The sequence below is a fragment of the bacterium genome, assembly GCA_035308905.1.
Classification (GTDB): Bacteria; Sysuimicrobiota; Sysuimicrobiia; order Sysuimicrobiales; family Segetimicrobiaceae; genus DASSJF01.
Genome location: DATGFS010000003.1, coordinates 1 through 57671 on the forward strand (window position 1 = coordinate 1; position 57671 = coordinate 57671).

The 57671-nt window shown below is 70.5% G+C and carries 48 protein-coding genes (1 of these 48 running past the window's edge); 19 read left to right on the forward strand and 29 right to left on the reverse strand.

Translation table 11 applies throughout. From position 1 onward, the window contains the following. Positions 1 to 496, reverse strand: a 496-nt coding sequence (locus VKT83_00310; protein ID HLY20889.1) for an aminotransferase class I/II-fold pyridoxal phosphate-dependent enzyme, incomplete at its 3' end; no start/stop codon positions are given. Between the two features lie 171 nt (positions 497 to 667). Between VKT83_00310 and VKT83_00315 the strand changes: the two genes are divergently transcribed. Continuing rightward, positions 668 to 1666: a C-terminal binding protein gene (locus VKT83_00315; protein ID HLY20890.1), complete on the forward strand. Its 999-nt coding sequence runs from the start codon at positions 668 to 670 to the stop codon at positions 1664 to 1666. 28 nt (positions 1667 to 1694) lie between these two features. Beyond that, positions 1695 to 2426, forward strand: a complete 732-nt coding sequence (locus tag VKT83_00320; protein HLY20891.1) for a PIG-L deacetylase family protein — start codon at positions 1695 to 1697, stop codon at positions 2424 to 2426. A gap of 63 nt (positions 2427 to 2489) precedes the next feature. Here the strand turns inward: VKT83_00320 and VKT83_00325 are convergent, their stop codons facing one another. The 6 genes from VKT83_00325 to VKT83_00350 form a co-directional block, all read right to left on the reverse strand. Further along, the gene (locus VKT83_00325) at positions 2490 to 3635 is read right to left on the reverse strand and encodes a DegT/DnrJ/EryC1/StrS family aminotransferase (protein ID HLY20892.1); all 1146 of its coding nucleotides are present in this window, start codon (positions 3633 to 3635) and stop codon (positions 2490 to 2492) included. After that, a complete protein-coding gene (locus VKT83_00330) occupies positions 3632 to 4789 on the reverse strand; it encodes a DegT/DnrJ/EryC1/StrS family aminotransferase (GenBank protein HLY20893.1) in 1158 nt (385 codons plus the stop codon). The genes VKT83_00325 and VKT83_00330 overlap by 4 nt, the downstream gene beginning before the upstream one ends. Before the next feature lie 12 nt (positions 4790 to 4801). Next, positions 4802 to 5038 (reverse strand): hypothetical protein, encoded by a 237-nt coding sequence (locus VKT83_00335; protein ID HLY20894.1) that lies wholly within the window; start codon positions 5036 to 5038, stop codon positions 4802 to 4804. After that, a complete protein-coding gene (locus tag VKT83_00340) occupies positions 5035 to 6432 on the reverse strand; it encodes an amidase (GenBank protein HLY20895.1) in 1398 nt (465 codons plus the stop codon). The genes VKT83_00335 and VKT83_00340 overlap by 4 nt, the downstream gene beginning before the upstream one ends. An 8-nt stretch (positions 6433 to 6440) precedes the next feature. Continuing rightward, entirely contained in the window at positions 6441 to 7583 is a 1143-nt protein-coding gene (locus VKT83_00345; GenBank protein HLY20896.1) for a DegT/DnrJ/EryC1/StrS family aminotransferase, read from the reverse strand. Positions 7584 to 7698: 115 nt separating this feature from the next. After that, positions 7699 to 8868: a DegT/DnrJ/EryC1/StrS family aminotransferase gene (locus VKT83_00350; protein HLY20897.1), complete on the reverse strand. Its 1170-nt coding sequence runs from the start codon at positions 8866 to 8868 to the stop codon at positions 7699 to 7701. 143 nt (positions 8869 to 9011) lie between these two features. Between VKT83_00350 and VKT83_00355 the strand changes: the two genes are divergently transcribed. From VKT83_00355 to VKT83_00375, 5 genes are all read left to right on the forward strand, one after another. Then, positions 9012 to 10658 (forward strand): ABC transporter substrate-binding protein, encoded by a 1647-nt coding sequence (locus VKT83_00355; GenBank protein HLY20898.1) that lies wholly within the window; start codon positions 9012 to 9014, stop codon positions 10656 to 10658. Between the two features lie 97 nt (positions 10659 to 10755). Further along, entirely contained in the window at positions 10756 to 11775 is a 1020-nt protein-coding gene (locus tag VKT83_00360; GenBank protein ID HLY20899.1) for an ABC transporter permease, read from the forward strand. 2 nt (positions 11776 to 11777) lie between these two features. Beyond that, positions 11778 to 12665 carry an ABC transporter permease gene (locus VKT83_00365; GenBank protein HLY20900.1) on the forward strand — a complete coding sequence of 296 codons (888 nt, stop codon included), beginning with the start codon at positions 11778 to 11780 and terminating at the stop codon, positions 12663 to 12665. Positions 12666 to 12683: 18 nt separating this feature from the next. Beyond that, positions 12684 to 14711: a hydantoinase/oxoprolinase family protein gene (locus tag VKT83_00370; GenBank protein ID HLY20901.1), complete on the forward strand. Its 2028-nt coding sequence runs from the start codon at positions 12684 to 12686 to the stop codon at positions 14709 to 14711. Continuing rightward, positions 14708 to 16363, forward strand: coding sequence for a hydantoinase B/oxoprolinase family protein (locus VKT83_00375; protein HLY20902.1), 1656 nt, complete (start codon positions 14708 to 14710; stop codon positions 16361 to 16363). Before VKT83_00370 ends, VKT83_00375 begins: the two co-directional genes overlap by 4 nt. On the opposite strand, the gene VKT83_00380 is transcribed toward VKT83_00375, so the two are convergent. From VKT83_00380 to VKT83_00420, 9 genes are all read right to left on the reverse strand, one after another. Next, positions 16360 to 17520 carry a DegT/DnrJ/EryC1/StrS family aminotransferase gene (locus VKT83_00380; GenBank protein ID HLY20903.1) on the reverse strand — a complete coding sequence of 387 codons (1161 nt, stop codon included), beginning with the start codon at positions 17518 to 17520 and terminating at the stop codon, positions 16360 to 16362. The genes VKT83_00375 and VKT83_00380 overlap by 4 nt on opposite strands. 63 nt (positions 17521 to 17583) lie before the next feature. Further along, the gene (hydA, locus tag VKT83_00385) at positions 17584 to 18966 is read right to left on the reverse strand and encodes a dihydropyrimidinase (protein ID HLY20904.1); all 1383 of its coding nucleotides are present in this window, start codon (positions 18964 to 18966) and stop codon (positions 17584 to 17586) included. A 16-nt stretch (positions 18967 to 18982) separates the two neighbouring features. Further along, positions 18983 to 19738, reverse strand: coding sequence for a M23 family metallopeptidase (locus VKT83_00390; protein ID HLY20905.1), 756 nt, complete (start codon positions 19736 to 19738; stop codon positions 18983 to 18985). A 247-nt stretch (positions 19739 to 19985) separates the two neighbouring features. Further along, on the reverse strand, positions 19986 to 20792 hold the full coding sequence (locus VKT83_00395; protein HLY20906.1) for a M23 family metallopeptidase: 807 nt from the start codon (positions 20790 to 20792) through the stop codon (positions 19986 to 19988). 200 nt (positions 20793 to 20992) lie between these two features. After that, positions 20993 to 22252, reverse strand: coding sequence for a transcription termination factor Rho (gene rho / locus VKT83_00400; GenBank protein HLY20907.1), 1260 nt, complete (start codon positions 22250 to 22252; stop codon positions 20993 to 20995). A gap of 89 nt (positions 22253 to 22341) precedes the next feature. After that, positions 22342 to 23592: an S-layer homology domain-containing protein gene (locus VKT83_00405; GenBank protein HLY20908.1), complete on the reverse strand. Its 1251-nt coding sequence runs from the start codon at positions 23590 to 23592 to the stop codon at positions 22342 to 22344. 380 nt (positions 23593 to 23972) lie between these two features. Then, positions 23973 to 25646, reverse strand: coding sequence for an arginine--tRNA ligase (argS, locus tag VKT83_00410; protein ID HLY20909.1), 1674 nt, complete (start codon positions 25644 to 25646; stop codon positions 23973 to 23975). A 1-nt stretch (position 25647) separates the two neighbouring features. Beyond that, positions 25648 to 26616, reverse strand: a complete 969-nt coding sequence (glpX, locus tag VKT83_00415; GenBank protein ID HLY20910.1) for a class II fructose-bisphosphatase — start codon at positions 26614 to 26616, stop codon at positions 25648 to 25650. 53 nt (positions 26617 to 26669) lie between these two features. Next, the gene (locus VKT83_00420) at positions 26670 to 27866 is read right to left on the reverse strand and encodes a trypsin-like peptidase domain-containing protein (protein HLY20911.1); all 1197 of its coding nucleotides are present in this window, start codon (positions 27864 to 27866) and stop codon (positions 26670 to 26672) included. Between the two features lie 150 nt (positions 27867 to 28016). Between VKT83_00420 and accD the strand changes: the two genes are divergently transcribed. The 6 genes from accD (at position 28017) to VKT83_00450 (ending at position 33651) form a co-directional block, all read left to right on the forward strand. Next, positions 28017 to 28937, forward strand: a complete 921-nt coding sequence (gene accD / locus VKT83_00425) for an acetyl-CoA carboxylase, carboxyltransferase subunit beta (GenBank protein ID HLY20912.1) — start codon at positions 28017 to 28019, stop codon at positions 28935 to 28937. Between the two features lie 43 nt (positions 28938 to 28980). Then, positions 28981 to 30018 carry an acetyl-CoA carboxylase carboxyltransferase subunit alpha gene (locus VKT83_00430; GenBank protein ID HLY20913.1) on the forward strand — a complete coding sequence of 346 codons (1038 nt, stop codon included), beginning with the start codon at positions 28981 to 28983 and terminating at the stop codon, positions 30016 to 30018. Continuing rightward, positions 30015 to 30509 (forward strand): acetyl-CoA carboxylase biotin carboxyl carrier protein, encoded by a 495-nt coding sequence (gene accB / locus VKT83_00435; GenBank protein ID HLY20914.1) that lies wholly within the window; start codon positions 30015 to 30017, stop codon positions 30507 to 30509. The genes VKT83_00430 and accB overlap by 4 nt, the downstream gene beginning before the upstream one ends. A gap of 9 nt (positions 30510 to 30518) precedes the next feature. Next, complete coding sequence (gene accC, locus VKT83_00440; GenBank protein ID HLY20915.1) at positions 30519 to 31874, forward strand: acetyl-CoA carboxylase biotin carboxylase subunit; 1356 nt, start codon at positions 30519 to 30521, stop codon at positions 31872 to 31874. A 113-nt stretch (positions 31875 to 31987) separates the two neighbouring features. Next, a complete protein-coding gene (locus VKT83_00445) occupies positions 31988 to 32848 on the forward strand; it encodes an SPFH domain-containing protein (GenBank protein HLY20916.1) in 861 nt (286 codons plus the stop codon). Between the two features lie 131 nt (positions 32849 to 32979). Then, entirely contained in the window at positions 32980 to 33651 is a 672-nt protein-coding gene (locus VKT83_00450) for an STAS domain-containing protein (GenBank protein HLY20917.1), read from the forward strand. A gap of 75 nt (positions 33652 to 33726) precedes the next feature. Here VKT83_00450 and ugpC read toward each other — a convergent pair whose 3' ends face one another. Both ugpC and VKT83_00460 read right to left on the reverse strand, forming a co-directional pair. Then, positions 33727 to 34821: a sn-glycerol-3-phosphate ABC transporter ATP-binding protein UgpC gene (ugpC, locus tag VKT83_00455; protein HLY20918.1), complete on the reverse strand. Its 1095-nt coding sequence runs from the start codon at positions 34819 to 34821 to the stop codon at positions 33727 to 33729. 113 nt (positions 34822 to 34934) lie between these two features. Further along, on the reverse strand, positions 34935 to 35999 hold the full coding sequence (locus VKT83_00460) for a bifunctional phosphoglucose/phosphomannose isomerase (protein ID HLY20919.1): 1065 nt from the start codon (positions 35997 to 35999) through the stop codon (positions 34935 to 34937). A gap of 78 nt (positions 36000 to 36077) precedes the next feature. Here VKT83_00460 and VKT83_00465 point away from each other — a divergent pair, with 78 nt between their 5' ends. The 6 genes from VKT83_00465 (at position 36078) to VKT83_00490 (ending at position 44749) form a co-directional block, all read left to right on the forward strand. After that, the gene (locus tag VKT83_00465; GenBank protein HLY20920.1) at positions 36078 to 37355 is read left to right on the forward strand and encodes a glycosyltransferase family 4 protein; all 1278 of its coding nucleotides are present in this window, start codon (positions 36078 to 36080) and stop codon (positions 37353 to 37355) included. Beyond that, positions 37352 to 38356: a glucosyl-3-phosphoglycerate synthase gene (locus VKT83_00470; protein HLY20921.1), complete on the forward strand. Its 1005-nt coding sequence runs from the start codon at positions 37352 to 37354 to the stop codon at positions 38354 to 38356. The genes VKT83_00465 and VKT83_00470 overlap by 4 nt, the downstream gene beginning before the upstream one ends. A gap of 8 nt (positions 38357 to 38364) precedes the next feature. After that, positions 38365 to 39186: a mechanosensitive ion channel domain-containing protein gene (locus tag VKT83_00475; protein ID HLY20922.1), complete on the forward strand. Its 822-nt coding sequence runs from the start codon at positions 38365 to 38367 to the stop codon at positions 39184 to 39186. Between the two features lie 116 nt (positions 39187 to 39302). Next, complete coding sequence (locus tag VKT83_00480) at positions 39303 to 41021, forward strand: 1,4-alpha-glucan branching protein domain-containing protein (protein ID HLY20923.1); 1719 nt, start codon at positions 39303 to 39305, stop codon at positions 41019 to 41021. 1 nt (position 41022) lies between these two features. Next, entirely contained in the window at positions 41023 to 42267 is a 1245-nt protein-coding gene (gene glgC / locus VKT83_00485) for a glucose-1-phosphate adenylyltransferase (GenBank protein HLY20924.1), read from the forward strand. Positions 42268 to 42283: 16 nt separating this feature from the next. Next, positions 42284 to 44749, forward strand: a complete 2466-nt coding sequence (locus tag VKT83_00490; GenBank protein ID HLY20925.1) for a DUF3536 domain-containing protein — start codon at positions 42284 to 42286, stop codon at positions 44747 to 44749. 11 nt (positions 44750 to 44760) lie between these two features. Here the strand turns inward: VKT83_00490 and VKT83_00495 are convergent, their stop codons facing one another. The 11 genes from VKT83_00495 to VKT83_00545 form a co-directional block, all read right to left on the reverse strand. Beyond that, entirely contained in the window at positions 44761 to 45651 is an 891-nt protein-coding gene (locus VKT83_00495) for an RNA polymerase sigma-70 factor (GenBank protein ID HLY20926.1), read from the reverse strand. A gap of 1 nt (position 45652) precedes the next feature. After that, entirely contained in the window at positions 45653 to 46909 is a 1257-nt protein-coding gene (locus VKT83_00500) for an FAD-dependent oxidoreductase (GenBank protein ID HLY20927.1), read from the reverse strand. A 68-nt stretch (positions 46910 to 46977) separates the two neighbouring features. Then, entirely contained in the window at positions 46978 to 47388 is a 411-nt protein-coding gene (locus VKT83_00505; GenBank protein ID HLY20928.1) for a hypothetical protein, read from the reverse strand. A 93-nt stretch (positions 47389 to 47481) separates the two neighbouring features. After that, the gene (locus tag VKT83_00510) at positions 47482 to 49788 is read right to left on the reverse strand and encodes a DEAD/DEAH box helicase (protein ID HLY20929.1); all 2307 of its coding nucleotides are present in this window, start codon (positions 49786 to 49788) and stop codon (positions 47482 to 47484) included. Positions 49789 to 49871: 83 nt separating this feature from the next. Continuing rightward, complete coding sequence (locus tag VKT83_00515) at positions 49872 to 50381, reverse strand: hypothetical protein (GenBank protein ID HLY20930.1); 510 nt, start codon at positions 50379 to 50381, stop codon at positions 49872 to 49874. 38 nt (positions 50382 to 50419) lie between these two features. Next, on the reverse strand, positions 50420 to 52378 hold the full coding sequence (locus VKT83_00520) for a type IV secretory system conjugative DNA transfer family protein (GenBank protein ID HLY20931.1): 1959 nt from the start codon (positions 52376 to 52378) through the stop codon (positions 50420 to 50422). After that, entirely contained in the window at positions 52378 to 52998 is a 621-nt protein-coding gene (locus VKT83_00525) for a hypothetical protein (GenBank protein ID HLY20932.1), read from the reverse strand. Before VKT83_00525 ends, VKT83_00520 begins: the two co-directional genes overlap by 1 nt. Beyond that, on the reverse strand, positions 52995 to 54038 hold the full coding sequence (locus VKT83_00530; protein HLY20933.1) for a hypothetical protein: 1044 nt from the start codon (positions 54036 to 54038) through the stop codon (positions 52995 to 52997). The genes VKT83_00525 and VKT83_00530 overlap by 4 nt, the downstream gene beginning before the upstream one ends. Positions 54039 to 54047: 9 nt before the next feature. Further along, positions 54048 to 55031: a hypothetical protein gene (locus VKT83_00535; protein ID HLY20934.1), complete on the reverse strand. Its 984-nt coding sequence runs from the start codon at positions 55029 to 55031 to the stop codon at positions 54048 to 54050. A gap of 47 nt (positions 55032 to 55078) precedes the next feature. Beyond that, complete coding sequence (locus VKT83_00540) at positions 55079 to 57556, reverse strand: TraC family protein (protein HLY20935.1); 2478 nt, start codon at positions 57554 to 57556, stop codon at positions 55079 to 55081. Between the two features lie 7 nt (positions 57557 to 57563). Beyond that, positions 57564 to 57671, reverse strand: partial view of a hypothetical protein gene (locus VKT83_00545; protein ID HLY20936.1) — the 3' portion only. Its footprint extends 216 nt past the window's final position; only the last 108 of its 324 coding nucleotides appear in the window; its start codon lies beyond the right edge, outside the window — the gene reads right to left on this strand; its stop codon occupies positions 57564 to 57566.

The window sequence follows — 57671 nt, forward strand, 5'->3', positions numbered from 1 at the left end:
ACGCGTCCTCGATCACCAACAGATCGTGCCGCCGCGCCAGATCGAGGATCGGATCGAGGTCGGCCGGATGACCCGCCGTGTGGACCGGCATGATCGCGCGGGTGCGCGGCGTGATCGCGGCGGCCGCCGACGCCGGGTCCATGTTGTACGTATCCGGATCGACGTCGACCGGGACCGGCTTCGCGCCGACGAGCGATACGCAGTGGGCCACGCTGACGAACGTGTTGGCCGGAATGATCACCTCGTCGCCCGGTCCGACGCCCTGCGCGAGCCACGCCAGGTGCATCGCCGCGGTCCCGTTGGCCACGTTCGCCACGTGGAGGCGGGGCTCGCCGGGCGCCGCGAGAAACGCGCCGAACTCTTCCTCGAGCGCCTTCCCTTCCGACGCCTCAAAGGGGGACGTGCGGATGTAATGCCCGGAATCCAGCACCCGGCACGCGGCGTCTTTCATTTCCTGGTCGACGACGGGCCGGAAGGCGACGGTGCGGGTGGCCATGCAAGCCTCCTGTGATCGCTCGTACGGTGATGTCAAGAGGGTTCAGGTGGTCTACACCGAAGTCCTGCGTACTTTGAAACGTCGTTCCGCGCATCGCCATTTCGGGCCTCGGTTTCACACACCAGTTCCACAAGCGGCTCACCGGCGGCGACTGTCAAGGAAGGTGTAACAGTGACCGGCACGTCCTGGTTCTGCATTCGCACGGAGTCGCGGCGTCTGCCGTCGTACGACATTCGCGTCGAGCGGAAGATCCTCGAAGCGAAGGGTGCCCGCGTCGAATCGATCGACATGGACGACCCGGAGGCGTTCGACCGGGCCGCGCCGCTCGTCGACGCGGTGCTCCACTCCCGCGGGGTCCTCGACGCGGCGCGCATCGACCGGCTCAGCCGCTGCCGGATCATCGCCCACTACGGCACCGGCGTCGACCGGGTCGACGTGGCCGCGGCCACCGCGCGCGGCATCTGGGTGACGAACGGACCGCGCTACGCCGTCGACGAAGTCTCGTCCCACGCGATCGCGCTGCTGCTGGCCGTCGCCCGGAAGATCGTCGCCGCCGACCGGGCCGTCCGCGCCGGCGCCTGGCACATCAAGCCGATCGTGCCGCTCCACCGCATCGCGGGGCGGACGCTCGGGCTGCTCGGCTTCGGCAATATCGCCCGGGCCACGGGCCGCAAAGGCCGGGCGCTCGGACTGGAGGTCATCGCGTACGATCCGTACCTCGACGCGTCCGTGTTCCGCGACGAAGGCGTCCGGGCCGTTGACCTGCGCGCCTGTCTCGCCGAAGCCGACATGCTCTCGATCCACCTGCCGCTCACGGAAGAGACGCGGGGCATCATCTCGCGGGAGGCGCTCGGCTTGATGAAACCCGGCGCCGTGCTGGTGAACACGTCGCGCGGCCCCGTCGTCGACGAGGCCGCCCTCGTCGAGGCGCTGCGGTCGGGCCGTCTGGCCGGCGCCGGTCTCGACGTGTTCGAGCAGGAGCCGCTGCGAACGGATCACCCGCTGCTCACGCTCCCCAACGTGACGGTGTCCGGGCACATCGGCTTCTATTCGGAGGAATCGATCCAGCAGGCGCAGAGCGACGCGGCCGAGCAGGTGGTCGAAGCGATGGAAGGCCGTCCGCCCGCGTTTCTCGTCAACCGCCAGGTGCTCGAGCGGCCGGCCCGCTGACCGCCGGGACCTCAGAGGAGGGAAGATCGTGGCCAAGGATCGCGTGTTGTGCATCAGCGCCCATGCCGCCGACTTCTGCGTGCGCGCGGGCGGAACGCTCGCCCGCTACGCCGCGTCCGGCTCCGACGTGCGGGTGGTCGTCGTCAGCCCGGGAGCGCGCGGCGAGTCGAACGAGTTCTGGAAGGCCCGTCAAGGCAAGACGACGGAAGACGAGGTCGCGGAGGTCCGCCGGGGGGAGGCGCGCGCGGCCGCGGAGATTCTCGGCGTCGAGCTCGTCTTCTACGACTACCGCGACCAGCCGCTCACGTTCGACTACGAGCGGCTGATGCGGCTCGTCCGGGAGATCCGGACATTCCGGCCGCGGGTCATCATCACGCACCCCGCGAAGGAGCCGTACAACCCGGACCACACCACGACGTATGAGGCGACGATGGAAGCCGCCTACTACACGAGTCTCGCCGGCGTGGAGCCGGACCTGCCGGTGCTGGCCCCGACGCAGATCTTCGCCTGCGAGCCGACGCAGCCGCTCACGGAAATGACCGGGTTCGTCCCCGATCACTTCATCGACATCACGGATGTGATGGACGCGAAGATGCGCGCCACCGCGGAATTCCGCGCGCAGCCGTACCACGTCGAGCGCTACCGCACCCGCTCGCAGCAGCGCGGCACGCAGGCCGCCTACGTGGCCGGCGATCCCGGCATCAAGTTCGCCGAGGCGTTCCAGCGGCTGACGCCGTGGCAGGGACGGCTGTTCCCGTAGCGGGCGCCTAGCGAGTCGATACGCGTCCGCGGCCGCGCGCCCGCGGCACGAGGCGCCGCCCCGTCAGGCGGCGCGGCCCTCCTTGAAGAACGCGATCACCGTGTCCGCCACGCGCGCCAGCATCTCGCCGGTCATGTGCGGGCCGACCGGCAGCGACATGTTCTCGCGGCACAGCCGTTCGGCGATCGGGAACTGCCCCTCGCGCGTGCCGTACCGCGCCTGCACCGGCTCGAGCAGGTGGAGCGGCCGCGGATAGTGCACGCCCACGCCGATCTCTCGTTCGCGCAGGAACTCCACCATCTCGTCGCGCTTCGGCGTCCAGATCGCGTAGTGCAGGTAGGACGGGTTGGCCCACGGCCTGGCCGGAGGCAGCCGGACCGGCAGCCCCGCGTCGCCGAACCGCTTCGTGTAGTACGCGGCCGCGTTCCGGCGGTGCTCCGTGAACGTCGGGAGCAGGCGCAGCTGCAACCGGCCCAGCGCCGCGGCCATCTCCGACAGGTGCATGTTGTAGCCGATCCAGCGCTGGTCGTACCAGGTCGCGTCCGTGCGCCGGATGAAGCTGACCTTCTCGTCCCGCAGCCGGCCCTGATCGCGCAGACTCGAGGCGCTCTCCGCGAGACGGCGGTCGTTGGTCACGACGGCGCCGCCGGTGCTGAACACCGTGATCATCTTGCCCGAGAAGCTGAAGAACCCCGCGTCGCCGAGCCCGCCCGCCGGGCGGCCCTTGTACTCGGCGCCGAGCGCGTGGGCGGCGTCCTCGAGCACGAACACCTCCCGCGCCCCGGCCGCGGCGACGATCGGATCCATGTCGCACGGGAACCCGTACATGTGCAGCGGCACGACGGCGCGGGTCTTCGCCGTGATCGCGGCGGCGGCCGCGTCCGGTGAGATGTTGCCAGTGTCCGCCTCGACCTCGACGAACACCGGCGTCGCCCCGAGCTTGACGACCGCGGCGAGGACGCCGATGTAGGCGTTCGCGGCCATGACCACCTCGTCACCCGGCCCGATGCTGCGCGCGTCGAGCGCGAGCATCGTGACCGACGTGCCGGAGTTGGCGGTGACGCCGTAGCGCATGCCGCACAGCCGCGCCAGCTCCACCTCGAAGCCCTCGGTCTCCGGCCCGCCGAACGTCGTTCCACTTTCGAGCACCTCGAGCGCTTTGCGCCGCATCTCGTCCGTGACGACCGGCGCGCGGTACGGAATCTTCATGCCCGTCCCTCCCCGCTCCGTCCTTTTTGACGGTGCCCGCGGTAGAACTCGGCGATGCCCGCGACGACGTACTCGATCTCCGCTTCTCCGACGGCGGGATGGCACGGCAGCGAGAGAATTTCCCGGCAGGCCGCCTCGGCCGCGGGGAATTGGCCCTCACGGTAGGGCAGGCGGCCGGTGAACGCTTCGTGCCGATGCACCGGCACCGGATAGTGCACGGACGTCGTCACCCCGCCGACCCGCAGGTGGTCCATCAGCGCGTCGCGGGCGTCGAGCCGGACGACGTAATGTAAGAAGGTGTGCCCGGCGTACGGCAGCTCGACCGGGAGCCCGAGCGGGACGCCGGCATCGTCCAGCCGCCGCGTGTAGTCGTCCGCGTTGCGCCGCCGCTGCGCGTTCCACGCCGGCAGCTGGTCCAGCTGACAGGACGCGACGGCGGCGACCATCTCGGTGAGGCGGAAATTGTACCCGAGCACGTGCGTCTCGTAGCCGTCCCGGCGGCCGTGGTAGCGGCGGTCCACCAGGTCCTGCGCCAGCCGCTCGTCGGCCGCCGTCGCGGCGCCGCCGACCCCGCACGCGGAGATCCCCTTGTTGCTGAACGCGAACACCCCGACGTCGCCGAGCGCGCCGGTGGGCCGGTCCTTATACCGGCCGCCGAGGGCGTGCGCGGCGTCCTCGAGGATCCGCACGCCGCGCGGCTCGGCGAGCCGCCGCAGCGGATCCATGTCGACCGCGTGTCCGTAGCTGTGCTGCACGGCGATGGCGCGCGTGCGGGGCGAGAGCGCCGCTTCCACCTGATCTACGGCGATATTGTAGGTGCGCGGGTCGATGTCGACGAGAACCGGTGTGGCGCCGAGCTGCAGCGCGGCTTCCGGCACGCCGGCGTAAATGTTGGCCGGCATGATAACCTCGTCGCCCATCCGCACCCCGCACGCGTGCAGCCCGAGGAGCAGGCACGCGCTGCCCGACGACGCCGCGACGGCCCGGCGGGCTCCGCTCAGCGCGGCCAGCTTGGTCTCGAGCGCCTCCGTGTACGGCCCGAAGTAGTGAATCCGGCGCCGCAGCACGTCCGCCACGACACGCTGCATCTCGTCCGTCACGGGATAGGGAAACTTGTAAGGGATCTCCATCTTCGCCCGAACCTCCGGGGTCATCGCGCGCCTCTCTCAGCGTCCGGCGTGTGGCGCCGCGTCGTCCGCCGGAACAGCGGGCGGCTCGGCCGGCGGCGCCGGCGGCAAAAACCCATGGCTTACCTCGGGGTCCTCGACGGCGCCGGCCGGCACCCGCGCCAGGGCGGCGCGGTTGGCGGCCACGATCGTCGTGATCATGGCGAGGTCGTCGTCGGTCACGGCGATGCCCTGCCGCGCCAGTTCCGCGCGGATCTGGTCCGCACCGCCGTTCATGACACCGCCTCCCCAACCGCCGGGCGACGGCCGTGCCACGGCGTCGAGCGCTCGTAGGCGTGCGCGATCCGGAACAGCGTCGTCTCGTCGAAATAGCGGCCCGCGAGCTGCATGCCGATCGGCAGCCCGGCCGCGGTGAAACCGCACGGCAGCGTGAGCGCCGGGTGCCCCGACAGGTTGAAATGGCGGGTGCCCCAGCTCGTGTCGGGCGGCTCCCCGGCCTTCTGCACCTCGACGGTAAACGCCGCATGCGGCAGCGTCGGCGTTACGATGGCGTCCACCCGCTCGAGCGCCCGCGCCGCCTGCCGGGTCCAGGCCACGCGAACGCGCGTCGCCGCCTCGTACTCCCCGCTCGTGTAGCAGGCGCCCGACGCGATGCGCCGCCGGGTGCGGTCGCCGTAGTCCGCGGCGCGCTCGCGCAGCTGTCGGGCGTGCAGGCCGTAGGCCTCGGCCATGATAAGGATGCCGCCCGGTCCGGCGATGTGGCCGACGAGCGGCAGGTCGACCGGCTCGAGCCGGGCGCCCTCCCCCTCGAGGTGCCGGAGCGCCGCGCGCGCGGCGGCGTCGACCTCCGGCTCGAGCCTCTCATAGAAGTGCTGCTTGGGGACGCCGAGCACCATCCCGCGCACCCCGGCGTCCAGTCCATCGGTGAAATCCGGGACGGGCGTTCGCGCGCTGGTGGGGTCCAGCGGATCGTGGCCCGCCATCGTGTTCAACAAGAGCGCGCAGTCGGCCACCGTGCGAGCCATCGGCCCGACGTGATCCATGCTCCAGCTCAGCGGAATGAGGCCGTACCGGCTCACGCGCCCGTAGGTGGGCTTGAGCCCGACGATGCCGCAGAAGCTCGCCGGCACCCGGATCGAGCCGCCCGTGTCCGAGCCGGTGGCCGCGGGCGCCATCCCCGCCGCGAGCGCGCTGGCGGACCCGGCGCTCGACCCGCCGGTGTAGCGGCTCAGGTCCCAGGGGTTCCGCGCGATCCCGAACAGGTCCATCGTGCCGCACGCGAACTCGGTGGTGTTCGTCTTGCCGAGCATGATCATGCCGGCCTCGGCGAGGCGCCGGACGTGGGTGGCGTCGCGATCGGGCACGTGCTCGATCAGACAGCGCGAGTGCGCGGTCGTGCGGACGCCCTTGGTCAGGCTGATGTCCTTGTGCGCGATCGGCAGGCCGTGCAGCCGCGTGCGGCGGCCGCCTCCGCCGGTGATCTCCTGCTCGGCCCGGCGGGCCGCGGCCAGCGCCGCCTCGCCGCAGACGGTGATGTAGCCGGCGAGACGGCCGTTGTACCGCTCGATCCGCTCGAGCGCCGCCCGCACGATCTCCACCGGGGAGACCTTGCGGGCGTCGAGCAGGCGCCCAAGCTCCGTGAGCGAGGTGTACGCGAGATCGACGGCCATGACGCCCGCTACCGTGCCGCGGCGGCCGGTTCGCCCGCCGCGTCCAGGCGCCCGCCGTAGAACTCTGCGACCTGGTCGAGGACGTAGTCGATCCCGTCGCCCATGTCGGGGTGAGACGGCAGGGTGACGATCTCCGTCACGATGCGGTCCGTGACGGGCCGCGGCCCCGGATCCTCGCCGGTGCGCGCGACGTACGCGGGCTCGCGGTATACCGGGTGCTTGTAGTGGATGCCGGCCCCGATGCCGCGTTCTGATAGAAAGGCGATGAGGCCGTCGCGGCGCGGCACGCGGATCACGTAATGCAGCCACGCGTGCGAGGCCCACGGCATCTCCACCGGGACGGCCGCGCCGAGCCCGCGCGCCGTGAGGCCCGCGGTGTACCGGCGCGCGTTCTCGCGGCGGACGGCGTTATACCGATCGAGCCGGGACAGCGACACGCGGCCGACCGCGGCGAGCGACTCGCTCAGGGTGTGATTGAATCCCACCAGGCTGAGCCGGCTGCGGTAGGCGTGCCCGCGCTCCCAGCCGTGCCGCCGCAGCAGCGACATCCGGTGGGCCCACTCCGGCTCGGACGTGAACGCCATGCCGCCCTGCCCCGCGACCGTCACGCCTTTTCGCGCGAAGCTGGTGAAGCTCGCGTCCCCGATCGAGCCGAGCGGCCGGCCCTTGTAGCGCCCGCCGAACGCGTGCGCCAGGTCTTCGATGACGAAGATGCCGCGCCGCCGCGCGAGCTCCATGAGCGGGTCCATGTCGACCGGATGCCCGTAGAGGTGGACGGCCACGATCGCCTTCGTGCGCGGGGACAGCACCGGCTCCACCGTGCGCGCGTCCATGTTGGCGGTCGCCTCGAGCACGTCGCAGTACACCGGCTTGGCGCCGGCGTGAATCGCGCACTCCGGCCCGGACAGGTAGCCGTTGGCGGCGCACACGACCTCGTCTCCGGGGCCGATGCCCATCGCCAGCATCGCCAGGTACAGGGCCGTGGTGCCCGACGAGACCCCCACGCCCCGCGCGACGCCGAGGTAGGCCGCGGCTTCACGCTCGAGCGCCTCGACCTCCGGGCCGTCGTAGTACACGGGACCCGGCGTGGGACGCAGCATCGCGTCCCGCATCTCGGCGTCGAACGGTGTCCACAGACAGCGGTACTTCACCGGCGTCGGCGCCCCGGCTTCTATGACATCGTTGCCGGCGTTAGTTTCATGGTTGCGCGCCGCGGAGTCGGCGCGCGGTCCGGCGTCAGCCGGTCCGCCGGCGTCCGGGTCCCCGTTATTCACTGTAGAACTGCCGGATGGCCTCCGCGACGTAGCCGATATCGTTGGCGTCGAGCGTCTGGTAGCAGGGCAACGTCAGGATCGTCTGCGCGAGCCGCTCCGTGACGGGGAACGTCCCCTCCGGCGCTCCGCAGTGCGGCTGGTAGGCGTGATCGAGATGAATCGGCGTTCCGTACTCCACCATGACGTGGATGCCGCGGGATTCGAGATGGGCGCGCAGCTCGTCGCGCCGGGGCGTCTGCGCCACGAACCGCATCATCGCATGCTCCGCGTAGGGCTTCGCGGCCGGGAGGGTCAGGTCGTGGCGGAACCGGCTCAGCAGCGTGCCGTAGAGCGCGGCGTTCTCGCGCCGGCGCGCGTTCCAGCCGTCGAGATACTTGAGCTGGATGCGGCCGATCGCCGAATGGAGCTCGTTCTGCCGGTAGTTGTAGCCGACCATCTCGATCTGCTGGGCGCGGTAGATATGGTAGGCCTTGTGGCCCTCGAACCACCGGCGGCCGCGGCCGTGGTTGCACAGCATCATCGCGGTCTCCCAGACGCGGGCGTCGGAGGTCACCATCATGCCGCCCTCGCCGCCGACCGAGATGCACTTGTTCTGCACGAACGAAAAACAGCCGGCGTTGCCGAACGTCCCGAGATACCGGCCCTTGTATTTCGCGCCGGCCGCGTGGCAGACGTCCTCCATCACTTTGAGGCCGTGCTTGCGCGCGATCGCCATCAGCGGGTCCATGTCGACCGGATGCCCGTTCATGTGCACGGGCATGATCGCCTTGGTCCGCGGCGTGATCGCGGCCTCGACCTGGGCGACGTTCATGTTGTAGGTGTCCGGCTCGACGTCGACGAGCACCGGCTTGGCGCCGCAGAGGATGATCACGTCGGCGACCGAGGAGAACGTGTTCGGGACCGTGATGACCTCGTCGCCGGGGCCGACGCCGATCGCCAGCAGCGCGATGTGCATCGCCGCGGTGCCGCTCGACACGTTGACGGCATGCGGCGCGCCGATATAGGCGCAGAACTCGTCTTCGAACCGCTTGCCCTCGGACTCTTCGAGCGGGAAGCTGCGAATATACTTGCCGCTTCGCAGCACACGGGTCGCCGCGTCGATCATCTCGTCGGTCATGACGGGTTTGTAGCGGATCTCTCGGACGGGTGCCTCGCGCGCCATGATCATCCCCTCTCGCGGAAACGAGCAAGGAGATCGTTCGAGAAAAAGAGAAACAACCCCTCTACTATCTCCGTATTCGTCCCGAAAAACGAAATAGCATTTTGATAATGCGGCGACTATCCGCTAAGGGGGACGGCACAACAATGGCACGTAGGCACGACAGGTCCGATCGGAAAGACGGTCTCTCGCGGCGCGATCTGCTGCGCCTGGCCGGCGCCGGCGCCGGGTTTTCGCTCCTCGGCATGCTGAAGGACGCCCGCCCCGCGCTGGGCGCCGCGTCGTCGTCGACGCTCACCATCGGCGGCGCCGGATTCGACATCAAGACGCTGGACCCGGGCCGGGAACTCGAAAACGGCGCCAACAACATCGATCACGCGACATACGACTCGCTCGTGACGTTCGAGGGCGAGGACCTCAGGACGCCGAAGCCGTCGCTCGCCACCGGCTGGACCGTCTCGCAGGACGGCAAGACATACACCTTCAAGCTGCGCCCGAACGTCAAGTTTGCAAGCGGCAACCCGCTGACGTCGGCGGACTTCAAGTGGTCGATCGACCGCGTGCGGTACCTGAAGGGCAACGCCGCGTTTCTGCTCGAGGGCCTGGATGAGGTGCAGACGCCGGACCCCCTCACGGTCGTCATCCGGATGACGGAGCCGCATCCCGCGATCCTGCCGATTCTGTCGAGCCCGGTCCTGAGCGCCGTCGACAGCAAGCTCGTCGCGGCAAACGGAGGCGACGCGAGCCCGGACGCCAGGACCAAGGACCAGGCGGAAGCCTATCTCAACGCCCACTCCGCCGGCACGGGCGCGTTCATGCTTCAGAGCTACACGCCGAAGCAGGAGATCGTCCTCGTCAAGAACCCCAATCACTGGCGCGGCGCGCCGAGGATCGACCGCGTTGTTCTGCGCAACGTCGCCGAGCCGTCGGCGCAGGAGCTGATGATCAAGAAGGGCGACCTCGACGTGGCGACCGGCATCGGCGCCGATCAGGTCCGCAGCCTGGCGGGCGTTCCCGGCGTGACCGTCAAAACGAGCCTGGCGTCGACGCTCGTGTACGTGATGATGAACCAGAACCCGCAGGTCGGCGGGCCGTTCGCCAACCCCAAGGTCGTGCAGGCGGTCCGGGCCGCGCTCGACTATCAGGGCATGCTGGCCCTCGCCGGAAAGGGAGCGCTTCGGCAGGCCGGCATCATCCCGAACAACTTCCCGGGCGCGCTGCCGGCCGCGGAGGCGGCGAGGACGGACCGCGAGCACGCCAAGCGCCTCCTGCGCGAGGCGAACCTCGGCGAGATCAGCGGGTCGCTCACGTTCGCGAGCGACCTCGTCTTCTACGGGATCCAGGCGAACCTGATCGCCCAGAAGGTGCAGGAAGATCTCGGGGCGGTCGGCATCAAGATCAACCTGAACGGCCTGCCGTACAGCGTCGCGATCCAGCAGTACCGCGACGGCAAGAACCAGCTCGGCATCTGGCAGTGGGCCGCCGACTACCCCGACGTGAGCGACTACCTGGTCTTCGTGCCCGGCCGCACGGTGGCGAAGCGCACCGGCTGGATGCCGGACGCCAGCGCGGAGGCCCAGCAGATCACGCAGCTCGCCAAGACGACGGAAACCGAGATCAACACGGCGAAGCGGGTGGCGCTGTACCAGCGGCTCAACCGGATGATCGCCTCGTACGGCCCGTGGGCGCCGCTGTTCCAGCCGGTCACGCCGTACGCGTTCCGGTCCAACGTGCGCGGCGTCACGTTCGCGAGCGCCTGGATGGTCGACTACTACACGGTGAGCAAGACGTAGCGAAAGGCGGCGCGGGCCGGACGGCGCCGGCGAAGGCGGCGCATCCCGCCGCCTAGTCCCGCGCCAGCGGGGCGAAGACGGCGCCGTCCGGCATTTTATGACGCTCTACCGATACATCGCCCGGCGGGTGCTGCTGCTGTTCCCGATGCTGGTCGGGATCACGCTGCTCAGTTTTCTCTTGTCGCACGCGGTGCCGGCCGACCCCGTGGCGGCCAACCTCGGCGATCAGGCCGCGGCCGACCCGACGATCGTCGCGGCGTTCCGGCACCACTGGGGCCTCGACCAGCCGCTGTACCGGCAGTACCTGATCTATCTCTGGAATCTCGTCCACGGGAACATGGGCATCTCCATTTCCACGCGCCAGCCGGTGCTGCTCGATCTGCGGCAGCATCTGCCGGCGACGATCGAAATCGCGGTCGCCGCGATGCTGTTGAGCCTCGTCACCGGCATCCCGCTCGGCATGCTGGCCGCGGTCAACCGCGAGCGGCCGATCGATCAGGCCGCCCGGGTCGCGTCGCTGGTCGGCGTCTCCACACCGGTCTTCTGGCTGGGGCTCGTCGCGATCGTCGTCTTCTACGCGCACCTCGGCTGGGCGCCCGCGCCGGGACGGCTCAGCCCCACGATCACCCCGCCGCCGTTTGTGACCGGATTCGTGCTCGTCGACGCGATGCTGAGCCGCCGCTGGGACGCCGCGGCCGACTGGCTGGGACACCTGGTCCTGCCGGCCGTGGTGCTGTCGTCCTACAGCCTGGGCATCGTCACGCGGATGATGCGCGGCAGCATGCTCGAGGTGCTCGGGGAGGACTACGTCCGCACCGCCCGCGCCAAAGGCGTCACGCGCTGGGCCGTCGTCGTCAGGCACGCCGCGCGCAACGCGCTGATCCCGATCATCACGATCGTCGGCCTGAGCTTCGGCGGGCTGCTCTCCGGCGCCGTCGTGACCGAGACCGTCTTCAGCTGGCCGGGCCTCGGCCTCTACGCGTTCAGCAGCGCGACGTCGCTCGACTTCCCCGCGATCATGGGCAGCGGCATCATCGTCGCCGGGGTGTACGTCCTCGTCAACCTAGTGGTCGACGTGGCGTACGCGTTCTTCGATCCGCGGATCCGGGTCGCCTGAGCATGGACGCGGCCATTACCACGCCCGAGGCGGCGGCCGTGCCCCGGCCGGTCCGGCGGCGCCGTCTGCTGCCCCGGCAGCTCTCCGGCTCGCCGCTGGCACTCGCGGCGCTGGCGGTCGTCGCGGGATGGATCGCCGTCGCGGTCCTGGCGCCGTCGCTCGCGCCGTACCGGCCCCTCGCCCAATCCATCGCCGGCCGCCTGCAGCCGCCCGGCCCGGCGCACTGGCTCGGCACCGATCCGCTCGGGCGCGACATCCTGAGCCGCATCCTGTACGGCGCGCGGCTGTCGATCCCGGTCGGCGTGATCGCGGTCGCGCTGGCGGTCGTCCTCGGCACGATGATCGGCGGCACGGCCGGCTTCCTCGGCGGAGCCGCCGACGAGGCCATCATGCGGGGCACCGATCTCATGCTCGCCTTTCCCACCGTGATTCTCGCGCTCGTGATCACGGCCGCGCTCGGGGCCGGCATCCGCAACGCGATCATCGCCATCATGGTCGCGTGGTGGCCGTCCTACGCGCGGCTGGTGCGCGGGCTCGTGCTGGCGCTGCGGGACCGCGAGTACGTGCAGGCCGCGCGGGCGGTCGGCGGCTCGCGCCTCAGAATCTTCCTCCGGCACGTCCTGCCGGGCACCATCTCGCCGGTGGTGATCCTCAGCACGCTGGACGTCGGCCACGCGATCCTCACCTTCGCGTCGCTGAGCTTCCTCGGCCTGGGGCCGCCGCCGCAGATCCCGGAGTGGGGCTCGATGATCGCCGCCGGGCGCAACTACCTCGACCAGTGGTGGATCAGTACGTTTCCGGGGCTGGCGATTCTGACGCTGGTGCTGGCAATGAACGTGCTCGGCGACGGACTGCGCGACCTGCTCGATCCGCGCTTTCGATCGCGCTAGCGGCGAACGGGAGGCTCGATGGAGACACGGCATCTCGACACGACCGGACTGCGGCTCGGCATCGAAGTCGGCGGTACCTTCACCGACTGGGTGCTGTCCCGCGGGGACCAGATCGAAGCGACGGGCAAGGTGATGTCGACCCCGTCCGACCCCGAGCGCGCGGTGCTGGCGGCGGTGTCGGAGTGCGGCGTCGCGCCGCCGGAGATCGCCGCGTTGATTCACGGCTCGACGGTCGTCACGAACGCCGTCCTCGAGCACAAGGGCGCGCGCACGTGCCTGGTGACGACCAGAGGCTTCCGCGACGTGCTGCTGATCCAGCGGCAGGCGAAGACGCGGCTCTTCGACCTCTTCTACCGCCAACCGGAGCCGCTCGTGTCGCGCGACCACATCGTCGAGGTCGACGAGCGCATGGCGCCGGACGGCAGCGTGCGCCGGCCGCTCGCCGGCTTCGGCTTCGTCGACGAGGTCCGGCGCCTGGCCGCCGCGGAGGGCATCCAGTCGATCGCGATCTGCCTGCTGCACGCGTACGCCAACCCCGCCCACGAGGTGGCGGTCGAGGACGCGCTCGCGGCGGCGCTGCCCGGCCTCGCGATCACCCGCTCGTCCGACGTGCTGCCGCAGTTCCGCGAGTACGAGCGCACCAGCACCTGCGTGATCAGCGCCTACGCCAAGCCGGTCGTCGACCGCTATCTGTCGCGGCTCGAAGAGGGCCTGCGGGCGCGGGCGTTCCGCGGGCCCGTGACCATCGTCCAGGCGAACGGCGGCACGATCCCCGCGCACGCGATCCGCCGGCACGCCGCGAAGATGATCCTGTCCGGACCGGCCGCGGGCGTGGTCGGGGCGACCACCGCCGCGGTCGAGGCGGGGTTTCCCAACGCGATCACGTTCGACATGGGCGGCACCAGCACCGACGTGTGCCTGGTCACCGACGGCCGTCCCGGCGTGACCCGCGAGTACAGGATCGCCGGCCTGCCGCTCAACGTGCCGATGATCGACATCGCGACCGTCGGCGCGGGCGGCGGCAGCATCGCGGACGTCGACCGCGGCGGCATTCTCAAGGTCGGACCGGAAAGCGCCGGGGCCGATCCGGGGCCCGCCGCGTACGGGAAGGGCGGCACCGCGTTCACCGTCACGGACGCCAACGTGCTGGCCGGCCGCATCCGGCCCGAGGCGTTCTTCGGCGGCCGGCTGCGCCTCGACGCCGCGGCGGCCGAGGCGGCGCTCGGATCGCTCGCCGACCGCGTCGGCCTCGAGCGGCGCGAGACCCTCGACGGCGTGCTGCGGCTGGTCAACGTGACGATGGCGCAGGCGGTGCGGCTCGTCTCGATCGAGCGCGGCTACGATCCGCGCGACTACACGATCGTGGCCTACGGTGGCTCCGGCCCGCTCCACGCCGCGGCCGTCGCGGCCGATCTCGGGATCGCGCGCGTCCTGGTCCCGGTCAACCCCGGCCTCGTCTCGGCCTACGGCCTCCTGATCGCCGACACCCGGCAGGACTTCTCGATGACCCGGGTCACGCCGGCCGGCCGCGTCGCCGACGGCGACGTGGCCGCGGTGTTCGCGGACCTCGAGCGCCAGGCGCGCCGCGAGTTCGAGGCCTACGAGCGGCCGTGGCGCGACGTGCGCTGCCGCCGCGAGATCGACATGCGCTACGCCGGCCAGGCGTACGAGATCAGCGTGCCGGCCGGCGGCCTGGCGGTGCCGGCGGCGGTCGAGGCGTTTCACGAAGCGCACCGCGCCCGGTACGGGCACGCGGTGCGCGACCAGGACGTCGAAGTGGTCGGGTACCGCCTCGTCGCGGTGGCGCCGTCGCCGCTGCGGGGCATCCGTCCCGCGCCGGCAGACCGCCTGTCATCACAGCCCGGCGGGCGGGGCGCCGCCGCGCCGCGCGCCGCCGGCTACCACGCCCGGCATGAGATCGACGCCGGCGCGCGGCTCGCCGGCCCGTGCGTCGTCGAGGAGCCGACGGCGACGACGTACGTGCCCGAGGGATGGTCCGCCCGCGCGGACCGGTTCGGCAACCTGGTGCTGGAGGCCGGCGAATGAATCCCGTCACCCTCTCCGTCATCGGCCACGCCTTCGCGGCGACCGCGGAGGAAATGGGCGTCAACCTCTACCGCTCCGCGCATTCGACCATCGTCCGCGAGGTGCGCGACATCGCGACGGCGATCCTCGACCCCCGCGGCAACACCGTCGCGATCGCGAACTACATCCCGCAGCTGCTGAACGCGATCGACCCGGCCGCCGCGGCGATCGCCGAGCAGTACGCGTTCGCCGAGCTGGCCGACGGCGAGGCCTTCGTCCTCAACGATCCCTTCCACGGCGGCCAGCACATCAACGACGTGCTGCTGTTCACGCCGATCCGCCTCGACGGACGGCTGCTCGGCGTCACCTGCGCGAACGTCCACCACCTCGACCTCGGCGGCGGCGCCGCGGCCAGCAACGCGCGCGCGACTGACGTCTTCCAGGAAGGCATCGTCTTCCCGCCGATGCGCATCCCGCTGGACGCCGGCTGGCGGACGTCGCCGTTCGGCAAGTTCCTCGGCGCGAACGTGCGCGCCCCGCGCACGGTGCTGGCGGACTTCGACGCCCAGATCGCCGCCTGCCGCACCGGGGAGGCGCGGGTGCGGGCGCTCGCCCGCAAGTACGGAGCGGACGCGATCGCGGAGTTCATGACGGACGTCCAGGACTACGGGGAGCGCATCTCCCGCCAGGCGATCGGCGCGATTCCGGACGGCGAGTACCGCGGCGAGGCGTTCATGGAGGACGACGGGACGGGCGCCGGCCCGTTCTACGTCCGCGTGGCGGTCCGCATCGCCGGCAGCGAGATGACGATCGACTTCGCCGGCACCGACGGACAGGCCAAGGGCTTCATCAACGTGCCGTGGGGGTCGACGCTCTCGAGCGTGCGCACCACGGTCGTGGCCATCCTCGGCGTCACGCACATGCTCGTCAACGCCGGCAGCATGCGGCCGGTGCACGTCACGGCGCCGCTCGGCTCGCTCGTCAATCCGCGCTGGCCGGCCGCGACGCGGGCGCGCACCAGCGCCTGCTACAAGATCTTCGACGCGATCAACATGGCGCTCGCGCCGGTGCTGCCGAAGCAGGTCACGGCACCGGGCTTCGACGCGCAGACCGGGATCACGTTCGGCCAGCGCGCGGGAGGCCACACCCGCATTCTCTCGGAGGTGCTCGGCGCGGGGAACGGCGCGCTGTGGTGCCAGGACGGCGCCGACGGCATGATCATGCACCTCACCAACGGCCACAACACGCCCGTCGAGTCGGTGGAGATCGAGTTCCCGTTCCTCGAGGTGCTGCGGTACCGCCTCGTCCCGGACTCAGGCGGCGACGGCGAGTACCGCGGCGGACTCGGGATGGAGCGCGCCTACCGGATCCTCGCGGACGACGTCACCTTCGGATTGCACTCCGACCGCCACCGTCACGGCGCGCCGGGCCTCTTCGGGGGCGGGACCGGGGCCCCCGGGGCCTGCGTGCTCGTTCGCGACGGGACGGCGCGCGTGCTCGGGTCCAAGGTGCACGAAGCGCTGCGCGCGGGGGATCGCCTGGTCGTGCGGGCGGGCGGCGGCGGCGGCTACGGACCGGCGGAGCGCCGCCCCGCGGAGCGTCTGGACAAGGACACGCGGGAGGGCCGGCAGACGCGGGGCGGAGCCGTCCCGGATCCGACGGAAGGGCTCTAAGCGCCGCCGGCCGCGGACGAGGTCCGCGCGCCGAAGTAGCCGATCACCGCGTCCGCCACGTAGGCGAGGTGTTCGTCCGTCATGTGCGGGCCGCACGGCAGCGACAGCGTCTCGCGGCAGAGCCGCTCGGCCACGGGAAACTGTCCCGGACGCGTCCCGTACTGCTCCATCATCGGACGCGCCAGGTGCAGCGGCGTCGGATAGAGCGCAATGGCCTCGATCCCGCGCGCGGCCAGCGCCTCCCGCAGGGCCTCCCGCTCCGGACTCCAGACGGCGTAATGCAGGTACGATGGCGCGGCCCACGGCCGCGACGGCGGGAGCCGCAGCGGGAGCGCGGCGTCCTGGAAGCGCGCCGTGTAGTACGCGGCCGCCCGGCGCCGGTGCGCGACGAACGCGGGCAGCGCCCGGAGATCCAGCCGCGCCAGCGCGGCGCACAGCTCGGTCATGTGCATGTTGTAGCCGACCCAGCGCTGGTCGTACCACGTCGTGTCCGTCCGGCGGACGAAGCTGATCCGCTCGTCACGCACGCGCCCCTGGTCCCGCAGGCTGGCGAGCCCTTCCGCGAGGTCCCGGTCGTCCGTCACCGCGCCGCCTCCGGGGCCGAACGCGCTGATCATCTTCCCGGAGAAGCTGAAGAACCCCATGTCGCCGATGCCGCCGGCGCGACGGCCCTTGTACTCTGCGCCGAGCGCGTGCGCCGCGTCCTCGATCACGAAGAGCCCGTGCCGGCGCGCCGTCTCCATGATCGGATCCATGTCGCACGGAAAGCCGTAATCGTGGATCGCGACGACCGCGCGGGTGCGCGGCGTCACCGCGGCCGCGACGGCGTCGGGCAGGATGTTCGACGTCTCGGCGTCCACCTCGGCGAACACCGGCGTGGCGCCGCGCTTCACGACCGCCGCGAGCACCCCCACGTAGCCGTTGGCCGGGAGGATGACCTCGTCGCCGGAACCGATGCCCTTCGCGTCGAGGGCGAGCAGGCAGACGGACGTGCCGGAGTTCGCGGTCACGCCGTAGCGGCGCCCGCACCAGGCGGCCAGCTCGGCTTCAAACCGCTCGGTCTCTTCCCCGCCGTACGTCTTGCCGGTCTCGAGGACCTCGAGCGCCTTCTGCCGCTGCTCGGGCGTCGGGGTCATCTTGCGGTTTGGAATGTGCATGCGCGCACCACCGGTGAATGAGAGTCGGGACGTCATACGGCTTCGATGAGCGCGGCGCGGGTCCTATAGCGGCGCGGTCGGTCCGCGGCGCAGCCACCGGCCGCGGCCGCGCGCGGCGGTGACCCCGGTCCGGTCCAGCACGATCTCCCCGCGGCTGATCGTATAGACCGGCCATCCGCGGACGGCGCGGCCGTCGTACACGGAATACCCGGCGCGGGAGTGCATCGACGTGCCATCCACCGTCCGGGACGCCTCGGGGTCCCAGATCACCACGTCGGCATCCGACCCGACCGCGATCGTCCCCTTCCGTGGATAGAGCCCGAAGAGCTTCGCCACGTTCGTGCTGGTCAGCTCGACGAACCGGCCGAGCGAGATCCGGCCGGCGCGGACGCCCTCGGAAAAGAGCATGGGCATCAGCGTCTCGAGGTCGGCGACGCCGTTCCGCACCGTCGCCACGGTGAGCGACGGATCGAGCTTCTGCCGCAGCGTCCACGGAGCGTGGTCGGTGCAAACGCTCTGGATCTCGCCGCCGGCGAGGCCGGCCCAGATCGCCGCCACGTCGGCCGCCTCGCGAAGCGGCGGGGCGCCGGTGTACTTCGGGCCGTCCGGCTCCGCGAAGCGCTCCCGGGTCAAGTACAGATAGAGCGGCCGCGTCTCGACGTACACGCGGAGCCCGTCCGCGCGCGCGGCGCGGCAGCGGCCGAGCGCCGCGGCCGACGACAGGTGCACCACGTAGATCGGCGCGCCGGTGGCCTGCGCGAGCGCGATCGCCCGCTCGGTGGCGACGGACTCCGTGTAGACCGGGCGGCTCTCCGGGTAGTGCGCGAGGCCGTCGCGGCCCTCTTCGGCGAGGCGCGCCTTGAGAAACCGCTGCAGCCCGCCGTCCTCGCAGTGCATCAGTGTGATCAGGCCGGTGTCCGCCGCCGCGCGCATCGCGCGAAGATACCCGTCGATCTCGGCGTCGAAATTGTCGCGGCTCATGAAGAGCTTCAGGCTCGTGTGCCCCTGCGCCGCCAGCCCGGCGACCTCGTCGACGGCGCCCGCCGTCGGGTCGGTCAGGACGGGATGCAGGATGAAGTCGACGGCCGCGTCGCGCGCGGCCGCCTCGAGATCGCGCGCGAGCGCGTCCCGCAGACGCTCGCCCGCCCACTGGAACGTCATGTTGCCGATCGTGGTGATGCCGCCCGCGATGGCGGCCTGCGATCCGGTGAAGAAGTCGTCGACCCACAACTCGCGGCCGGGCTCCGGCCGCGCGGCCTGGCTCAGATGGACGTGGACATCCACCCCGCCCGGGAACACGTAAAGCCCCGCCGCGTCGATTTCCGTGCGCCCGCGCATCTCGCCGCCGAGCTGCGCGATCTTCCCGCCCCGCACGCCGACGTCGGCCGCTCCGTGCGCGGCGGCGGTGACGACCGTCCCGCCGCGGATTACGAGGTCACATTCCACGGGGCGCCCGGGAGGGCTAGTTGAGGTAGCGGGCCGGGTCCACCGGCACGCCGTTCCGCCGCACCTCGAAGAACAGATGCGGTCCGGTGCTCCAGCCGGAATTGCCGATGCGCCCGATCTCCTGGCCGCGCGCGACCGTTTGGCCGGGGCTCACGAGCGCGAGCGAGAGGTGCGAGTACGTCGTCTCGAGTCCGCCGCCGTGATCCAACACGATAATCCGCCCGTAGCCGGATTCCCATCCGACGAAGCGGACGAGACCGGCCCGCGCGGCGGTGACGGGCGAGCCATACCGCGTCGCGATGTCCAGGCCTGTGTGAAACTCGGGCCTCCCGAAGAGGGGGTGGATGCGCCAGCCGAAGCGCGACGTGATGACGCCCCCCGACGGCCGCAGCAGGACAAGAGGCAGAGTCGCGCCCGCGACAGGCGGCGCCGCGGCGGCCGTCACGCCCGCGGGCCCCGGCTCCGGCGGCACATCGCCGGTATCGTCCCTCCTCGGTGACAATTCGGCGTCGCCGGCGTGGATGGCCCGGGGCCGGTTGAGCGGCAGGGCCAGGTCTCCGGACAGACCGAGCGCCGCCGCGAACTGCAGCACGCCGGGCGCCGGCGCTCTCAGGATGGCCGGCGGTGCGTTGCCGGTGATAATCGCGGCAGGGGCCGCCGGGCGATCGCCGGCCGCCGGCCCGCGCTCCCCGCGCCCGTAGCCGCCGGTCGCCGCCGCGATCCCGATTCCCAACACGCCGCATGCGGCGGCGATAGACACGGTACGCCGCATGTTGACAGCCCTACGCCTCCTTGAGGTCGCCATGGATCCTCCCGTGCGTACTTCGCGAGTGGGCGGGGTCGAAACAACAGACAGTCGTGGGTTGGGCGGGCGCCGGCTCGGGACTTGGTTCACGGTGACGCGGTCGGGAGCCGGGTCCGAACGGTGTCTACTGGCTTACCCCTACAATTCTTCTTGGGGCGGAGCGGCGGGGATTCCTTCCGCGCGGGGGCCCCCGCCGAGGGAAATTAGAGGGAAATTAGTTGAGGTAGCGGGCCGGGTCGACCGGTGTACCGTTCCGCCGGACCTCAAAGAAGAGGTGCGGTCCGGTGCTCCAGCCGGAGCTGCCGATGCGTCCGATCATCTGGCCCTCCGCGACGCGCTGCCCGGGGGTCACCTGCGCCGCGGACAGGTGCGAATACGCGGTCTCGAAGCCGCCGTCGTGCGCGAGCACGACGATGCGGCCGTAGCCGGACTTCCAGCCGACGAAGCGCACCACGCCCGTGCGCGCCGCGACGACCGGCGATCCGTAGCGCGTCGCGATGTCCATGCCGGTATGAAATTCACGGCCCCCGAAGATCGGATGAACCCGCCAGCCGAATCGAGACGTGACGATACCGCGCGACGGCCACAGCAGCGCCAAACGGCGGGCCGCCACGAACACCGCCGCCGCCGGGGGAGGCGCCGGCGCGCCGGCTGATGCCGCCACAGGGGGTACGGAGACATGCCGCGGCACCGGAGCGCCGGCGGGCGGGATCGTCAAGACCCGTCCCAGCCGCAGCACCGCGTTCTCGGATAGGCCGTTCACGGCGGCCAACGCCCCGACGCCGACGCCCGCGGATGCGGCGATGTCCCAGAGCGTGTCGCCTGCGACAACCGTGTGCGTCGCAACGACCGGCGCCGGCCGGGTCTCGGGCGGCGACGAGATGGACGCCTCCGGCGAGTCCGCGGGCACCGGCGAGGGTTGCGCGCTTCGGACCTGCCGCGGAGATGACTCCAGCGCCGCCATGAGCACGCAGACCGCGCAGAACAAGACGGCGGCCGCGAGCCTCCATAGGGTCGTCATCGACCCTCCTGTGAAGCGTTCGGGTGCGCGTTGCCGTGCAGGGGTGAACCGGCGGGCGATCATGCGGGATGTGGGCGCCGGCGTCTTGGCGCTGCGAGGACGCGCCAACCGGAAGCCGGCGCTCGAACGGGATCTTCTGGCTTTCCCCCCGGTGCCTGTGTTTTACCTGGGCCGCGTGTATTCCTGCGGGTGTGCTCCGCCTATGTGTCTTCTTCGGCGCTCTTGATGATCGATCGCAGGAAGCCCTGATTGTTGGGCGTCTTGCGGAGCCGGTCGAGAATCAACTCCGTCATCGCGACCGTGTCGAGCGACTCGAGGCTCTTCCTCAAAACCCAGACCTTGCGCAGCTCCTCATCGGTCAGCAGCAGTTCCTCGCGCCGGGTGCCGGACAGCTTGATGTCGATCGCCGGGAACGTCCGCCGCTCCTGCAGCTTGCGGTTGAGGTGGAGCTCCATGTTGCCGGTGCCCTTGAACTCCTCGTAGATCACGTCGTCCATCCGGCTGCCGGTGTCGATCAGCGCCGTCGCGACGATCGTGATGCTGCCGCCCTCCTCGATCTTCCGCGCGGCGCCGAAGAAGCGCTTGGGGCGGTGCAGCGCCGCGGGGTCGAGACCACCGGAGAGCGTCCGGCCGCTCGGCGGGATGACGAGGTTGTTGGCCCGGGAAAATCGGGTGAGGCTGTCGAGCAGGACGACGACGTCGCGCCCGCCTTCGACGAGGCGCTTGGCGCGCTCGAGCACGAGGTCGGCGACCTGCACGTGCTCTTCCGGCGGCCGGTCGAACGTCGACGCGACGACCTCCGCCTCCACCGAGCGGCGCATGTCGGTGACTTCCTCCGGCCGCTCGTCGAGCAGCAGCACCATCAGGTAGACCTCCTGGTGGTTCTGCACCATGCTCTGGCCGATCTTCTTGAGCAGGGTCGTCTTGCCGGCCTTCGGCGGCGAGACGATCATCGCGCGCTGGCCTTTGCCGATCGGCGCGAAGAGGTCCACGATGCGCACGGTGAGATCGCTCTGCGGCAGCTCGAGCTTGAGCCGCTCGTGCGGGAAGACCGGCGTCAGCTTCTCGAAATCCGGCCGCGAGCGCGCCTGTTCCGGATCGAGGCCGTTGACCGCCTCGACCCGCAGCAGCGCGTAGTATTTCTCGTTGTCCTTGGGCGCCCGAACCTGTCCGAGCACTTCGTCGCCGACACGCAGGCCGAACCGCTTGATCTGCGATGGGGAGACGTAGATGTCCTCGGATCCCGGCAGGTAGCCGCTCGTGCGGAGGAACCCGTACCCCTCCTGCATGATCTCGAGGATGCCGGAGCGGAACATCAGTCCGCTCTGCTCGGTTTGGGCTTGCAAGATCTTCATGATCAGCTCCTGTTTACGGTAGCGTCGGAAATTCTGAACGTTCAGTTCTTTGGCGAGGTCCTGCAGCTCGTCGAGACTCTTGCCCTCCAGCTCCGCGATCGCCACGCCGCCCCACCTCCACGCCTGCCGGCCCGCCGTGCCCGGCCGCGGTGGCGCGGCCCGCCGGCGTCGCGGGTCGGGGTGCGGGGTCCGCGCTAGGGACCGGTCGCCTCGATATACCCTGCGCGCCCCCGCGGGCCCGTGAGCAGCAGCAGAATCTTGTCGTTCGGCTTGAGATCGGCGGCCGCCGCCGGCTTGTCGTTGCGGTAGATCGCGACCTGCGGCGTCAGCGCGTAACTCGTCACGGCTTTCTGATCGTTGGCCACCGTGATGTCGCCCTGCGCGATCGACGCGAGGGTACCCTTCACATAGTTGAAGCGGCTCTGCGCCTCCATGATCGCCGAAACCGCGCCCGCCGCCTCGCCGCGCGTGGTCGGCGCGTTCGGCCGGAACGCGTTGTTCGTCACGGCGAGGAGCTTGTGGTCGATCGCGACCGCGACGTACCCGTGGAGCGGCGCCGGGATGTCAGCGGCGTCGGAGACCGCGAGCTGCGCCTGCGCCTTCTGCGTTGCCTCACCCTGCAGCCCCAGCGCCCGCACCAGCAGCGCCGAGAACTCCGCACGGGTCACCTGGGCGGCCGGCCGGAAGGTGTTGTCGGGAAAGGCCGTGAGGATGCCCTTCTGAAATTCCAAGTTTACGGTCACCGGCTTGTCCTTCAGCGTGAACACGGCCGAAATGTTGTAGGTGCCCGGCCCGACCACATGGCTGTCCTGGTCCTTCTGCAGCCAGCGTGTATTGAAGGTCATCGACTTCCCCGAGGCCAGGAACAGGGGCTGCGGGTTCGGCACGAAGGTCTGGCCGAGCGACCACCGTGCGATCTGCTCTTCGCCGCGCTTGATCACGAAGTCGTAGTACTGCGTCGTCGGAAACTCGAACTTCACGTCTTCCTTGCCGGTATTGGTGATCGTGAACGTCAGGTCCACCGGATCGTCGATGCCGTACACCGCCCGGTCGGTCGTGAGGGTGTACGCGACGGCATCCTGCGTGACCGTCGCCTTCTGCTGCGACGCCGCGCCGGTGTTCAGGAGGGCGGCGATCGTCGGCCGCACTGCCTCGGGGATATCCGCGAGATCCTTGAAGTTCGGGATCGTCCCGCTGCCCTTGACGTCCAGGCCGCGCGCCAGCGCCTCGACGACCGTGAGGCGCGTGATCGGCTGATCGGGCTTGAACGTCCCGTCCGGATAGCCGGTGATGACGCCGACGACCGACAGCTTCTCGATCGCGCGCGCGTAGGGGTTGTTCTGCGTGTCCGAGTACGCGCCCGCGGTACCCGCGAGCGCGAGCGCCATGCCTGCCGCGGCCGCCAGGGCCGCCAGCCGTTGTGTGATTGTCCCTGTCCTCATCATCGTTGCTCTCCTCCCCCTCACTCTACCCAGCGGCGTTCTGCCAAAGACCCGGCCCGCGTCCTCGCCGCCGCGGGTGCCGGTGGACGCGGCCGGGGCGTGACGTCGCGGCACCTGCGGCCGCGCGCGGGCTCAAAGGCATCGCCGGCTGGAGACGTCGGCTGTCGTGGGTCTCTCGTCGCGATCGGACAAAGCGCGGACGGGCCATGTGAACGTTGCGCCGCGTATTCGCCGTACCCTGAAGTTCTCCTGCCGCCTGTGTCGGCCACTCAAACCCTCGTTTTGATTTCATGGTGGCCGGGGCGCTTTGGCCCGCGCCGCAGGCCCAGGAGTCGACCGGCACGGGGCCGCGCCCCCAAGGGCGCCCCCGTATCTGCGATTGCCTACATTCGCTCGACGGCCGTCACTCCGGCGAGATCGAGCGTGTTGCGCAGCACCCGCCGCGCCGCGTCGACCAGGACGAGCCGGGCCGCCGTCACCGCCGCGTCGTCGGTCAGGACCCGGCACTGTCCGTAGAATACGTGAAACGCCTCGGCGAGTTCCCTCGCGTACGCGCACAGGCGCTGAGGCTCCCGCCGCGTCCCGGCCGCGAACACTACGTCCGGCATCGCGACGATCCGCTTCGCGAGAGTCCATTCTTCGGGCGTGCGCAGCGGGAGAAGATCCGTCCGCCCGGCGTCCGGCAGCGGTACACCCTGGCGTTCCGCTTCCCGGAGAATGCTCGAAATACGGGCGTGCGCGTACTGGACATAGTATACCGGATTTTCGGCCGATTGGCGCGTCGCCAGGGCAAAATCGAAATCCATCGGCACGGACGGGCTCGTCATGATGAAGAAGAACCGCGCCGCGTCCCGGCCGACGGCCTCGATCAGCTCGCCGAGCGTGACGAACTCGCCGCTGCGCTTGCTCATCCGCACGGCCTCGCCCTCGTTGCGCAGCCGGACGTGCTGATACAGGATGACCTCGACGCTGTCCGGATCGTAGCCGAGGGCCTGGAGGCCGCCGCGGACGCGCGCCGTGTCGCCGATGTGGTCGACGCCCCAGACGTCGATGAGGTGCTCGAAGCCGCGCGCGTACTTGTCGACGTGGTACGGGATGTCGGAGGCAAAGTAGGTCGGCCGCCCGTCCCGGCGCACGACGACGCGGTCCTTGTCGTCCCCGAATTGCGTGGAGCGGAACCACAAGGCGCCGTCCTGCTCGTACACCACGTCACGGCGCCGCAGTTCTTCGAGGCAGCGCTCCACGGCGCCGCTCTCGTGCAGGCTCCGCTCGCTGAACCAGCGGTCGAAGGTGATCCCGAACGCCTCGAGCGTCGCGCGGATCTGGTCCAGCATGAGGCGCAGCGCGGTGTCGCGGATGTGGCTCAGGCGCTGCTCCGGCGGCATCGCGAGCACCTGCCGGCCGCTCTCCCGGACGAGGTGCGCGGCGATGTCCCGCACGTAGTCGCCCTGGTAGCCGTCTTCCGGAAACTCCGCCGGCTCGTTCAGCAATGCCATGTAGCGCGCTTCGACGGAACGGGCGAGCGTATCGACCTGGGTGCCGTAATCGTTCACATAGTACTCGCGCCCGACCTCGTATCCCAAGGCGTCGAGCAGCCGCGCGATCGTCTCGCCGACGGCCCCGTTGCGCCCCGTGCCGACGTGAAGCGGCCCGGTCGGGTTCGCGCTGACGTACTCGACCAGCACCCGCCGTCCGCCGCCGGTGTCGCTGCGGCCGAACCGCCGGTCCTCCGCGTGCACCCGCCGCAGCCACCGGTGCATGAACGCGGGCGCAAGATGCAGGTTCAGAAAGCCGGGCCCGGCGATCTCGACGGCGCGGAGCGCGTCCGACGGGACGGCCAGTTGGGCTTGAATCGCGGCGGCGATCTCCCGGGGCGGGCGGCCCAGCGTGCGCGCCAGCACGAGCGCGGCGTTCGCCGCGTAGTCGCCGTGCCGGGGGTCGCGGGGCGGCTCGACCTCGAAGGCCGGGAGCGGGTCGGGAGGCGCGGGAAGGGCGCCGGCGGCCGCCGCGCGCCCGATCGCGTCCGCGACGAGCTGCCGCAGTTCCTGGGTGACCACGCTACAGCCGGACTTCGCCCACGCGGCTCGGGTCCTGGATGTGGATGGTGTCGATGAAGCGCACCTGCCGGGTCTGGGCCGTCATGACGATCGAATGCGTGCGGACGCCGCCGCCGAAGAAGCGCACGCCGCGGAAGAGGTCGCCGTCGGTGATGCCGGTCGCCGCGAACAGCAGGTTGCCGCCCGGACACAGCTCGTCGGTGCGGAAGATCCGCTCGGGATCGGTAATCCCCATCTCGTGCGCCCGCTCCCGCTCGCCGTCGTTGCGGTACCAGAACCGTCCCTGGATCTCGCCGCCGAGGCAGCGCAGCGCCGCGGCGGTGAGCACGCCCTCGGGCGCGCCGCCGATGCCCATCACGGCGTGCACCGCCGTGCCGGAGACCGCGGCCGAGATCGCCGGCGCGACGTCGCCGTCGGAGATCAGCTTGATCCGCGCGCCGGCCGCCCGCACCGCGGCGATGAGATCGGCGTGCCGCGGCCGGTTGAGGATGACGACTGTGATATCCTCGATCCGGCGCCGGAGACACTCCGCCAGCACTTGTAAATTGCGCTGCGGCGGCCAGCGGAGATCCACTTTGCCCGCCGCCTGCGGCGGCACGACGAGTTTCTCCATGTAGATGTCGGGCGCGTGGAGGATGCCGCCGCGCTCCGCGACGGCCAGCATGGCGATCGCGTTCGGCAGGCCGTTCGCCACCAGGTTGGTTCCCTCGACGGGGTCCACCGCGATGTCGACGGCGAGTCCCTTCCCGGCCCCGACGTCCTCCCCGATGAAGAGCATCGGCGCCTGATCGCGTTCGCCCTCGCCGATCACCACGCGGCCGTGAATCGGGAGATCCGCCAGCATCTCCCGCATCGCGGTCACCGCGGCCTGATCGGTGCGATCGGTATCGCCCTCGCCCATGTGACGGCCGGCCGCGATCGCCGCCGCCTCCGTTACCTTGACCACGTCGAGGACGAGCGTCTGCTCCATGAGCGTCCTCCCCCCTCGCAGGGACAGGCCGGGCCGCCTCGCGGCCCGGCGCGTTACTTGGGTTCGGCGGGCCGTTCGGCCAGGACGACGGGGACCTGCCGGCTCCCGGTCCCGCGCACGACCGTCAGCGTGACGGTGTCGCCGATCTTCCTGTTGACGATATCGCGGACGAAGTCGCTCCAGGTGTCGACCTGCTCGGACCCCACCGCGGTGACGATGTCGCCCGAGGCGATGCCGGCCTTCGCCGCCGGCGACCCGGACTCGACGCTGCGGACCAGCACGCCGTGCTTCGCGCCGAGGTTGTACGCCTGTGCCGTCTGCGCGTCCACGTCGCCGCCGTAGACGATGCCGACCCACGGCCGCACGATGTGGCCGAGCGCGATCAGCTGCTGCATCTCAGACCGCGCGAGGTCGCTCGGGATCGCAAACCCGATGCCCTGGGCGTTCGGGATGATCGCCGTGTTGATGCCGACGACGTGGCCCGAGGTGTCCACCAGCGCGCCGCCGCTGTTGCCGGGATTGATCAGCGCGGAGGTCTGAATCAGATTCTCGACGATCAGGTTCGGCAGCTGAATGTTGCGGTTGAGCGCGCTGATCACGCCGGTCGTCACGGTGCTGCCGAGCCCAAACGGGTTCCCGATCGCGATCGCCGTCTGGCCGACCTGCAGATCGCCGCTCGATCCGAGCTGGGCGGCCGGCAGCGATTCCGGCGACGCCACCTTGATCACGGCGAGATCCGCGATCGGGTCCGTCCCAACGATCTTGCCGGTGAGCACCTTGCCGCTCAGCAGCGTGACCTTGATCGTCTGCGCGCCCTGAACCACGTGGTTGTTCGTCAGAATGTAGCCGTCCGACCGCACGATCACTCCGGACCCCGCGCCCTGCTGCGGAAACACGCCGAACATCGTCTGGACCTGCGCTTCCGTGTCGATATTGACGACGGAGGGGCGCACGCGCTTGACCACGTTGATGACGACGCGCTCGTCCGGCGTCAGCCCGGCCGCCGGGGCGGGCGCCGGGACCGCCGGCACCTGGGCGGCCGGCGGGTTGGCCGGCGGCGCGGCCGACGGCACCGACGGCTGCTGCGGCGCGGCCGCCTGCGGGTGCCCCGAAAAGACCGGATGGAAGTATTGCGGAAGCAGGACGCCGCCGAGTCCCGCGCCTACCACCACGGCGGCCAGGACGAGCACCACGGCAGCGGCATACCCAAGCCGTCCGCGGCGGAGCCCGCCCGGAGTCTCAGTCACCATCGAAGAATCCCTCCCTGACGTTCCCGGCGTTTCCATTATAACATCCGGTAAGATATGCCCCGGCCGCCGGCGGGCGCGTGCGTTTGCCGCATCCGGGGGCGTACGGTATAATCGCGCCGTGGCGAAACCCTCGGGGTTCCGGGCCGTCCCGTGCTGAACTGGCTGAGCCGGCCAAAGGTCGCCTCCTCCGGACGCCGGGAGATCCCCGCAGGCCTCTGGATTAAGTGTCCCCGCTGTGCCGGCCTGATCTACCGCCGCGAGCTCGAGCGCGCCTACCGGGTGTGCCCGAAGTGCGGCTACCACCACCGCCTTTCCGCCGCGGAGCGCCTCGCCCTGGTGCTGGACGCCGGGTCGTTTCAGGAGTTCGACGGGCATCTCGCCCCCGATGACCCCTTGGGATTTGTCGACGAGAAGCCCTACCCGCAGCGGGTGGACGAGGCGCAGCGGCGCACGTCGATGCCCGAAGCCGTCCTGACCGGAATCGGGACGGTCGAGGGCGCCGGGCTTGTCGCCGCGGCGATGGAGTTCGGATTTCTCGGCGGCAGCATGGGCGCCGTCGTCGGGGAGAAGATCGCCCGGGCGGCCGAACGCGCCGCGGAGGCGCGCACCCCGCTCGTCGTCTTCTCCGCCTCCGGGGGCGCGCGCATGCAGGAAGGCACCCTGTCGCTCATGCAGATGGCGAAAACCAGCGTGGCGCTGGGCCGCCTCGGGGACGCCGGCGTCGCGTTTCTCTCGGTGCTGTGCGACCCGACGACCGGCGGCGTCGCCGCGAGTTTCGCGTTTCAAGGCGACGTGGTGCTGGCCGAACCGGGCGCCCTCATCGGGTTCGCGGGCCGCCGCGTCATCGAGCAGACCATTCGTCAGAAGCTTCCCGACGGCTTTCAAACCGCCGAGTTCGTGCTCGAGCACGGACTGATCGACGCGATCGTCCCCCGCGCCGAGCTGCGGGCCACGCTCGGCCGCCTGCTGCGGCTGTGCGGCGCGCCGGTCGATTCAGCCTGGGTCGAAGCCGACGGCGCCGCGGGCTGGGCCGCGGAGGAGGTCACCGCCGGTGAGCAGCCAGGCGTCTGACGCGCCGCTGCCCCCGGGCGGGCTCGCCGCCGGCTCCCCGGTTCTGCCCTCCCCGCCGGCGGGTGACGCCCTCGAGCGCACCCTCGCCGAGGTCGAACGTGAGATTCGCGAGCTCCGGAAGATCACGAACGAGCAGCGCATGGATCTGAACTCGCAGATCGCGATCCTCGAGGCCCGGGCGCAGGAGCTGCGCGAGGCAATCGCGCGCGACCCGTCGCCGTGGCAGACCGTCCAGCTGGCCCGCCATCCGGAACGGCCGAAGGTCGGCGACTACATCGCGGCGCTGGCGCGGGACTTCGTCGAGCTGCACGGCGACCGCATGTACCGGGACGACCCGGCGATCGTCGCGGGGCTCGGATGGATCGACATGCCGTCCGGCGGCGCAGGCACGGCAGTGGCGCTGATCGGCCACGCGAAGGGACGCGACACGCGGGAAAACATCGCGCGCAACTTCGCGATGCCGAACCCCGAAGGGTACCGCAAGGCCGTCCGCGTGATGAAGCTCGCGGAGAAGCTGCGGTGTCCGGTCGTCACCCTGATCGATACGCCCGGCGCCTATCCCGGCAAGGACGCCGAAGAGCGCGGCCAGAGCGAGGCGATCGCGCGCGCGCTGCTGGAGATGGCGCGGCTGCGCACGCCGATCGTCACGGTCATCACCGGCGAGGGCGGCAGCGGCGGGGCGCTCGCGATCGGCATCGGCGACGTCGTGCTGATGCTCGAACACGCCGTCTATTCCGTGATCTCGCCGGAGGGCTGCGCGGCGATCCTGTGGCGCGACGGCACGAGAAGCCGCGAGGCGGCGGCGGCGCTCCGGATCACCGCGCCCGATCTCGCGGGCTTCGGCATCGTCGACGAGATCATACCCGAGCCGGCCGGCGGCGCCCACGCGGACCGCGGCGCCGCCGCGAACGCGGTGGCCGGGGCCGTCCGGCGTAGGCTCGGCCTCCTGCTCGGCCGCCCCCTCGACGCGCTGCTCGACGCCCGCTACGAGAAGTTCCGCCGCATCGGGCGCGTCCGGGAGATGGACGTGTCCGCGGCGCCCGCCGGCGGCGCCGCCCCGCCGGTGACCCCGGGCCGATGAGCGACCACGACCGGCTCGACCTCGACGAGATCCGCGCGATCATCCGCCTCGCCACGGAGGCGGACATCGCCGAGCTCGTCGTCGAAGCGGCGCACGTCAAAGTCCACGTGAAGAAGACGGCCGCGGGAACGGCCCCGGCGTCCGTCTCCGCCGCGGTGCCCGGCGGGACCGCCGCGGCCCCGCCGGAGGCGGGCGGGCACGCCGCGACATCCGACGGGACCCGGCCCGCGGGCGAAGGCACGGCGCGCTACGTGCCGATCGTCGCGCCGATGGTCGGTACGTTTTACCGGGCGCCGAAGCCCGACGCCCCGCCCTTCGTCAACGAGGGCGACGTGGTGCAGACCGGGCAGACCGTCTGCGTGCTCGAAGCGATGAAGATGTTCAACGAGATCCCAAGCGAAGTCGCCGGCCGCGTCGTCCGCGTCCTGGCCGAAAACGGCGCGCCGGTGGAGTACGGACAGCCCCTGTTCCTCGTCGACCCCGCCGCCTGACCCGCCCCGATGTTCAAGAAGGTTCTGATCGCCAACCGCGGGGAGATCGCCGTGCGCGTCATCCGCGCCTGCCACGAGCTCGGCATCCGGACGGTGGCGATCTATTCGGACGCGGACCGCGGCGCGCTGCACGTGCAGATGGCCGACGAGGCGTTCTGCGTCGGCCCGGCCCAGGCCCGCGACAGCTACCTCAACGTCCCGAACATCATCAGCACGGCCGAACTGCTCAACGTCGACGCGATCCATCCCGGCTACGGGTTCCTCGCCGAGAACGCGCACTTCGCCGAGGTCTGCCGCGACTGCAAGATCACGTTCATCGGGCCGTCTCCCGAAGCGATCGCCAAGATGGGCAACAAGTCGCAGGCGCGGGAGATCATGCGCCGCGCCGGCGTCCCGGTCATCCCCGGCAGCACGGGGCCCGTCCGCGACGAGGCGGCCGCGCTCGCGACGGCGCGCGCGATCGGCTACCCGCTGATCATCAAGGCCGCCGCCGGCGGCGGCGGCCGCGGTATGCGGGTCGTGCATACGGCCGACGATGTGCGCCGGGCGCTCGCCGCGGCGCACGTGGAGGCGGAGGCGGCGTTCGGCGACGGCGCGCTGTACGTCGAGAAATACCTCGAAGAGCCCCGCCACGTGGAGGTACAGATCCTCGCCGACGGGCGCGGCGCGATCGTCTCGCTCGGCGAGCGCGACTGCTCGGTGCAGCGCCGCCACCAGAAACTGCTCGAAGAGGCGCCGTCGCCCGGGGTGACGCCCCGCCTCCGGCGCGCCCTCTCCCGGGCCGCGGTGCGGGCGGCCGAGGTGGTGGGCTACGCCAACGCCGGGACGGTCGAGTTTCTCGTGGACCACGGCGAGCACTTCTACTTCATGGAGATGAACACGCGCGTGCAGGTCGAGCACCCGGTCACGGAGACCGTGACCGACGTGGACATCGTGAAGGAACAGATCCGGATCGCCGCCGGCGAGCGCATGACACTCCCCCGCGAGATCGAGCCGCGGGGACACGCGATCGAATGCCGGGTCAACGCCGAGGACCCGGCGCGCGAGTTTCTGCCGTCGCCGGGGCCGATCACGGCGTTCTTCCCGCCCGGCGGGCCCGGCGTACGGGTGGACACCCACGCGTTTGCCGGCTATACCATCCCGCCCTACTACGACTCGCTGATCGCCAAGGTGATCGCGTGGGGCCGCGACCGCGACGAATCGATCGCGCGGATGACGCGGGCGCTCCGCGAGTTCGAGGTGGGCGGCATCCGGACAACGATTCCGTTTCACCTCACGGTCCTCGACAACGCGTTCTTCCGCCGCGGCGAGGTCTACGTCAACTTCGTCCAGCGCCGCATTGACCTGAGCGCGATCCGGGAGTGACCCCGGTGTAGCGCCGGACGCCGCGTCGAGAGCGCCGCGGCGTCCGGCGCCCAAAGGAGGGGTGCCGGGGCGGCACGAACGGTGCCATTGAGAATACAGGGGGGAGTCGCTCTATGGGTTTCGCACTCGGCATCCTGATCATCCTCGTGCTGATCTTTTGGAACGGCGTCAAGGTCGTGCGCGAATACCAGCGGCTGGTCGTGTTCCGCATGGGCCGCAGCTTTGGTCCGAAGGGGCCCGGCATCGTGTTTCTGATCCCGGTTGTGGACAAGGCGGTGTGGGCGGACCTCCGCGAGGTGTTCCTCGAGATCCCCGCCCAGACGTGCATCACCAAGGACAACGCGCCGATCTCGATCGACTTCCTGATCTACTACAAGGTGATCGACCCGCAGTTGAGCGTCATTCAGGTCGGCAACTTCGCCGGCGCGGCGCAGGGCATCGCGACGACGGGCCTCCGGGCGGTCATCGGCGACATCATCCTCGACGACGTGCTGGCCAAGCGCGACCAGATCAACCAGGTCCTGCGGCTCAAACTCGACGAGGTCACCGAGCGGTGGGGCGTCAAGGTCACCACCGTCGAGATCCGGGAGATCACGCCGCCGAAGGACGTGCAGGAGGCGATGACGCGCCAGATGTCGGCCGAGCGCAGCCGCCGCGCCCTCGTCACCGAGGCGGACGGCAAGAAGCAGGCCGCGATCACGATCGCGGAAGGCGCGAAGCAGGCCGCGATCCTCAACGCGGAGGGCGACCGGCAGGCCGCCATCCTCCGGGCCGAGGGGTTCTCGCTCGCGCTCGACAAGATCTTCAGCGTCGCCAAGACCGTCGACACCAACACGATGAGCCTGCAGTACCTCGAAGCGCTCAAGGCCCTCGGCGCGGGCGCGTCGACCAAGTTCGTGTTCCCCATGGAGTTCGCGCGCTTTCTGCAGCCGTTCGTCGCGCCGCCGGCGAAGGTGGACGGCGGAGGCCGCTGACACCGCGGGGCCGCCGGACAGCCTGATCGACAACTTAGCGGCTAAGTGCATCGGCGGTTGAAGGATTCACGCGCCCGGACTGGGTAAGGAACCCCCCGGTGGCGTAGATACGCTACAGGAGGGGAAGCGTCATGAGCCGATGCGCCGGTGACCCTTGGACGGGCCTCGCCGCGGCGGCGGCCGCGGCCGGGCGCGAATCGTTGCGGTTGATGCAATGCGCCTGCCGGCCCGTTGCGCTCTGGTACGACTTCCAGGAGTTGCGGTACACACGTAACCGGCTCTGGGCGCGGCTCGCAGCCGAGCGCCGGCGATGGCATCTGCGGGAATATGCCCTCGATCTCGCGGAGCCCCCTGTCTATGCCTTTACCACGACCGCCGCCGGTGCGCGGCGTCTGGTTCGGCGCCCTCGCCTTTCCGGCGGAGCCGGCCTCGACGATACGCGGGCGCATGCGCTGGTCTGCACGCTGCGGGAAGACGGCGTCGCGACGTGTCTGTCGGTCGACGGGGAGCTGGACCTGGCCAGCGTGGCGTCGTTCCTCGGCTACTTGAAACGGGCCGGGGACGGCGGGCGACACGTCATCGTGGATCTGCAGAAGCTCCGGTACATCGACTCCTCCGGCATCAACGCGCTGCTGCGCGCCCGCGAGCGATATACGCGGAACGGCCAGCGGATCGTGCTGGCGGACGTTCCGGCGAGGATACGGCGGGTATTAGACATCATCGCGGTGGAAGCGGTCATCCCGATGTTCCCGACGGTCGACGCCGCCCTCGCCGCGCTCCGCGACGGGACGAAGCCGAAGTAACCCCTGGAATCCTCGGGGCCCCCGCCCGCCGCGCGCGGACCGGGGGCCCCGGTCTTGCGGGCCTCCCGGCGCGCGCTACATGATCGCGGCGTGCGTCTCCGGGTTGAAGACGTGCATCTTCTTCATGTTGAAGACGACCTCGGTCGCCTGCCCCATCCGCGCCTGGGTGTGCGCGTCGACCCGCGCGACGAGGCTGTGTTGTCCCGCGGTCAAATACAGGATCACGTCCGACCCGAGCGGCTCGTGGACGTCCACCTGCGCTCGCAGCACCGCCCCGTTGCCGCTGGCGTGCGCGCGGTCGGAGACGTCTTCCGGCCGGATGCCGAAGATGACCGGCTTGCCGGCCCACTCCGCGAGCGGCGACGACAGTTCCGGCGGAACCTCGGCTTTGAAGACGCCGCCGTCGACCATCAGCTTGCCGTCCTGCCGCGCGAGCTTCGTCTCGAGGAAGTTCATCGCCGGCGAGCCGATGAATCCGGCCACGAAGAGGTTCGCCGGCCGGTCGTAGAGGTTCATCGGCGCGTCGACCTGCTGCACGAGGCCGTCTTTCATGACCACGATCCGGTCGCCCATCGTCATCGCTTCGACCTGGTCGTGGGTCACGTACACGGTCGTGGTCTGGAGGCGCGCGTGCAGCTTCTTGATCTCGGCGCGGGTCTGCACGCGCAGCTTCGCGTCGAGGTTGCTGAGCGGCTCGTCCATGAGGAACACCTGCGGCTCCCGCACGATCGCGCGGCCGAGCGCGACGCGCTGCCGCTGGCCGCCCGACAGCTGCTTCGGCTTGCGGTCGAGCAGCGTCTGAATCCCGAGCAATTCCGCGGTCTCTTTGACCCGCCGGTCGATCTCCGGCCGCGCGTACTTGCGCAGGCGCAGCCCGAACGCCATGTTGTCGTAGACCGTCATGTGCGGGTACAGCGCGTAGTTCTGGAAGACCATCGCTATGTCGCGGTCCTTCGGCGCGACGTCGTTCACCACGCGCTCGCCGATGTAGATGTTGCCGGACGTCGCCTCTTCGAGCCCGGCGATCAGCCGCAGGCAGGTCGTCTTGCCGCACCCGGACGGGCCGACGAGGACCGTGAACTGCTTGTCGGGGATGTCGAGGGTGACGTCGTTGACCGCGGTGACCTGGCCGAACTGCTTGATGATGTGCTCGAGCAGGACTTTCGCCATGATCGTGCCTCCCGGCGGAAGACCAGTCTCCGCGCCGCGCCGGTGGCGCCGCGCCTGGGAGTTTCTTCCGCGCGTCCGAGTCCTACGACGCGGGCCGCGGCGGGCCCTTCAGGCTATCCCTCGCGCATCCGCTGCTTGAGGATCGTGATGGCCTCGATCGGCGTCGGATCGACGCCGCGCAGGTAGGCGAGATACACGCTCGTGAGATCGCCGATCAGGACGAGCGAGAGCAGCCGCGCGAGCCGGCTCTCGCCGCACCCGGTGACCTCCTGGACGCCGGCGATGCCCCGCGGCATCGCCTCACAGGCGGCTTCGACCAGCCGGCGCGTCCGGGCGCCCTCCGTTCCCGAGAACAGCACGACCATCTCGAGCAGTCCGGCAATCTCCTCCGCGGCCCCCCACCCCACGACCTCGTTGTGGGCCACCTCGGGGAAGGCGTGCCACGCGGCGACGGTCTTGCTGTTCTCGTTGAACTGGCACTTCCACCGGCGCGCCGCCGGCTCGACCTCCGGACTCGCGGCGAAGACGATGGGGATCCGCCCGTTGACGCGGCCGGCGAGCCGTTTCGCCGCGTTGCGCTCCTCGGGTACCTGGGGGCCGAGGTCCCGGCCGAGCACGTCCAACACGCCCGCGGCTTCTTCGACGTCGGCGGCGCACGGGGGGCACACGTCCCACCGCTCGAGCATCGCAAGCGCCGGGCCGACAAGATACCCGAGCGCCGCGCGCGGCGGCAGACCGCCGGGCACACGCACCAGCGCCCGGCCCCGGGACTCCGCCAGCGCGGCGAGCCGCCCGCCGGAGGTGACCGCCAGCAGCGACGCCCCGGCCGCGACGGCCGATTCGGCGGCCTCGACGGTCTCGTCGGTCTCGCCGGAGTAGCTGGAGGCGACCACCAGGGACTGCGCCCCTATATATGAAGGAAGCCGCGCGTCGCGGACCACCACGGCAGGGAACGGAAGTGCCGGCGCCAGAGCCGCCGCCAGCAGATCGCCCCCGATCGCCGATCCTCCCAACCCCACGAAGATGAGGTGCGCCGGACGGCCGCCGAGGGGCGTGAGATTCGCCGCCCGCCCGAGCCGCCACCCCTCCCGCAGTTGGCGGGGGAGGGACAGCACGGTGTCGAGCATGCCGGAGGGATCCGCGGCGCGGTCCACCGCGCGTTCGTCGAGACTGCGCATCGCGGACTACTTCAGGAGACGGCGGCGGGCGCCCTGCCCGCAGGGGTGCTTCGCGGTGAGCCCGAACGATTGGCGGCGATGCCACTTCGCGGCCACCACGCGACGATCGCGCTCGTGCATTTCACCAGCCCCCCGATCATCGGCGGCGTGGAGGCGGTGCTGGGCCGGCACGCCCGGCTGCTCGCCGAGCGCGGCGTCGACGTCCGCGTCATCACGGGCCGCGGGGGTCCGCTCGGAGGCCGGGTGCGGGTCCGGCGGGTGCCGCTGCTCGACTCCCGGCATCCGCGCGTCCTGGCCGTGACGCAGCAGCTCGCCGAGGGGCGGGTCACCCCGGCCTTCGCGGCCCTCTCGGCGCAGGTCCAGGAGGGGCTCGAGCGCGCGCTCGCCGGGACGTCCGTCTGCGTCGTCCACAACGCGCTCACGCTGCACAAGAACCTCGCGCTCACCGCGGCGCTCCACCGGATCGCGGCGCGGCGGCCGCCGATCCGATTTGTGGCGTGGTGCCACGATCTCGCCTGGACCAACCCGCAGTATCGCGAGGACCTGCATCCCGGCCAGCCGTGGCGTCTGCTCACGACGCCGCTCGCCGGCGCGACGTACGTCACGGTGTCGCGCGACCGCCAGCGCGCCTTGAGCGCGGCGCTGCGCCTCAGCGGGTCGCAGATCGAGATCATCCCAAACGGCATCGATCCCGCGGCGTTCCTCCGCCTCAGTCCCGCGGGCCGCTGGCTCGCGGAGACGCTGCGTCTCTGGGACCAGCAGGTCGTCCTGCTCCTGCCGGTCCGGATCACCCGGCGCAAGCAGATCGAGTACGCGCTGCGCGTGACCGAAGAACTGGTCCGCCGCGAGCTGTCGGTGCGGCTCTTGATCACCGGCCCGCTCGGCGCGCACAACCCGCGCAATCGCGACTACCTCGACGAGCTGCGCGCGCTGCGGGCCGGGCTCGGTCTGGAGGAACAGGTGGTCTTCTGCGGGGACGTCCCCGGTCCGGGAGGCGCGTCGATCACCCTGACGGACCGCGTGGTCACCGACCTGTACGCGCTGGCGGACGCGCTCCTGCTGCCGAGCCGCGAGGAAGGGTTCGGGCTGCCGCTGCTGGAGACCGGCCTCGCGCGCGTGCCGGCGTTCGTCACCGACATCCCGCCGTTCCGCGAAATCGGCGGCGACGCGGTGCAGACATTCGGCCTCGACGACTCCCCGACGGTCTGCGCGCAGCGCATCATCCACGGGCTGATGGACGACCGCGGTTACCGCCTGCGCCGGCGCGTGCTCGGCACCTACACGTGGGACGTCATCATGCGGGACCGGATCGTGCCTCTGCTGACCCAGCTCACCGCGGCGGCCAAGCCGACGTGACGGCCTGCCCCTGGCGGTCCGCCGTCGACGCGTGGTTTACGCGCAGCACGTTCCACGCGCGCGACTTCAGCGACCTTCAGGCCCTGGCGGCGCTGAAGCGCCGCCAGGGCCTGACGATCAGCCTCGGCCTCCCCGCCCTCAACGAAGAGGCCACGATCGGCGACGAGATCGCGGTCCTCCGGCGCGCCCTCATGAACGACGTGCCGCTGCTCGACGAGATCGCGGTCATCGACAGCGGCTCCGCTGACCGCACGGTCGCCGTGGCCCGCGGGCTCGGCGTGCCGGCCTACCAGCACGCGGAGATCCTACCGGAGACGGGGACGTTCGAGGGCAAGGGCGAGGCGCTCTGGAAGAGCCTGCACGTCCTGCGCGGCGACCTCATCGTCTGGCTCGACACCGACATCCGCAACATCCACCCGCAGTTCGTCTACGGCCTCCTCGGACCGCTGCTGCGCGAGCCGCGCATCGCCTACGTGAAAGGCTACTATCAGCGGCCGCTCACCGACGGCCCGTCCCAGTCCGCGAACGGCGGGGGACGCGTCACGGAGCTCACGGCGCGCCCGCTCCTCAACTTGTTTTTTCCGGAGCTGTCCGGCGTCATTCAGCCGCTCGCGGGCGAGTACGCGGGGCGGCGCGAATTGCTCGAGCGCCTGCCGTTCTTTACCGGGTACGGCGTCGAGATCGGGCACCTCATCGACATTCTGGAGCGGTTCGGCCTCGACCGGATCGGGCAGGTCGACCTCGACACCCGCGTGCACCGCAACCGCGAACTCGGCTCGCTGTCGCTCATGGCGTTCGCGATCATCCAGGTCGTGATGGCGCGCGTCGGCGACCGCGCCGGCTACCCCCTCCGCCGGCAGATGAACACGGCGATGAAGCTGATCCGGACCGGGCCGTCCCCCGCCCTCGACGTGAAGGAGCTCCGCGAGCACGAACGGCCGCCGATCGTGTCCGTGCCTGCCTATCGGACACGGGGCGCCGCCGTCGCGGCACGCGACTGACCCGCGGCGTGTCGGCCGGCGACGTCCTCGGTCAGATCGCGCACGACGTCGGGGATCCCCGCGCCTGGGCCGCGGTGATCGAGCACGCCGTCGCGCTCCTGATCATCGCGTTCGCGGCCTGGGCGGTCGTGGCCGTGCTTACGTCGGCCATCCGGCGCGCGGGCCGGCGGCCCGGCCGGCCGGTCACGCTCGCGCCGCTCGCCGAGAGCGCCGTGCGGTACGCGGTCGGATTCGCGGCGCTCATGCTGATGCTGGAGGCCGTCCACGTCAACGTGACGGCGATCCTCGCGAGCGCCGGCATCGTCAGCCTGGCGTTCGGCTTCGGCGCGCAGTACGTGATTCGCGACGTGCTCGCCGGACTGTTCCTCCTGTCCGAGGGCCTCGTGCAGATCGGCGATCTCGTGCGCCTGGACGCCGACACCGGCACGGTCGAGCGGATCACGCTGCGCACAATGCAGATTCGCAAGTTCAACGGCGAGCTGCTGACCGTGCCGAACGGCGCCGTGACCCGGATCGGCAATCTGAGCCGCGGCTTCGGCCGGGCGATCGTGCAGGTCACGGTCCCCTATCGGGCGGACCTCGGCCGGGTGCTGGAAGTGCTGCGTGGCGTGGGCCGGGAGTGGGCGGCCGCCCATCCCGACGACGCCCGCGGCGCGCCCTCGGTCGACGGCGCGGTCGACATGAAGGACGCCGGGATCACGGTGCAGCTGTCCGTGCTGGTCCCGGCGGGCCGGCAGTGGGCGGCGGAGGCCGCGATGCGGCAGCGCGTGCTCGAAGTCCTCGCGGAACAGGGAATAAAAATGGACACACGCGTTTCTGTTACAATATGACCGAGCCCTGAAACCGGGCACGGACGTTCGCGGCGGGACGGAGGGTACCGGCTCATCCCCTGAGCCGGTGGGGGACCCCCGATGCGGAAGGTTGTGGCGCATTCCCCGTGAGGCAAATGACGAAAGCCGACGCGAACCTGGTCTTCACGCTCCACACGCATCTTCCGTTCGTGCTGAACCACGGCCGCTGGCCGCACGGCAGCGACTGGCTGTGCGAAGTCGCGGTCGAATGCTACCTGCCGCTGCTCGCCGCGCTCCGGCGTCTGTCGGACCAGGACGTGCGCGCCGGGATCACGATCAACTTCTCCCCGGTCCTGAGCGAGCAGCTTGCAAGCGCGGCCTTCCGCGACGAGGTCGACGCGTTCCTGACGCACCGCCGCGAAGCGTGCGACAGCACCCGCCGGTACTTTCTCGACCAGCACGAGACGCACCTCGCCGGACTGTGCGACTACTGGGCGGCGGAGTACAACCGGGCGCGGGCGGATCTCGATGCGCTGCACGGCGACATCCTCGGGGCGTACCGGCGCCTCGCCGAGCGCGGAACGGTCGAGCTGATCACGACCGGGGCGACGCACGGCTACATGCCGCTGCTCAGCCGCGACGAGAGCATCGATCTGCAGTTCCGGGTCGCGGTCGCGACGCACGTCCGGCACTTCGGGACGGCGCCGAAGGGGGCGTGGCTGCCGGAGTGCGCCTACCGGCCGCGGTACGAGTGGACGCCGCCGGTCGGCCCGCAGAGCGGCAAGGTCCGCTACCGCCGCCGCGGCGTCGAGGAGCTGCTGTCGGCCCACAACCTGGGCTTCTTCTTCACCGACATCCATCTGATCCGGGGCGGGCGCGCGCTCTCCGCGTACGGCGATTACTTCCCGCGCCTCAAGGCGGTGCAGGGGCCGGAGGCGCAGCTCACGCGGCGCGGCGACCAGACGCCCTACGCCCCCCGCCACGTGGCCTCGCGCGGCGGCACCGGGGATGCCGTCGCATTCGTGCGCGATCCGGAGGCGACGCAGCAGGTCTGGAGCCGCGACGCCGGCTACCCCGGTGACGGCGAGTATCTCGAGTTTCACAAACGGCACTTCCCCGGCGGGCTCCGCCTGTGGCGCGTCACGGACCCGAAGGCGGACCTCGGGGACAAGCAGCCCTACCAGCCGGACCGGGCCGCGGAACGCGCCCGGGCCCACGCCGAGCACTTTGTGGGGCTCGTCGCCGGCATCCTGGATCGGCACGTCCGCCGGTCGGGCGGCCCGGCGGTCCTCTGCGCCCCGTTTGACACCGAGTTGTTCGGACACTGGTGGGCCGAAGGACCGGCGTGGCTCGAGCACGTGCTGCGCCTTGCCGCCGAGGGCCCGGTGACCTCGACGACCGTCTCAGCGTGCCTCGACCGGTTTCCCGTCCAGCCCGCGATCACGCTGCTCGAGGGGTCGTGGGGCGAGGGCGGCGACCACCGGGTCTGGCTGAACAAAGACACCGAGTGGACCTGGGAGATGGTCTACCAGGCGGAAGACGACCTGTGGGCGCTCGCCGCGGCGCCCGGATGGCAGCGCAGCCCGCTGCTGCGGCGCCTCGTCGCTCAGATGGGACGGGAGCTGCTGCTGCTGCAGGCGTCGGACTGGCAGTTTCTCATCACGACGTGGGCCGCGCGCAACTACGCCGAGACGCGCTTCGCGGAGCACTGCGCGGACTTCCGGCGGCTGCACGAGATGGCCAAGCGCGTGCGCGACGGCGGGGCCTTGACGTGGGACGAGGAACAGTTTCTCGCCACCAAGGAAGGACAGGACTTCTGCTTCCCGGACGTCGCGGAGCACATCGAGGCCGCCGCGGCGCTGCCGAAGGCCTAGCGTGGCGGCCCGGTCGCGGATCCTCGGGCTGATTCTCGCCGGCGGACGGGGCGAACGTCTGCACCCGCTGACGAAGGACCGCAGCAAGCCGGCCGTGCCCTTCGGCAGCAAGTACCGGATCATCGACTTCGTGCTCAGCAACTTCATCAACTCGCACATCTATTCGCTGTACATCCTGGTCCAGTACAAGTCCCAGTCGCTGATCGACCACATCCGCCGCGGCTGGCGGCTCGGCGGCCTGGTCCCGGAGCAGTTCATCATCGCGGTGCCCCCGCAGATGCGCTGGGGCGATATGTGGTACCGGGGGACGGCCGACGCCGTGTTCCAGAACCTCAACCTGGTGCGCGACGTGGACCCCGATCTGGTCGCGATCTTCGGCGCCGACCACATCTACCGGATGGACCTGCAGCAGATGATCGACGCCCACCTCGCCCACCGCGCGGACGTCACGGTCGCGACGCTGCCGGTGCCGATCGAGCAGGCGACGGGCTTCGGCATCGTGGAGACGGACGAGGAGGGCCGCGTGATCGGCTGGGAGGAAAAACCGGCCGCGCCCCGGCCGATGCCCTCCGATCCGCGCCAGGCGCTCTCGTCGATGGGCAACTACATCTTCAACACCGACCTGCTCGAGGACGTGCTGGTGGAGGACGCCCGCCGCAGCACCGACCACGACTTCGGGCGGACGATCATTCCGGAACTGTACCCCTACGCGCGCGTCTTCGCCTACAACTTCCTGGACAACGAGGTCCCCGGCCTCCGGCCGACGGAGGAGCGCGGGTACTGGCGGGACGTCGGGACGATCGAAGCGTTCTGGCAGGCCAACATGGACCTGCTCGGCGCATCACCGGCCCTCGACCTCGACAACCCGCGGTGGCCGATCCTGGCCGCCCCGTTCGAGGGGCCGTCCGCCCGCATGGTCGCCGGCGACGTCACGGACGCGATTCTCGGCGAGGGGTCGGTCATCGCCGGCGGAACCGTCCGGCGCTCGATCCTCGGCCAGGGTGTGCTGGTGGAGCGCGGCGCCGTCGTCGAGGACAGCGTCATCATGGACAACACCGTCGTCGGCAGCGGTGCCCGCATCCGCCGCGCCATCGTCGATCGGTTCAACATGATCGAGTCGGAACGGACGATCGGCTGGGACCGCGCGCGGGATCTCGAGGCCGGGCTGCTCGACGTGCCGTCGGGGATCGCCGTCCTCCCGCGCGGCACGACGCGCGTCCGGGGAGCGGTGCCGGTCTCGCGTTGACGCGCCGGGCCCCGTAATGGCCGACCGTCCGCCTGCCGGACCCGCCGGCGGGCCCCCCACCCGTCGGATCTGCGTCCACGGGCACTTCTACCAGCCGCCGCGCGAGAACCCGTGGCTCGAGGCGGTCGAAGTCGAAGACTCCGCGCGGCCGTATCACGACTGGAACGCCCGCGTGACCGCGGAGTGCTACGCGCCGAACGGCGCCTCCCGCGTGCTGGACGCGGAGCGCCGGATCCTCCGGATCCGCAACAACTACCGCCGCATGAGCTTCAACCTCGGCCCCACGCTCGCCGCGTGGTTGGAGCGCGGGGCCCCGGAGGCGTACGCGCGGATCGTGGACGCCGACCGCGCGGCGCTCGCCGAGCGCGGCGGCCACGGGAACGCGATCGCGCAGGTCTACAACCACATGATCCTGCCGCTCGCGACGCGCCGCGACAAGGAGACCCAGATCCGCTGGGGGATCGCCGACTTCCGCCACCGCTTCGGCCGTCCCCCGGAAGGCATGTGGCTGCCGGAGACGGCGGTCGACACGGAGACGCTCGAGGTCCTCGCGCAGCACGGGATCGCCTTCACGATTCTGGCCCCCCACCAGGCGGCGCGCGTGCGCCCGCCGGACGGCGAGGGGGCCGACGTGAGCGGCGGGCGCATCGATCCGCGGCGGCCGTACCGGTGTCCCTTGCCGAGCGGCGCGTCCATCGCGCTGTTCTTCTACGACGGGCCGGTCGCGCACGACGTCGCCTTCGGCGGCCTGCTCGACAGCGGCGACGCCTTCGCCGGGCGGCTGTTGGGCGCGTTCGCCGAGGACGACCCGCGGCCGCAGCTCGTGCACATCGCCACGGACGGCGAGTCCTACGGCCATCATCACCCGTTCGGGGAGATGGCGCTCACCTACGCTTTCGAGGTGATCGAATCGCGGGAGCAGGCGCGCCTCGCGAACTACGGCGAGGTCCTCGCGGATACGCCGCCCGAGCAGGAGGTGCAGATCGTCGAGCCCACGTCGTGGTCGTGCGCCCACGGCGTGGAGCGGTGGCGCGCGAACTGCGGCTGCCGCGCCGGCCATCCGGAGTGGTCGCAGGAGTGGCGGCGCGGGCTGCGCGAGGCGCTCGACTGGCTCCGCGACGGGCTCGCGCGGGTGTTCGAGGAGCACGGCCCCCGCTATCTGCGCGATCCCTGGGCGGCGCGCGACGGGTACATCGACGTGATCCTGGACCGGTCGTCCGACACGCTCGACGCGTTCTTCGCCGCGCACGGCCGCCCGGGCGCCGCGGAGGCCGACCGCGTGCCGGCGCTGCGCCTGCTCGAGATGCAGCGGCACGCGATGCTGATGTACACCTCCTGCGGCTGGTTCTTCGACGAGCTGTCGGGGATCGAGACGGTGCAGGTGATCAAGTACGCGGCGCGGGCGCTGCAGCTGGCCGAAGAGTTCGGGGAGCGGTTCGAGGACGAGTTCACCCGCCGGCTCGGCGCGGCCAAGAGCAATCTGCGGCAGTGGCGCGACGGCACGACCGTCTACCGCCGGGCGGTGCGGCCCTCGTTCGTCACGCTGCCGCGGGTCGTCGCGCACTACGGCATCAGCTCGCTGTTCGAGACCTACGCGGAGACGGAAGAAGTCTTTTGCTTCACCGTCCGGCAGCGCGACGTCCGCCGCGAGAACGGCGGCGGCCACACGTTCGCGACCGGCCTCGTCACGGTCACCTCGCAGATCACCCGCGAGGAGTCGACCGCCGCCTACGCGGTGCTGCACCTCGGCGGGCACGACGTCCAATGCGGCGTTCGGGCGGAGGTGACGCCGGAGTGGTACGAGGCGATGAAGAACGGCGTGACCGGCGCCCTCGTCGAGCACGGCGCCAGCGCCGCCGTGCGCATGCTCGACGCGCAGTTCGGCGGGTCGCTGTACGGCCTGCGCGACCTGTTCAAGGAGGAGCGCCGCAAGGTCCTCGGCCTGCTGATCGAGGAACGGCTCGGCCGGTTCGAGGGCGTGTATGACTCGTTGTACGAGGAGTCCCGGCCGCTCATCGCGGTCATGCGGGACTCCGACGTGCCGGTGCCGCCGGCGCTCCGGATGGCCGCGGAGGAGACGCTGACCCGCCGCATGATCGCGGAGCTGCGCGCCGCGGCCGCCGAGCCGCTGTCCGACCGCGCGTTCGAGATCGCCGCCGAACTGGTGACGTTCGACCTCGTGGACCAGTGGACCGACGGCTCGATCCTGCTGCGCCGTGCGATCGAGGCCCGCGCCGAAGGCCTGCGCCGGCAGCCGCTGGGCCCCGACCTCGATCAGATCCACCGGCTCCTCGACCTCGCGGAGACCCTCGGCATCACGCTGAACCTGTGGCAGACCCAGAACGCCTATCACACCGCGGCCAGAGCGCACATGAACGATCTCCGCGAGACGCACGACGCCTCGGACCGCGCCGGCCTCTTCTGGAAGCTCGGCGAGCGCCTGCACTTCAACCTCGACGCGGTGCGGACTCCCCCCGGATAGACCCGCGGGCGCTACACCGCGCTGAGCTTGTCCGGGTTGCCGATCGCCCAGATCGTCCGGACGCGCGCGCCGTCCACTTCGATGCTCACGACGACCACGGGCGTCCCGTCGGCGCGCCGCACGAGTAGCGTCGGCCGGCCGTTCACGTCGGCGACCGCGTAGCGCGCGTCGGCGGGCGCGAACCGCGCCGTGACGCCGATCAGGAACCGGGCCACGTTCGCCGGCCCGTGCACGGGCCGGAGCGCCGCGCCGGGGATCTTGCCCCCGCCGTCGGCCCACACCGTCACGTCGTCCGCGAGCATCGCCATCAGCCCGTCGAGATCGCCTGTTCGCGCCGCCCGCATGAACTGCTCGAGGAGGCGCCGGTGCTCCTCCGGACTCGCTTGAAACCGCGGCCGGTGCCGCGCGATGTGCTCGCGCGCCCGGCTGAACAATTTCCGGCAGGCCGGCTCCGAGCGCTCGAGGATCTGGGCGATCTCGTCGTACTCGTACTCGAAGACCTCCCGCAGCAGGAACACCGCGCGCTCCGCGGGCGTGAGCCGCTCGAGCAGCACGAGAAACGCGAGCGAGATCGTGTCGGCCTCGACCGCGCGGGCCTCCGGCCCGGCCAGTTCGGGATGCGCCGCGTCAAGCACGGGTTCCGGCAGCCATGGCCCCACGTAGGTCTCCCGTCTCACCCGCGCCGAGGCGAGGTGATTGAGGCACAGCCGGATCACGATCGCGGAGAGGTACGCCTTCGGCGACTCGATCGCGTCCAGCCGCGCCGGCTGAAACCGCAAATACGCGTCCTGCACGATGTCTTCGGCCTCCGCGGCGCTGCTCACCATCCGGTAGGCAAGGGAGAAGAGCAGCGGACGGTACTCTTGAAAGACCGCGGCGTGGCCGTCCTGCGCCGTGCTCACCCTATCGCTCCGCCGGAACCGTCGATTCCACGCGAACCGGCGTGTGCGCGGGGCGGGCCGGCGGCGCGACCGGGACATGCCGCATCTTCCGGCGGCCCGGCCACTCGAAGACCCACGGGACCGTGCGCTGCGCCTTGATCATGCCGAGCGCCACCCGCACGAAGAACTCCCGCACGCTCACGGCCAGCCGGCCGGTGAGGATCGCACGGCGCGGCGTGTCGCGGCTGCCGTCGAGAAACTGCACGACGCCGTTGCGGCGGCCGAGGCTGATGCCGGCCGCGCCGTAGGACATGCCGAACGCCGTCGGCGGCGTCCCGCGGAGGTGCGCGGCCAAGGAGTCGGCGCCGTGGGCGCCCATCATCAGGGCCGTCACCACGGACATTCGCACCGGCGCGCCGGGCGCGTCCGCGGGCATCGCGGCGTCGCCGACCGCGTAGATCTCGGGGTGCGACAGCGACCGCATCGTGCGGTCGATCAGGACCTGGCCGAGGCCGTTGACCCGAAGCCCGGACCGGCGCGCGAGATCGGACACGCCGAACCCGCCGGTCAGGACGCAGGCGTCAAACGGAAACCGGCGGCCGTCGTCCGCGACCGCCGCGTCCGCCCGCACCTCGGCGATCGCGGTGCGCTCCACCAGCTCGATGCCCAAGCCCGCGAGCGCGCCGCGGACGTAGGCGCGCGCCGCCTCGGAGAATCGCGGCAGGACCTCGCGGCGCGTCACGAGGACCACCCGCAGGCCCGGATGGGCGTCGGCCACCTCGGTGGCGAGTTCGACGCCCGTCGGCCCGCCCCCGACCACGAGGACCCGGCCCCCGCTCCGCGCAAGCTCCGGCAGCCGCGCCGACAGCGCCGCGACCGACGGGTGGTCGAGCGTGTAGGCATGCTCCCGGGCGCCGGGGATCCGGCCGGTCTGGCTCGTGCTGCCGAGCGCGTACACGAGATAATCGTAGGCGATCGACCGCTCGTCTGCCTCCCCGCCGGCGCCGCGCACCAGCACGCGGCGGCCCGCCGGATCGACGCCCGTCACGACGGCCTGCACCAGCCGGATACGGGTGCCCCGCACCAGGGCGGCCAGCGGATGCCGGCCGACGGATTCGCCGGCGGCCAGTTGATGGTTGCGGACGCGCTCGTAGAAGGCGTCGCCCGCGTTGACGAGCGTGATCGCGACGTCGGGCCGGGTCTTCTTGGCCAGCCGCATCGCCGCCATGAGGCCGGCGTAGCCCGCGCCCAGCACGACGACGTGTGATGGCTGCTGCATACTGCACCTCCATGTCCGGATCTCAACTATGAGACCGGGGAGGCGCCGGTTTTGTGACGCGCCGGCCGCTAGATCGACGGGCGGAACGAGTGGTGCGGGACCAGGAGCGAGAGGATCATTCCGACCAGGAGGAGCGCGGCGATCACCATCGTCCACACGACCGCGGCGCGCGTCCACGCGCGCTGGCAGGCGAGAAAGTCGTCGAAGTCGCGCCAGCGCCGGCTCTGCCAGGCGATCCGCTTGCCGTACATGCCGTAGACGATCCACGAGGCCGGCCAAAACACCGCGATGAGAATGAGCGCGAGCAGCGCGTGGCCCCACGCCCGCATCGCCAGCAGGTAGATCCAGTTGAAGAACGCCGCGCCGTAGGAGGGCGACTCAATGACCTGGCGGCGCTGCGCCTCGTCGGGCGTCCCGGCGGCGCCGATCGGTCCGCCCGCGACCGCGGGGCCGCCTCCGGCCTGTGGTATCTCCGTCATGACCGAGCCATGTTAGATGGGCGGCACGGGGCCCCCTGCCCGGCGCGGGGCCGCCTCCCGGGCCGGACGTCCTTGACGCGGCACAGCCCCGGGCTATCGGGCGGCGGGCGGAGCGGTCTCGCGGGTGAGCCCCCGCAAGAGGTGCACGGCCGCCTGCTTGTCGAGCGGCTCGTTGAGGTTGCCGCACTTCGGGGACTGGATGCAGGACGGACAGCCCGCCTCGCAGGGGCACGACTCGATGACTTCGAGCGTGCGGGCGAGCAGCCCGTCCAGCAGCTCGTACCCTTTTTCGGTGACGCCGACGCCGCCGGGATACCCGTCGTAGATAAAGATCGTCGCGCGACCGGTCTCCGGGTGCACCGGATAGCTCACCCCGCCGATATCCCACCGGTCGCACATCGCAAATAACGGCAAGAGGCCGATCGCCGCGTGCTCCACGGCGTGGATGCCGCCCGCAAGGTCGAGCCCGCGCGATTCGATCTCGGCCGCCACGGACGGCGGCAGCACGAGCCAGAGCGCGGTCGTGCGCAGTTCCTCCTCCGGCATCTCGAGCGAGCGGACGCCGAGCACCGTCTCGCTCGCCAGCTGCTTGCGCCGGTATTCGATTACCTGATTCGTCACCCGCACGTCCCCGAAGCACGCGACGGTCCCCGCCTCTCCCCCGATCGGCCGCGAGGCACGCTCGCCTTGGATCGCCAGGTCCGTGAGGACGCGGGCCTCCGTGTAGTAGCCGCCGTCGTCGCGCTCGACGAGCGCGTGGCGGGTGTCGAAGTCGAGCCGGAGGACGCGGTAGGCGTCGCCCTGATGCAGGTAGATCGCGCCCGGGTGCACCTGCTCGAAGGCCCGCGACGCGTCGACCGTCCCGATGAGGCGCCTCGACTGCGCCTCCACGATCCGGTACGTATCGCCGGACGCCGCCCGGATGTCCACCTGCCGCGCCGGGTACGCGCGCGTCCGTGGGTGCCAGCGTTCCCCGCGGCGGACCAGTTCGCCGAGACCTTCGAGGGCTTCGGCCACCTCTGTCAGACGCGGCCCGAAGAGCGCGATGTCGCTCGGACCGAGCGCCAGCTCGGCGGCCGCGCAGCGAAGATGCGCCGCGAGGATATACGGGTTCTCCGGGTCCACGGTGGCGTGCTCGACCGGCCGCCCGAAGAAGTACGCGGGCCGGCGCATCAGGTACTGGTCGAGCGCGTCCTCGAGGGCGATCAGCACGGCGAGCGCGTCGCCGCTCCCCCGCCCCGCCCGGCCCGTCCGCTGCCACACACTCGCCATGGTCCCAGGATAGCCGACCAGCACGGAGGCATCGAGCGCACCGACGTCGATGCCGAGTTCAAGGGCACTCGTGCTCACGACGCCGAGCAGTTCGCCCTTGAAGAGGCGCTGCTCGATCGCCCGCCGCTCCTTCGCGAGGTATCCGGCGCGGTACGGGCTCACCTGCGCGGCCAGCGCCGGGACGTCGGAGAGCGCATCCGCGGCGTACCGGTACACGAGCTCCGTGATCTTGCGCGCCTTGGTGAAGACGATCGTCCGGGCGGATTGGCGCACGAGCGAGGCGAGGAGCCACGCCGCTTCCGAATAGGGGCTCCGCCGCCGCATCTCCCGCCGCGCGAGCACCGGCGGATTCCACATCACAAACCGGCGCGGTCCGCGCGGCGCGCCGTCGTCGTCCACGAGCCGCACCGGCCGGCCGGTCAGCCGCCCGCCGAACTGTTGCGGATTGGCGATCGTCGCCGACGTACAGATCACTTGCGGATCGGATCCGTGGACACGGCACGCGCGCCACAGCCGGCGCAGCACGAGCCCGACGTGGCTGCCGAAGACGCCGCGGTACACGTGCATGTCGTCGAGCACGACGTACCGCAGCGACCGCAGAAACGGCCGCCACCACCGGAAGTGCTGCGGCAGGATCCCGACGTGCAGCATGTCTGGGTTGGTGAGGAGAATGCGGCCCGCCTGCCGGAGGCGCCGGCGCTCGTCGGCCGGCGTGTCGCCGTCGTAGGTCCCGAACACGAGTCCCGGGATCAGCGACGCGAACTCGCCGATCGCGTCGGCCTGATCCTGGGCGAGGGCTTTGGTCGGGTAGATGAAGAGCGCCCGCGCGTCGGGATCGCGGACGAGTGTCTCGAGCACCGGCAGGAGGTAGCACAGCGTCTTGCCGCTCGCGGTGCCGGTCGTCACGATGACCGACTCGCCGTCGCGGATCGCGTCCAGCGCCGCCGCCTGATGCGTGAAGAGCCGCCCCACCCCGCGCTGGGTTAACGCGTCCGCAAGCGGCGCCGGCAGCGGCTGCGCCGGGTCGGCGTACCGCGCTGGCCGCGCGGGAAACGTTTCCTCGTGCACGATCTGATCGCGATACCGCGGATCGCGCCGGATTTCATCGAGCACGCGGGCAACATCCATCGCCACGAACTTCGGGGCGGTTCGAACGAGGGCCTTGCGAACGGTCAGAGTACCGCGCCGACCGGTGAGGTTGTGATTTTCACTCAGTGGCCGGCAAGTTTGAGCCCGATTGCCAGGAAACCGGAAAGCATCACGCCAAGGAGCCAGTAGAATTGCCTGCGCATATCGACTCTGACGCCCACGATCGCAGCTTCTAGCGCACCCCGGACACTTGTAATGTCAGAATGTGATGTATCCCGGACACCACTAATCTCGGCGTGCAGCGTATCCCGGGCATCGCTGATCTCGGTGTGTAGTGCATCCCGGGCACCCTTAATCTCGGCGTGCAGCGTATCCCGGACATCGCTGATCTCGGTGTGTAGTGCATCCCGGGCACCCCTAATCTCCGCGTGTAATGCGCTCTGGGCACCGCCGATCTCGGCGTGCAACGCGTCACGGAGACCGTTGATCTCCGCACGAACTTGTGCGAAGCCGGTGTCCATCTTTTGTTCCAGCGTGGCGAGCCGGCCTTCCACGGCACCGAGACGCCTGTCGACCTGTTCGTAGGCGCCCTCAAGGCGGGCGGTCCTGAGTTCCCAAGCGTCTGCGGCCATCAGCGAGGACTCCCTTATTCAGAATCTTATCACGCCGGTCAGCCGGTGCTCGACGAAACGGCGTTAGCCCCACAGAATGTATTCAGACGTAGCCGCAGTTCCGGGGCCAACGTGTCTAGGGCTGTCCGTTCGATCACAAAGACCGGCCGCACTTGTCTCACCCAACGGCGCGCCGCCCATTTCCGGACGACCGACTGCGCCTTATCGCCTCCACCGAGCAGTCGAAATACCAGCGCAGGCTGGACACGCATTTCGATGGGCCGGTCACCGCGACACACCACACGAGGTAAGACGCCGCCGCCCGAACTGCTCAGCACGGCCTCGATGAAGGCGCCGAAATCGTCATCCGGTGCCGCCTTGCCGCGAACGGCCGACCGAACGTCAGCGGCCGGCGCCGCTGACGTCGCCGCCTGCGGCGCGCTCGCGACAGTAGAGTCTGTGGACCGCTCCACCGATATAACCGTGAAAGGATCGGGACGCGGAGTGCTTTGATCCCGTCTCCGAACGTCCCGCGTGCGGCACCTTAGATGGTGCTTGACCGCGATCTCCACGGTGGACGGCGCCCTGTCCGAAACGATACGGGCGTACATCGGCCGGATATGGACTTGCGGACACCATACGCGTACCGGCGACGATCCGGAACACCGGACAATGATCTCGTCTTCCATGACACCGATGCCTTGAAGGCTCTCGGGCCGCCTGAGGGGGACCTCGACCATTCGTGTCTGCTCGGTCTCCTGCCGGCCCATTCCACTCCAACCTCGGCTTCGCGATACTTGAGCGATCGTGGTCGTTCCAAGCGCACGGCTGAGCCGTTCGGCGTCTGGGTCGGCCAGCGACGGAAAGTAGATCTTGGTCACGAAATTGGCCGCGATCGCCGCCCACCCGGCGGCGCCGTAAACAGACTCGCCCTGCGCTTCGCTCTGCACTGTGGCGACGATCGCGACCTCACGACTGCGAAAGGTCGCAAGGAGATCGGCCAAACCGGGCAGCGGCCCCCATGCCGGCAATTCCTCAAGCAGGTACACGACCGGAACTGATTCGTCTCGGCCGCGAGGGCGCAACATCTCCGCCGCAAGCATCCGCATCAACAACTGGCACAGGCTCCGAAGGCGGGGCAGAGCGGCCTGCGGCACACCGACGAGCAGAAGCGTCGGCTCGCGGCGCAGCCGCGCCAACGCGATTTCATCCCACGACCGCGTGCCGCGCGGATCCGCCGTTGCCAGTGATACCCGCTCGTCACTCCAGGACTCCAGGCGGGCGGCGATTCCTTGCAAGATGCCGGCCCGGTCCTTCGGCAGCATCGCGCCGTACGCGCCAAGATGCTCGGCGATGACCGCGGCGCGCGGATGTCCATGGACATACCCGGCCACGGCGTCCGGACCCGCCCCTGCCAGCGCCCGCAGCCGGGCCACCGACCGAGCCCCGCCGTCGGTCGCAAGCGCCCAGGTCAGCGCCGCGCAAACGTGGCGCTCGGCCCCAGCCCAATAACCGTAATCCGTGCTCTCGCTACTCTCGTCGGGAAAGAGATACGCCGCGAACCCGTATGCGTCGCCGAGCGACCGGCACGCCGCGAGCGGATTCCATCGCAGCGAGGAGCCGTCCAGCGGCGCGAACACAAGGACGTCGCGTCCCTGACGCCACCATTCGGAGGCTGCGCCCGCCAGGCTGTCGCGCTCACCATACTTGAGATCGAACGCCACGACGGAGACGCCGGCGCTTGCCGCGTCCAGCAACACCGGCAGAGTCAGCGCGGTCGTCTTGTGGGCGCCCGTCAGGCCTGTGATCAGGACGTGCCGCGCGAGATCCGCGTTCGGCAGGCAAAGCCGGGGCCCCCAAAGGCACGGCGGAGGCGCTGCACGCGAAATCCGCCGCCACAAGGCCAGCGCCGGCGGCCAGGGCGGCGAATGGCCCAACGGAAACCATGCCCCAGAGGACGGCCGCAGCCGGCGGCGCAGCTCTCTTCGCCCCGCGAACCGGGCGCCTGCCGGCGTCATCAGCGGACGAACGGAATGCCGTAGCCTTCGGGCACTGCCCGAAACGTCACACCGCACCGCCACCCTTGCCACGTGATGAAGCCAAAAACGGCGTATCCGCGACGTTCGTACGTTCCGAGATCGGTGATTATCGGAACGAGCGCCTTCGCCGCTTCAAGGATCGAATCACCGGGTGTACGTGAGCCGGCCGCCAGCCGCCGGATCTCGGCGAGATCATTCGAATCGTCACGCGGCGCCGGCCAAATCGTCTCCGCGAAGCGGGTTCCGATCTCACGAGTACGCCCGATATCCGGAACGGCGGCCGCGTTTCCTGGTGCCCCCGGCGTCCCGGTGACAAGAACCATGACCGCCCCCGGCCCGGGACACCCGGTCCAGAAGTACGGCACGAACGGATAGACGTCAACGTCCACAGCCGGCTGCGGCCAATGTCGGACGACCTCGACGCGCCCCGCCGCCGCGTCGATAAAGGACAGCACCGCGCCGGTGAAGTCCGCCGGGCTGTCTTGCCCCCGCCCCGGCATCGGTCCCGCGTAGACCGCGCAGAGCGCAACCGCGACCGCGAGGACCACCCTCCCCGGGAAGGTCATCCGCGGCCGGACGCACCGTTCGTGGCCGGTCACTGCCAGGTCCGACGGTGCCCGCGCAGGACCGTTGCGTCCTGCGCGCCGCCAGGCGCGCCCGAGTCCGCCGCGCGTTGCTCGAGCGGGACGCCGGCACCACCGGCCACGTTGGCAGCGGGCGGTCGCGCCGCCGCCCGCGCGTACGCCGCTGCGATCTGACCGCGGGCCCAAACAGGGCCTGCGAGCACCGCCTCCCCGAACGACGCGCCGTCGACGAACTGACCGACGAGACGTTCCACACGAAGCATTGCGTAGATTCCGATGACGGTACCGACAAGCATCAGAAACAGCAGCACGGTGAGCCGCCACAACAGCGACCCGAGGCCCGGAAGGCCGCCGGCGGCCTGTGGGTCGGCCGGAAGGGCGGCGGCCACCTCACGAAACGGCACGATCACCGCGAGGTACAGCGCGGCGGCGTGCACGAACCGCACGCAAAACACGACCAGACCAACCCGCACGATGATCATCGCCCAGCGCGCCGTCCAACGCTGTGTGAACGGCGTTGCGAGCAGCGCAATGGCAAGCGGAGCGAGAAAGATTGCCAGCAGCAGCGTCAGGTGAGCGAAGAACAGGATCGCCAGGTAGACGGCCGTGCCGACCCCAAACAGCACAACGCCCAGTCCCGCGCCGCCCGCAAGTACGGCCATGGCCCATGGATATGCGAACCATGCCGACGACACTCGAAGCATCTGACCGAACTGCGGAACCAGCGTACCTTGCACAAACTGGGCCCAGGTCTGGCCGATGAGTCCATTGAGGACGGCGGCACCGGCGCTGCGAAAGGTCTCGAAGCCGAGGAGAATCGCACGGGTCAGGCCCCCGATTCCGGACAACAGCCCGCCGGCCAGGATGAGGCGCGCAAACGCGCCCACGAGATCGGGCTCGCGGCCCGGCCGCGTCGAGACCGCGACGTGACCGAGCCAGAGCACGGACAGAACAGCCCATGCCAGGCGCATGACCGATTCGGTGGCGCCCGTCGAGATGAGCCAGGTGTCGAACGATACGAAGACGTCGCCGATGCCGCGCTCGAGGCTGTTCACCGCCGGCGGTCAATAGAGCGGATCCAGGATGATCTCGTCCGCCGGTTCGCCGGCGCCGTCCAGCAGTTGTGCCAAGAATGCCGCACTGCCCCGTACCGTATCGGCAACACCCAGCCGCGCGTCGAGCGCATTGCGGTCTCGCTCCAGGTCCCGCTCGGTCAGCAAGCCGATGGTCGCGGCGAGGGCGCCGATTTGACCGCTCACCTGGGCGGTCTGCTGCATCAAGCCGGTAATCCGGCTCGCGAGCGCGGCCGTCAGCGCGGCCTGGTTGCGCAGGCCGGCGCCCGTGCCGGCGACCAGTAGCTCGATCCCCGCCCGCGAGCTGGGGAGGTTCTGGGCGCCCGCGACCAGTTGGTCGGCGGTGGCCTGCGCAGCCGTCATCACCGCGGGCAGTGCAGTATCCTGTGCCGCGGCACCGGCCACCGCGGCGGTCGCGGTAGTCGCGACCTCTTGTTGCGCCGCGCCCGCAATGACTTGCTGATCCGCCGACGCAATCGTACCCGCCTCATGGGAGAGCTCAGGGCTTGCCGAAATGTCAACTTCGTGGCGCATCGCGGTCCCGTCCGTCGAATCCGGGGCCTGAAGCTTCGCCAGCGCGGCGGCGATGATGGCACGCCAGCGGTCGGGCAGCGCGGCAACATACGTCACGACGTCGGCCGGCCCGGCCGCGCCGGGCGTCTCGATCGGAAGCGGCAAGACAATTCGCGCCAGCGCGGCCGCAGCCGCCTGACGCAGTGCCTCTAGCCACCGCCACAACTCGTCCATGCTGCTTTGCACCGTGGCGAGTATCTGCTCCAGCGTGGCGGCGACGGCGTTGGGCTCAAAGGAATCGGCGGACGGAACGAATGGCGGGGTGCCGGACGGTCCGGGGCCCGGGACCGGCGGCGGCCACGGAAGGAACTGCGGCGGAACGGCTTGAGCCACGTCCGCGAGGCCAGGCGGGACGGCCGCGGTCGCCGGACCGCCGAACGCCTCCGGCATCGGCAGATTCACCACCGCGCCCCCCGCGGCGCCCAGTAATAGAACGGCGATTGTCCCGATTATCCGCATACGTCCCTCCGTTGGCGGGCCAGCTGCTCGATGGCGGGCCACGTCCCGATTTGTGCGGCCAAGCGGTCGCGTTCACGGCGCTCGGCGGCGGTGGTGGTGCCGATCAGGTAGTCTTCGGCTATCTCGCGCAGGACTACGACGCCGCCTTCGCGGCCTTCGAGCAGATCGAGGAGAATCAACACCTCGTTCGAAACGCCGCGCTGCTGCGTCAGGCTCTTCCACAGCATCCGATGCTGGTCGTTGAGATTCAGCAGCGGCGCAACCCGATCGACATCGGCCGCGCGCGTCAGTACTTTCAGCGGCGCGTTCTCCAAGATGCCGCGGGCGTGCTCGTTCTCGAAATCCGCGAGACGCTGACTGATGGCCATGATGCCCGCGCCGAACTTCCGGAACCGGCGAAACATTCCGACCAACGACTCCGCGGCGACGCGATTGAGCAGCGACGCCCAGGTTTCGTCGCTCACCACGTATTTGAGGCGGCCCGAATCCGCGCGCACCCGTTGGTAGATCAAATGGTTGGCCAGCAGCGCGACGATCGGCGTCAACTCGGGATATTGCTCGTCGAGCCCCTCGGTGTCGAAACAGACGACGTCGGCGCGGAGGTCCACGCTGGACGGACGGTCCAGGAGCCGGCCGTACACCCCATCGCCGACCCACAACTCGAGTCGGCCGGCGATGTCCCGCGCGGCGCGCCAGTCGTCGACGCCGGTCTCGCGGCCGCCGGCCTGCTCGAAGGTGCGCAGCGTGTGGCAAAGGTCGTGCAGGTAGACGGACGCCCCGGCGGCGCGGGCATAGGTCTGGCGAATCCCCGCGTCGATGAGCGCCATTTCCCGGCGTCCCGGCGCGTCGCCCGGCTCGGCGACCATGAGCGCGATGAGGGACCGCAGAAGTCCAAGGTGCGCGGAGTCCGGTTCCGTCTCGCCGGGCAAGAGAGCAAACGGGTTGATCGAGACCTCGGCGCCAGGATCGATCTGAACATATTGGCCGCGGTACACCTCGCAAAACGTGCGATATGCCCCGCCTTTGTCGACGACGAAGACGATGGGATCCAGCACAAGGAGACGCGACAGCCAAGCGAGCGCAAAATGAGTCTTGCCGCCGCCGGACTCACCGACGACGATCGCGTTCCACGAGGGCAGCCGCGGATCGAACGGGTCGAGGCCCACCAGAGTGTGCGCCCGCGTCGTGAACAGACACACCGGCCGCGCGGCGCCGCGCCAGGGCGCGGCGCAGGGAACGAAGTCCGCGGCGTTGCTCGTCAGCATGCGGAGGAGGCGCTCGTTCGGCAGTCCGCTAAACGGGGCGAGCTGAAAGAACTGCCGCCGAAGCGCGACCGATTCGATCCGGGCGTCCACACCGGGAATCTGCCGGAACGCGTCGAGCGCGCGCCGGGCCGCTTCGCGCGCCAGCTCGGGGGTCCGTTCCTGGACCACCACGGCGACACCGACTCGCATCACGCGCTCGCTGGTCAGCTGCATCAGGTCTAGAGCGTCGGCGATCTGCTGCTCGACCGCGCGGGCGTTGGAGTCCCCGCCGTCCTGCGCAAGAACGGCCTGACGGCTCAACCGGCTCTTCAGTTCAAGCCGTTTCAGTTGGTCCGACCGCCGGTCGTTCCAGGCCTCCACGACGAGCCAGTACGTGCCGGGTAGTTCGAGGAGCGGGGCGACCACGTTCGGCGTCGTCGGCTGGTCGGGCAGCACGTCCATCGCAATAACGGCGTGCGCGAAACCGTCCATCCACAAGAAGTCCCAGCGGCGGTAGAGATCCGACCGCACGACGGCGGTCCGCAGCGAGCTTCGACCGAAGGACGACGACGCGCCAAGTAATTGCCGGGGAATCTCGAGCGGCGTATCGGGCGGGACGGCCGGAGGGGCGCTCCGTCCTTTCCGTCCGGGGTTGAAGAAACGCCAGATCAGCGCGGTCAGCTCGGCATCATCGAGCGGCCGCGCGTCGAACCCGCATCGGGCACAGTGGGTCACCATCACCTCGCGCAGGGCGCGGAGCTCGACCTGGTGGAGCCGGTAGGCGCCGGCATCGACCGGGGTCCACCACCGTCGGGGGCGGCTGGCGGGATGGTAGGACAGGTCGAGAATGAGACGATAGTTGGTGAAGCGGCCGGCCTCATGTGTTCCGGCGAGCGCGGCCGCCCGGCGGCGGTGAAGATCGAGCACGCGCTCGTCTCGCGCGCCGCCGGCGACCGCAGCGTGGGCGCGCAAGACGTCCCGGCAGTCGTCGTGCACCTCGAGCAGAACACGAAGGCATTCGCCTTCCGGGACGGCGGCGTTGAGCAGCACGCGCAGATGCTCGTTGCTTCGAGTCAGCTGCGTGGCGTCCCACACTTCGGTTCCCGGAAGAGTCAGATCGAAGCCGAGCCGGTAACTGCCGTCGCGAAGCACCACGGCGCCGTCCCGCACCGCCCAATACGGCAGCTCGCGGGTCAGATTGCCGGGCAGATCTATCGGCCGCACCGGTGGCTCATACAATGTACGGGTTCACGTCCTGATCCGCGCCGAGGACGTATGCGTTCGGTTCGCCGACGAACTCCATAAAATGCCTGAGGAAATGGCGCGGCGCCCGCTCGCG

Coding starts and splice junctions, on each gene's coding strand:
- VKT83_00500 (HLY20927.1), bottom strand. CDS start 46,909: ATGCAGCAGCCATCACACGTCGTCGTGCTGGGCGCGGGCTACGCCGGC.
- VKT83_00360 (HLY20899.1), top strand. CDS start 10,756: ATGACGCTCTACCGATACATCGCCCGGCGGGTGCTGCTGCTGTTCCCG.
- VKT83_00450 (HLY20917.1), top strand. CDS start 32,980: ATGAGCCGATGCGCCGGTGACCCTTGGACGGGCCTCGCCGCGGCGGCG.
- VKT83_00370 (HLY20901.1), top strand. CDS start 12,684: ATGGAGACACGGCATCTCGACACGACCGGACTGCGGCTCGGCATCGAA.
- VKT83_00325 (HLY20892.1), bottom strand. CDS start 3,635: ATGAAGATTCCGTACCGCGCGCCGGTCGTCACGGACGAGATGCGGCGC.
- VKT83_00505 (HLY20928.1), bottom strand. CDS start 47,388: ATGACGGAGATACCACAGGCCGGAGGCGGCCCCGCGGTCGCGGGCGGA.
- ugpC (HLY20918.1), bottom strand. CDS start 34,821: ATGGCGAAAGTCCTGCTCGAGCACATCATCAAGCAGTTCGGCCAGGTC.
- VKT83_00510 (HLY20929.1), bottom strand. CDS start 49,788: ATGGATGTTGCCCGCGTGCTCGATGAAATCCGGCGCGATCCGCGGTAT.
- VKT83_00520 (HLY20931.1), bottom strand. CDS start 52,378: ATGACGCCGGCAGGCGCCCGGTTCGCGGGGCGAAGAGAGCTGCGCCGC.
- VKT83_00390 (HLY20905.1), bottom strand. CDS start 19,738: ATGCGGCGTACCGTGTCTATCGCCGCCGCATGCGGCGTGTTGGGAATC.
- glpX (HLY20910.1), bottom strand. CDS start 26,616: ATGGAGCAGACGCTCGTCCTCGACGTGGTCAAGGTAACGGAGGCGGCG.
- VKT83_00445 (HLY20916.1), top strand. CDS start 31,988: ATGGGTTTCGCACTCGGCATCCTGATCATCCTCGTGCTGATCTTTTGG.
- VKT83_00490 (HLY20925.1), top strand. CDS start 42,284: ATGGCCGACCGTCCGCCTGCCGGACCCGCCGGCGGGCCCCCCACCCGT.
- VKT83_00405 (HLY20908.1), bottom strand. CDS start 23,592: ATGATGAGGACAGGGACAATCACACAACGGCTGGCGGCCCTGGCGGCC.
- VKT83_00350 (HLY20897.1), bottom strand. CDS start 8,868: ATGGCGCGCGAGGCACCCGTCCGAGAGATCCGCTACAAACCCGTCATG.
- VKT83_00480 (HLY20923.1), top strand. CDS start 39,303: ATGACGAAAGCCGACGCGAACCTGGTCTTCACGCTCCACACGCATCTT.
- VKT83_00355 (HLY20898.1), top strand. CDS start 9,012: ATGGCACGTAGGCACGACAGGTCCGATCGGAAAGACGGTCTCTCGCGG.
- VKT83_00375 (HLY20902.1), top strand. CDS start 14,708: ATGAATCCCGTCACCCTCTCCGTCATCGGCCACGCCTTCGCGGCGACC.
- VKT83_00330 (HLY20893.1), bottom strand. CDS start 4,789: ATGACCCCGGAGGTTCGGGCGAAGATGGAGATCCCTTACAAGTTTCCC.
- VKT83_00335 (HLY20894.1), bottom strand. CDS start 5,038: ATGAACGGCGGTGCGGACCAGATCCGCGCGGAACTGGCGCGGCAGGGC.
- VKT83_00515 (HLY20930.1), bottom strand. CDS start 50,381: ATGGCCGCAGACGCTTGGGAACTCAGGACCGCCCGCCTTGAGGGCGCC.
- accC (HLY20915.1), top strand. CDS start 30,519: ATGTTCAAGAAGGTTCTGATCGCCAACCGCGGGGAGATCGCCGTGCGC.
- VKT83_00465 (HLY20920.1), top strand. CDS start 36,078: ATGCCACTTCGCGGCCACCACGCGACGATCGCGCTCGTGCATTTCACC.
- VKT83_00340 (HLY20895.1), bottom strand. CDS start 6,432: ATGGCCGTCGATCTCGCGTACACCTCGCTCACGGAGCTTGGGCGCCTG.
- VKT83_00395 (HLY20906.1), bottom strand. CDS start 20,792: ATGACGACCCTATGGAGGCTCGCGGCCGCCGTCTTGTTCTGCGCGGTC.
- VKT83_00380 (HLY20903.1), bottom strand. CDS start 17,520: ATGCACATTCCAAACCGCAAGATGACCCCGACGCCCGAGCAGCGGCAG.
- VKT83_00420 (HLY20911.1), bottom strand. CDS start 27,866: ATGGTGACTGAGACTCCGGGCGGGCTCCGCCGCGGACGGCTTGGGTAT.
- VKT83_00460 (HLY20919.1), bottom strand. CDS start 35,999: ATGCGCAGTCTCGACGAACGCGCGGTGGACCGCGCCGCGGATCCCTCC.
- accB (HLY20914.1), top strand. CDS start 30,015: ATGAGCGACCACGACCGGCTCGACCTCGACGAGATCCGCGCGATCATC.
- VKT83_00365 (HLY20900.1), top strand. CDS start 11,778: ATGGACGCGGCCATTACCACGCCCGAGGCGGCGGCCGTGCCCCGGCCG.